The sequence below is a fragment of the Pedobacter sp. Leaf250 genome, from assembly GCF_920984735.1.
GTDB lineage: Bacteria > Bacteroidota > Bacteroidia > Sphingobacteriales > Sphingobacteriaceae > Pedobacter.
Genome location: NZ_CAKLBU010000027.1, coordinates 1 through 57,671, shown reverse-complemented (window position 1 = coordinate 57,671; position 57,671 = coordinate 1). Strand labels below are relative to the sequence as shown.

Here is a 57,671-nt window from a genome sequence, read left to right as displayed (position 1 = left end):
CACCAATCGTGATACTTATGATAAATTGGTATTTGATGAAATAAAAAGCAATGTGATTTTAACCGCAATTATGGTTTACATGGCTTGTGAAGATGCAGAAAAAACCTCTACAGAGAAAGCGACTGATCTGCCTGTAAATCCTCGTACAGGCAAGCCTACAGAATGGCCTGTTCAAACAAAATCGAATAGAAAAGGCGGATTATAATTTTAAATAAATAAAACTTTAAGAAGTCAAGTTTTCAAAAACTTGACTTCTTTTTTTTATCCGCTATTTTTAATGATTAGATTTTTAATCATAACCTGATAAAGTGGAAATACTTTTAAATTGTAGTAACCTGGAATGTACTTTCATGCTGAGGTATAGCAGTTTTAAAAGATTGCAACGATAGCAGAACTATCAGAACAGAAGAATTACAGTTTTTGCTTTTCAAAACCTTTTTGATTCTAATCGCTTTAAAATTGCTTCGTAACTCACAATGATGGTTAGCAATTATTCCTCTTTCTTCTGGAATTTATAAAACAAATAACCAAGAAAAGGAAGAATTAAAATACTACCTAATAACAAAGCCAAACCCAAACTGTAAATGGTTTTTTCTGGGCCAACGGTTTCGAAAAGGGAAATTGCATTTCCATTTTTTAATTGAATGAAGTTGGGGAAATGTGCATAGCTAATGGCCAGCAAAATCATCGTTACCTGGAAACCTGCTAAAATTCTCAATACTTTGGTTTTTCCTTTAATCAAAAGGTACCAAAGTAAAATCAACGATAAGCTAGCCAAAATAATTGCTGTTAAACCAACTGCATTTTTGAATACCCAATCGATTAAAGGGATATTATCCAATTCTGCGGCAATGAAAACCATGGCGCCAAAAATAACTGCAGCTATGTTCATAAATTCTGCCTTTCTGATAAACCGACGCTTATCGTGTTCGTCTGTTGTTTCTCCAATTAAATAAATGGCGGCAAGAAAACCACAAAGAGATACGGTAAAAAATCCAACGGCAATTGAAAACCAATTGAGCCAGCTGAAAATATAAGCAGATACAAAATCGTTGGCTTCAGAATCAATGTGGCCTGAAATTAAACTCCCAGCAATTATTCCGAGAAAAAGTGCTGTAATAAAACTTGAGTAACGAAAAATTCTATTGTATAACCACTGCATGTCGTCTTTCACAGCATCATAATGACGAAAAACAAAAGCCGTACCGCGGGCAATGATGCCGATGAGCATGATAAGCAAAGGAATGTGGAGGTAAACCGACATGGTGGTATAAATGTGTGGAAACCCAACAAAAAGGATAACAATTGCGATAATCAGCCACATGTGGTTTGCTTCCCAAACTGGTCCAATGGCTTGATACATTGTTTTTCGGGTCCGGCTCCTATTTTTTGTAGAAGTAAATAATTCAATGATACCCGCACCAAAATCTGCTCCGCCTAGAAGGAAGTAAAGCAAAATTCCCAAACATAAAAAAGCGATTACAACATATTCCATAACTAATGATTTGATGTTTCAGTTTCGGAATTATTGTATAGTACCGGAACCATTTTTATTTGTCGATACAGTAAAAAGGTAACGATACAGCTTAGCGATAAATAAATTGCCGAGAAAATATAAAATGAGTAGGCAATTCCGGGCATAGGTGTCACGGCGTCTTTAGTACGCATAATGCCGTAGATAATCCAAGGCTGCCTACCGACTTCTGTAACTACCCAGCCGGCCTCGAGCGCAATATATCCCAACGGAACAGCCAAAACAAATAATTTCAATAACCAACGTTTCTCTAGAAGCGGCTTCTTTCTAAGTAGATTAATAAAATATATTGAAGAAATTATAGCCAGCAATGTGCCTATTCCAACCATAATTTGAAAAGCGTAATGCGTTATTGCAACTGGCGGATGTTCATCTTCAGGAATTTTATCCAAACCTTTAACTTCAGCTTTGAAATCTCCATGAGCCAGAAAACTTAAAGCTCCAGGAATTTTGATTGCGCCCTTAACCGTTTTATCTTTTTCGTTGACTATACCACCAATTAATAGCGGTGCAGGTTTTTCGGTTTTGTAAAGTGCTTCCATTGCAGCAAGCTTAGCAGGCTGCCTTTCTGCAACATCCTTTGCAGATATGTCACCACTCAATGGTTGTAACAATGCTCCGATACAAGCAAAAACAGCAGCAATTTTAAAGGCTTTTAAATGAAATTCTTTATTTTGATTTCTTAAAATCATCAGTGCATGAACGCCTGCAACCGCAAAGCCTGTGGCCGTAAATGCGGCCAGGCACATGTGTAATGCCTGTGAAAACCATGCTTTGTTAAACATTGCCTGTATTGGGTCGATATTTAAATACTTTCCATCTACAAAATCAAAACCCGCAGGACTATTCATCCATGCGTTTGCTGCAACTACCAAAATACCAGAAGCTAATCCGCTTACGCCAACAACCATTCCTGTAAACCAATGGAACCATTTATTCAGTTTATTCCAACCATAAAGGAAAAATCCCAATGCAATTGCTTCAATAAAAAAAGCAGTTCCTTCTAAAGAAAAAGGCATTCCGAAAATAGGACCTGCATGTTCCATAAATTTTGGCCATAGCAAGCCAAGTTCAAAAGACAACATGGTACCCGAAACAGCGCCTGTGGCGAAGAAAATAGCTACACCCTTACTCCATGCTTTGGTTAGGTTTTTATAAACTTCATCGTTGGTTTTTAACCATTTATAATGAGATACTGCCATAAAAAAAGGCATTACCATACCGATGCAGGAAAAGATAATATGAAAGCCTAAGGATAAGGCCATTTGGGAGCGGGCTGCTAAAAAATCATCCATATCTGCTTGTTGGATTTTGTGTAACACAAATATAGCAGATAAGGGTTATGATATAACGGTTTTGGATTGGTTGTTTAAAGTTATTTAAAATATAGAATGTTTATAAATTGAAGAAAGATTTGGAATAATCTAAGCGCAGATTCGCAGATTGACATAGATAAATCTGCGAATCATAAAGGAAGAAATTAGTTGTAAAACAATAGCCAAATGAACCAATGACTAATGAACCAATGAACCTTTAACTTTAAACACCTTTCAATTCCTCATAAGCAGCCGTTAAACTTCTTTGAATGCCTTCGCCTTGCCATTCGGATGCATTTGGAATGGTAGTAATTTTTAAAATATCTTCCTTAGATTTTCCGGCCTTTATCTCAGCTGAAACCAATTTCAATAAATTCTGAAGGTAATTTTGGAATGCTTTTACATCTGCTTTATTTCCAGTGATTTTTTCTGGATCACGGCTATGTCCAAAAATAAACAGTGTATCATTATCAAATTGATTATTGATTTTTTCTAAAGCGGTGATCCAGTTTCCAATGTGTGCACCATTTTCTCGATCAATGTATGGAAATTTTCTATTGGAAACTAAATCGCCAACATGAACGATATTTGCATTCTCAAAATGATAAACAGCATCGCCATTTGTGTGGGCCGAACCATAATAATAAGCACTAATTTTTTCATCACCCACTTTTGCTTTCCATCCTGTTCCAAAAGTGGTATCTGGCAATAATTGTTTATCTAAATTATTTGCTTTCTCTGCGCCTCTTCTTTGATTAACAAGTGAATTCTGATGTGCAACCACTTTCTCCGCCAAACCTTTAAAGGCAATATTTCCTGCGGTATGGTCACCATGATGATGTGTGTTAATTAAATATTTGAATGGTTTTTCACCCATTTTTTTCAGCTCTTCTATCACATGAGGCGCTGATGTTGGAAACTGCGCATCAACCACAACAAATCCATTTGAAGAATTTAACCAACCAATAGTTCCACCTTGTTCGGTAAAAACACCAACATTATTTCTTAATGGTTTGAAATTATATGCCCGTAATATTTCATTTTGAGCAAAAACATCTGTTTTATAAATCGATAGCAGGGCCATTGCCAATGCTGAATTTTTGATAAAATTTCTTCTTTCCATTTTGAGATTAACTAAAAAGCCACAACAAATGCTGTGGCTTAAATTTAATATTTTTTGCTCGTAAATTATTATACGTTTAAATGCTCGAACCTGGTGTTGTACCTGGTTCGTGACCTGGCCCAAAAGAGTTATTTTTACGTCCTTTGTCTTTGTTAAATAAATTAGTCGCAACTTTCGATGATTTATTTTCATCAAGCGTTCTATCTTCTTTAATATCCTCTGCGGTTTTATTAAGCAAGTCGTTCTCAACAACTTTACCTTTTTCTTTATTATTTTCCATTGTTTTTCAATTTGATGTATTAATGGAACAAGTGAAAAATAATATTGTTTTTAAAAGCTGTTTTAGGAATGAGTTTAAACATAACATATCCTTGCTATTACTTAAGAGTTTCAAATACTTGATAAGGATTCAAAACTACATCATGGAGCCAGATAACTTTCTCAACTCATGTATGCAGCCAAAGGAATTGAATTTCCTTTTATGAATCTTATTGAAATGATGTGATGATTCAAATGAAAACGGCAACAAAATGAATTTGTAGATGTGCTTTCTGTTTTCTAATGATTTTCCATTCTCAAGATTTGTTGATTGTGGATTAATTTCCTGATTTTCCATAACGATAAATTTTTATAAAAGCCTTATTGCTTTGGTGTGTTGAATAAATTTTCAAACAAATGCGTATTAAATCTCCTATCGAGAATTCAAAAAAATGTTTTGAAATTTTGCTTTACCTTATACCAAAGGGATGTTTGATAAGGTTTCGTTGAGGAACTAATTGCTATTGGCTTTGAATGGCCTTTATCTTAATTAAATATAAGTTTTTGTTATGAGATATGCAAGAGGTTTGTCTTAGCCAGACAGGCTTATTACTTTTTTCTTGATAAAAAAAAGTAACCAAAAAATCAATGCTTGCAACTGATTTTGGAAAAATTCGTCAAACCGTTATTGAAAATAATTTGAGGTCTTTGCCTTTACGCTTCACCCTCTGCACAGACTGCAAATTCTTTTGTTCAGTAGATTTTGAAAGGATTTGCAAACGGCTTCAACGCTTTTTCCTAAAATCATTTGCTATGCCAGATAAGTACTTAGGAAAGTTTTTGGTATTTTGAAAGTTTATCTATAGCGCCGTTAAATCCATCTCATTTTTTAGTAACTTCTGTGTTTCCGTGGCAATTTTTTTGAAAGGTTGCTTTCCCCTCATAATTTTAAGGCGCTAGAATTCCTCCCGATTTATGTGGAGGTGTCAGAAATGCAGGGTGGTTTATTTGCTGTTTATATGAACTGACGTACCCAAGCACCACAAACCTTTGTAAGCTAAACCTGATTGCCGTGGAAACCAAAAGCTTTTTCTGCTTTTGTTGGAACAGAAAGCAGGACTAATTTAAATAGTTGAACTGCAATTGCTTTCCAAAAAAATAGATAAAAAAAAGTCCCGAATTGCTCCGAGACTGTTCCTATTTGGTTAATGATATTTTAAGCTAAGGCATTTTGCTTAACCACCATTTTAACTTTTTCAATTACATAATCAAGTTCTTCCTTTGTAGTGAATTTACTGAAAGAAAAACGAACCGAAGGACGATTTGGGTCGGCATTGATGCCATTTAAAACGTGTGAACCGATGTTTGAGCCTGACGAGCAAGCGCTACCGCCTGACGCACAAATGCCATTGATGTCTAAATTAAACAGTAACATATCAGCCATATCCATTTCTGGGAAAGACACATTTAATACCGTGTAAAGGCTTTTATCTGCATCGGTTTCGCCATTAAAAGCAATGCCCGGGATTTCTGCAAGTAAAGCTTCCTTTAGATAATCTTTTAAACCTTGAATATGATTTTGGTGCTGTTCCATTTCGGCATAAGCAATTTCCAAAGCTTTCGCCAAACCAACAATACCGTAAACATTTTCAGTTCCACCACGCATGTTACGCTCTTGTGCTCCACCATAAATCATCGGTGGAATTTTGATGTTGCTGTTTACATACAAGAAACCCACGCCTTTCGGACCATGAAGTTTGTGTGCTGCGCAAACAATAAAATGAGCTTTCAGTTCGCGTACATTATGCGTGTAATGCCCCATGGTTTGAACAGTATCGGCATGGTAAATTGCATTGTATTTTTCGCAGATGTCACCAACTTTAATCATATCGGTTAGGGTACCCAGTTCATTATTTGCATGCATTAAAGACACAAAAGTGCGATCATTATTTTGCAACAATTCTTCTAAATGGGCATAATCTACATTACCTTTTTCATCAATATTAACGAAACTCAACTTATCAATTTCGCCATTTTTAAGCATCATATTTAAAGTGTGCTCAACGGCATGGTGTTCAATTTTCGAAGTGATGGCATGTTTAATTCCATAAGCAGAAATACCGCAACGGATGGCTGTATTATCGGCTTCGGTACCACCAGAAGTAAAAAATATTTCGGATGGTGAAGCGCCTAAAAGGTTCGCAACAGTTTTACGGGCTTTCTCAACCAAGGTTCTTACCTCGCGACCAAGCGCATGAATAGCCGATGGATTGCCAAAATAGTTCTCCATCACATTTGTCATTTCTGCAATCACATCTTTATCTAAAGGCGTAGTGGCTGCATTATCTAAATAAACTCTTTTCATGTGCTAGTTTAATTTTAGGATTTCTTTAATATCCGAAATGATTTTGTTTGCCAAACTTTCGGCAACCGTTTCATTTTCGGCTTCACTGTAAATGCGGATAATTGGCTCGGTATTAGAACGACGCAAATGCACCCATGTTTTATCGAACTCGATTTTTAATCCATCTATTGTGCTGTAAGGCTGATTTTTATATTTCTCTTCTACCTGTTTCAATAAATTATCGATATCCATTTCAGGCGTAAGAGTAATCTTATTTTTCGAAATATGGTATTGCGGATAACTACTTCTTAACAAAGAAATAGATTTTCCAAATTTGGCCAGGTGCGTTAAAAACAGAGCAATTCCAACTAAAGCATCTCTGCCATAATGCGATTCTGGATAGATAATTCCACCGTTACCTTCGCCGCCAATGATGGCGTTGGTTTCTTTCATTTTGTTAACTACGTTAACTTCGCCAACTGCCGAGGCATTATATTCTGAACCAACTTTCTCGGTTACATCGCGTAAGGCACGTGTTGAAGAAAGGTTTGAAACTGTATTTCCGGGTGTATTTTTCAATACGTAATCGGCAACTGCAACTAAAGTATATTCTTCACCAAACATGCTTCCGTCTTCATTTACGAAACATAAACGGTCAACATCTGGATCAACTACAATGCCTAAATCGGCATTATTTTTCTGAACCTCTTTTGAAATTTCCGTCAAATTTTCTGGCAACGGTTCAGGATTATGTGGAAAATGCCCATTTGGTTCGCAGTATAGTTCTATAACTTTTGTTACACCCAAAGCCTTTAACAAAGCAGGGATAAAAATACCACCAGTTGAATTTACACAATCGATAACAACTTTGAAATCGGCCTTTTTAATGGCTTCAACATCAACCAAGGGTAATGCTAAAACTTTATCAATATGTTTTTGAAGGTAAGTATCATTTTTAATCACTTTACCCAATTTATCTACCTCAGCAAACTCAAAACTTGCGCTTTCGGCTAAATCCAAAACTTCTTTACCATCCAAATCGCTAATAAATTCGCCATTTGCATTTAATAATTTCAAGGCATTCCATTGTTTTGGGTTGTGGCTAGCCGTTAAAATAATACCACCGCCAGCTTGCTCATCAGGCACGGCAACCTCCACTGTTGGCGTGGTCGATAGGCCTAAATCGATAACTTCTATACCCAAACCTTGCAAGGTTCCGATAACCAAATTGTTAACCATTTCGCCCGAAATACGTGCATCGCGACCTAAAACGATCCTTTTGTTTCCTGTTTTTTGCACTACCCAGCTACCAAACGCAGCCGTAAACTTCACTATATCTATGGGTGTTAAGCCGTTTCCTGCTTGTCCGCCAATGGTTCCTCGTATTCCTGAAATCGATTTTATTAAAGTCACTTCCTGTATTTTATTTGAAGTTCAAAAATAAGAAAAAAAACAAGATAGCAGCTATTTCGGGCATACTTGGCATGTTAATTTACATTGTTTTTATATCTATTTATACGATATATTTAATAGAAATTCTTTTGCTGGTTTTTAGTTAAACGTGTAACTGATTTATTGTTTTTTTGGAAAGCAATTGCAGTGATGCTTCGGTTAAAGCAGTCCCGCCCTCGTTTCAAATCCTCGTCTCGTTCCTCGCCTTGAGGGTTTTCCACTAAGTCGGGTTTAGATAAATCAGGATTGTGAAGACAATGAAAAAACCATTACCGTCATTGCAAGGTACGAAGCAATCTTACTACCTGAGCTTTATCTTTGCGTTTAACCTATAGCCTTAAAATTACTTCGTACCTCAATGATGTGAGGCCCAATGCAAACCTTCGTTATTAAACCTGGCAACAGCCCAGTCCAGATTTTAATCGGGACTAAGGGGCTACAGCAAATGGCAGGATAATATTCCAATAAAAACTAAACGCTGATTTCCAAAACAAAATTATTTTAACAATTATAAAATTGCTTAGCCATGAAATTAATGTACTTTGTTTACCCCAATTTTATCTAAGTTTGCAAATTCGAAAACAAAAGGCTTTTTTATGCAGCGCAAGTGGTTTCAGTATTGGTTTAATTCACCCTATTATCATATTCTTTACCAACAACGAAACGATGCAGAAGCCGAATTTTTCATCGATAATTTAACGAAATTCCTCCATCCAGAAGTTGATTCTAAAATGCTCGACATTGCTTGCGGTAAAGGCAGGCATTCAATTTACCTAAATAAAAAGGGCTTTGATGTTACGGGAATTGATTTATCCGAACAAAGTATAAAATACGCCAAGCAATTCGAAAATAATAAACTGCACTTTTTGGTGCACGATATGCGCAGGCTTTTTTACATTAACTATTTCGATGTTGCTTTAAACCTGTTTACCAGCTTTGGCTATTTTGACACCGAAAAGGAACATGTAAATGCCTTGAAAACTTTCAGAAAATGTTTAAAAGCTGATGGAACACTGGTAGTGGATTATTTTAATACAGAAAAAATTATCAGAAATTTAAATCATTGCGAAGTGAAATCACTTGATGGAATTACGTTTAACATCACTAAAAATGTGGTAGACGGCAAAATTATCAAGAAGATAAATTTCGATGATAAGGGTAAGGTATTCAATTTCGAAGAGCGTGTTCAGGCTTTTAGTTTTGCAGATTTTGAGCGCATGTTACTCAAGGCAGGAATGGTAATTCAAAAAGCATTTGGCAGTTATTTACTTGATGATTTTGATGAATCAAATTCTGATCGTTTAATTTTAATCTGCAAAAAAGCATGATAGAAAGCATACAGCAGTTTGATGTTGAGTTGTTTTTGAAAATCCACCGCGGACTTTCGAACGGCTTTTTCGATTGGCTGATGCCTTTAATGCGTAACCGTTTTTTCTGGTCGCCACTTTACCTTTTTATTGTGATTTTTTGCATTAAACAATATAAAAAGCAGGGTTATTATATTGTTGGGATGATTCTTTTTACTTTCGCCACGGGCGATTTAATTGCATCAAAATTAATAAAACCGTTTGTAGCCCGTGTTAGGCCCTGTAATGATTTTAGTTTGGCTAACGATATTATTCACCGGGTTCCCTGCGGCAGCGGACTAAGTTTTCCATCAGCACATGCAACCAATCATTTTGCCATTGCTGTGTTTTTAATTTGTGTTTTTTTCACCCGTTGGAAACCTATCTTACCAATTGGGATATTTTGGGCTGCAATTATTAGCTTTGCACAGGTTTATGTAGGTGTGCATTACCCTGTCGATGTAACTACAGGCGCAATATTGGGGACAATAATCGGTTTTATCTGTTCAAGAATTTTTAAAAAACTACAACCTGAATTTTAATGGAAGCTTGGAAATTTGCCGTACTTTTCTTCTGTGCATTTTTAGGAGGCGCTGCCATTTTTTTGGTTAAAAGCGATAAATCAAAACTGCTAAAACTGATATTATCATTTAGTGGGGCTTATCTATTTGCCATTACAGTTTTACATTTAATTCCTGATGCTTACAGCGGCCCTGATAAATGGCAAATTGGTGTTTTCATTCTTATCGGATTTTTACTACAGGTATTTCTGGAGCAGTTTTCGGAGGGCGTAGAACACGGGCATATACATAAACATCACGATGGAAATGTTTTTCCATTTGGAATTATGATTAGCCTTTGCTTACATGCTTTTTTAGAAGGTATGCCGCTTGCAAAAGACCAACATAACGAACTCATCTTTGGAATTTCATTGCATCATATTCCTGCAGCATTTGCTTTGGCGAGTATTTTAATGCAAAACCATTTTAAAAAAGGAAGCATTATTATTTATCTACTGATTTTTGCCGTTATGGCCCCACTTGGTTTTTACGTTAGTATTGGGCTGAGTAACGGAAGCATTGGCGGTATAGATGCCTATTTCAATAAAATAATGGGAATCGTTATTGGTATTTTCTTACATATTTCTACCACGATTTTATTCGAATCGAGCGCCGACCATAAAATCAACACCCGCAAAATGGTTGCCGTTTTATTAGGAATCAGCGTAGCACTGATTGGGTTCTTTGCAGGGCATTCTCATTAATACATTTCCGATCTATAAAATTTTTATCTAAAAATATTCAGTATATTAGAATATGGAAGAGATTGTAAATGAGCCAAGTGTAGAGTACAAAAAAAGGCATTTTACCGTTGCAGAATACTTGGAAATGGAAAAAGCATCACAAGAAAAACATGAGTATTTTCAGGGCGAAATATTCTCAATGGCCGGCGCAAGTACAAATCATAATGAGATTTTTACCAATTTATTTTTAGAAATCGGAGCTCTGCTAGGTAAACCTTGTCGTCCTTACGGTAGCGACCTTCGTATGCAAATAACTGCAAATGGGTTATTCACCTATCCTGATATTTCAATCTATTGTAATGGCTTAAATCATAGTGATATTGATAATGAAAGTTTTATCGAGCCAACATTAATTATTGAAATACTTTCTCCCTCAACAAAAGACTACGACAGAGGCCATAAGTTTGACCTTTATAAAGATATTCCAACATTAAAAGAATACATCTTAATCGATTCTGAAGCTATATCAGTTGAGGCTTTTTACCTAAATGGAAAACAAAATTGGGAATTGATTGAATATAAAAAAATTGATGAAGCGGTTAAATTTGTTTCAATGGGTTTTGAAGTACCATTAAATGAGATTTATAATCGGGTACGGTTTAAATAATCTAAAGACTATTTTTTATCTTTCTTTTTGCCATAACCCCAAGGGCAGTGCTTACACTTGTTTTTGCAGCAATTGCCTCTTTTTAAATGATAAGCTTCAGTAAAAACCATCAATCCATCTTCATTAAAATAAAAGTCTTCTCCCTCTTTCATAATCAAAAATTAAGTAAGTGAATTTTGATTGAATGATTTAATTAATTCGTTCAATCAAACACTCATCCTATCATTCATTCATTATCTTAATTTCTAACCTACCATTAAAATATTCCTTTAATTGCTTACCATCGCCATGCAAAGTCCAAACCTGTTGAGGTTGCACTTTTTCAATCGTTTTTAATATTGCATCCCAATCGGCATGGTCGGAAATATAGAGTGATATTCCATTTTGTTGCTGCAGATTCTTCCAACCAGATGCAAATGCCCGCACAACATTAATCGCTTTGTGATAACTGTGAAATACCATTGGCGGCACAATATAAACCTGGTGTTCATGATTATTCTTCATCACCTTTCTATCATACATTTTGTAACTACCAATTTTCATTCCGTAGTCTTCATATATTTTCACAAAAGGCATAATGCTATGGTGAACCATCACATTTTTTGTGGAGCAATATTCATTTAACAATTGAATAATCCGCTGACTTTTACCTAGCGCATAAGAACCTAGCATAATATTTGCATTGGTTTCATTCAATTTTTTTATTTCATCAACTGGCGATGGATGCTTGGTTTCGGGATTGGCAAAAGTACTTTCTGTAATCAGAACATCAGCCTGAACAAATTCAAAAGGCTCGCAAGTTGTATCGGGTTCTATTTTGTAATCGCCTGTATATAGATATTTTATACCTTGATATTCCATTAAAATTTGTGCGGAACCTAAAATATGGCCAGCAGAATAAAAAGTAATGGCTATATCTTTAATCTTAAAAGTTTCACGGTATTTCTTAATATGAAAATCTACCGCTGCAAATTTCCGGTAGCGATGTTTCATGAAACTTTCTGTAGGCGCTGTACAGTAAACATTCTGACTTCCACCAATGGCATGGTCACCATGCGCATGGGAAACCACAGCTTCTTTTACGGGTTGTTGCGGATCGAGATAAAAATCGCCATAAACACAATACAAACCTGCTGGAGTGATCTTAATAAAATCGTCTAAAATCATAGCTAGTATTTGTGGGATTTAAAGATAATGCATGATTTTATTTTAATAATCATATTTGATATCAAAGGTTTTCAATGGATTACTTCAAATTTGAAGCGATTTTTAAAAATTGTTTGTGCAGGACCAAAACTTGCTCAATGATAGAATTCTTTTCATCATTGATAATAAAATGATCGGCCATTTTAGCCTTTTCTTCATCACTCATCTGCTTATCCATTCTTGCTTTGACTTGTTCTGCCGTAATTTTATCGCGTTGCATCACCCGATTAATTTTAACATCTGATGGAGCAGTAACTAGTATATTGGTATCGCACATTTTGTAAGAACCACTTTCGAAAAGTAAGGCAGCTTCCTTTAAAGTATAAGGAACATTTGGACCAACTTTTGCTTCCCAGGTATAAAATGCTCTAAATACTGCGGGATGAACCAAGGCATTTAATTTTTCGAGCTCTGCTTCATTACTAAAAACAATGCCTGCAATGTGTTTATTATTCAGTTTTCCATCATCGAAATAGCTCTTCTTACCAAAGGCTGATTTTATCCCCTCAATAAGTAATTCATCTTGAACCATAATATTTTTTGCCTCGGTATCGGCATAGAAAACAGGAATACCCAATACTTCGAAAACCTTGCAAATGGTTGTTTTACCACTGCCAATTCCACCGGTTATACCAACTTTATACATTATTTTTCTACAACAAAATCAATCTTCGATGGACTAACACTAATTAACTTACAATAATCAGGAAATTCTGTAATTTTCACAGCAAACTGTTTGTGATTTAAGTTTTTCCATTCATCAACATCAACCGTTGCCGTAATAAAATTTGCATCAACCTGTGCATAACTGCCCAAGGCAACCAAGAAAGTTACCTTTACTTTTTTCGGATAAAGTTTGATGCTGTTGTAGTTTCTGTTGTTAACGATCTTCAAGGGCACTTCAACAGTTTTTTCGGTAAATTCATCTACCGAAAGTTTTACTTCTGTAGATGAAGGATATATACTAACATTTTTATGAATGCTGTGCTGTAATCCAATTCGGGCAGTGCTACTACTTTGCAAATTATTTATCTTCAAGGTATCAGTGGGCCACGAAGTAATTTTACTTAATTCCTCTTGCGGTCCGGCTACAGTAACAATTTTAGGGTTAAGTATTACTTCACTTGCCAATCCATGTTGCTTATAAAATGCCAGCTGACTTACCAGTTTTATATTTACCTTTTTTACTATTTGTTTGGTAAAATCGAAATACAATGTATCTGGTTTAACAGATATTACTTTTTGAGCACTTCCAACCTGTTTATTAATATTATACAACTGATCAGATAAAACAACAAAATCTCTTGCATTTAATTGACTCAAATTAATCGATACAGATGGTGGACTTATTCTCAAGCGGGTAAATACCAACTGCCAGCCTGTTCCTTCCACCTCTAAATCTAAAGTGTCAGTTTGCAAAGGATAAAATGCCCTTTTAGCTGGTTTATTTTTAAAAATAATAACCGTTTTTGCTATATAGTTGTATTTATTGTTTAACGCCATAAAAAGCCAGGCCGCTATAGCCAGCAATAAACAGGCTAACAGTGTAAATACACGTCGTCTTTCAATTTTAGTTAATCTAATAAATGGCATTCGTTATTTAACAATTTGCTGCATGATTTGTGCTAAAAGAGCAATTCTTTCAAATGTAGCAATTTATTAATTGCCCGAAACTACTAATAAAAGAAATCGGATTTTGCGAAGATGATTTCTATCTTAGTATGATTAATCTCGATTATGAAAAGAACACTCTTAACCCTCCTTACCATTGCAATACCTTGCTTTGCTTTCAGCCAGAAACGATCAAATGTTTACTATTTTAAAGACGGAGTTCCCGTTAAAAACAATGAGCTAGCCGACTATAGAAGAGTTATTGAAGAACCAGACCCTGGATCGAAATTTTATAATTTTTATGAATATTACGCTGATAATACAGATAAAGCAACTGGTAAACTATCCAAATTTGAGCCTAATCTCGTATATGAGGGAGAACTCAAACGCTTTAATAAAAAAGGAATTTTAATCGAAAAAACCAATTATGTAAATGGCAAACCGATAGGTGAATCTTCATCATATTACGCCAACGGGCAATTGGCCAGGGTTATTCTATACCCCGAGGCGGAAAAATCTGAATCACAAAAGCGCTCTTCTTATAAAGTAATCTCTGGTTTCGATTCTTTGGGCGTTCAATTTATAAAAGATGGTAATGGGCATTTAAATATAAATGAAAGTGAAGAAGGAGATTATCTAGATGGCTATAAAAACGGAGAGTGGAAGGGTAAAATTGGAAAAGACAGTTACGTAGAACATTATGATAGCGGATACTTTATCAATGGAATAGCAACATTTGAAAATGGAAGCACAAAAAAATACAAGGTTGCAGAAGAAAAACCAGAATTCCCTGGTGGAATAACTGAATTTTATAAATATTTAGGGAAGAGTTTCAAATATCCTACAGAGGCATTAAGAAATAAAATTTCAGGAAAATTATTTATAGGTTTTGTAGTGGAGAAGGATGGAAAATTAACCAACTATAAATTTAAAAATGACCTGGGTTATGGTACTCGCGAAGAAGCCATGCGTGTTTTGGATGAGTGCCCCAATTGGAATCCTGGGTTACAACATGGTATCCCAGTAAAGGTTTCTTATAACATCAATATAAATTTAGCACAAAGATAATGCAATAAAAAAGCGCTCCGAAATTCGGAGCCCTGTCTAATTTTATAATACTTTAATTATGCTTTTGCGGCAGGAGCTACAACGGCTTTAGTGGCATCTAAAGAAACCGCCGATTTATCGAAACGGATTTTAACACCACCTTCAACTTCGATTAAGAATGTAGTATCGTTCATATCAGCGATACGACCGTGAATACCTGCAGTAGTGATAATTTTATCGCCCTTTTTTAAGCCTTCAATTAATTTTTTATGGTCTTTAGCTTTCTTAACCTGTGGACGGATCATGAAAAAATAGAATACTACCGCGATAGCACCTAACATAATTAATTGTCCGTACTGGCCAAATCCACCTGCTGCTTGTAAAATTACTGTTGATGTCATTTCTTATTTATTTGATTATTGATTATGTGTAATGGTTTGGCGTACAAAACACCAAACCCTACCTATTTTATTTTTTAGTAAGCACCTCGCCCACTAAATGTACTGTCGAAATTGTAGGGTTTGCATTTGATGTTATGGTTACCACCTTATCTTGCATTCCCTCTTTACCTGTGCTATTAAAAACCACTTTTATCACACCTTCTTTTCCTGGTAAAATAGGCTCTTTTGGAATTTCGGGATCGGTACAACCACAAGTAGCTGTAGCATTAGAAATAATTAAAGGACTTTTACCTGTGTTTTTAAATTTGAATTCATGCTCTACACTTTCGCCCTGCTTAATCTTTTCGAAATCAAAAATATCACGTTCAAAAACAACGATTGGTGCATCTGGAGAAGCAATTTTGCTTTCTATCGAAGTATCATTCCCAGCCACTTCAACTGTAGAATTATTTGCATTTCGGCAAGCCGTAAAAGATAAAGCTGCAATAGCAAGGATGAATATTTTTTTCATTGTTAATCTTCAATTAATCCGCGACCGATCTTTTTAATGGTATTGGTTTTCTTAAGGTCGCCTAAAATTTTGTCTAAAATACCGTTAATAAACGAATTACTTTTCGGAGTACTGTAATCTTTTGATAGCTCCAGATATTCATTAATGGTTACTTTGACAGGAATTGATGGGAAATTTAGCAACTCACAGATGGCCATTTTCATCAAAATAGTATCCATTAAAGCAATACGCTCCGATTCCCAATTCTTTGTACGCTCGGCAATTAGTTCTTGGTATTTGGCATCGTTTTGCAAAGTGTGCACAAATAAATCCTGTACAAATTTGCTATCTTCAATCCAATCGGCACTAATTTCGGTCAGTTTATTTTTAAAAGGATCGTCGAAAGTAAAGTTTTTCAAAGTTTTGGCAACCATACCTTTCATCACTTCATGATCTACCTGCCAATTGATAAACTTCTCTTCAAAAACCTGAATAATCCCCTGATTTTTTAAGATAATTTTTCTGAAAATGTATTTAACTATATCTTTCGATGATTCTAAACTTTCGTTAGAATCGGCTAGATAATCAGCATATTCCTGAGATGCTTTTAAAGAATTGAAAACAGTTTTACGGATTTCCGGATCGAATCCCCAATCTACTTTATACTTTTTTACCGCCGATACATATTCGGGATTCTGCTGCATTAAAACGCTAAACTTATTGTGTAGCAATTTCATATTCGGATTAATATCTTCAGCAGTTTTAATAAATTTGTTAGCACGTTCTGCAGCATCGTTTGCTGTAAACTCTGTAACTTCAACTATTAATGATAACATCCAGATGTACATTTCGTACACGCTATCAATGCTTTGCATTAAAGTTTTCAAATCACCTTTAATGTCTTTTTTGTCTGCCATGTGCCAAGCAAAAATATTTTGCAAAGCTTTGATTCTTAAGTGCCTTCTATTTAACATGAATGTAAGAACGAGTGCGGTTTATAAAACCTGTTTTAATAATTATTTAATATGACGATTTAATTTTTTTTACATCTGCAATTCGCTTTTCGGCAATGCGATTTGCAGCAATATTTGTTGATATATTTTCAGTTTTACTTAATTTAATTACGCTACGGGTGGCATCGTAAATATTTTCTGTGAGCTGAACCGTACGTTTCTTGCCAAACCCAGTCCATTCCGAGTAACAGGCAATTAATCCTCCAGCATTAATTAAATAATCCGGAGCGAAAAGAATTCCCTTTTTTAATAGCAATTCACTGTCTAAAACTTCATCTTTTAATTGATTGTTTGCCGAGCCTGCAATAATTGCAAACTTCATCCTTTCAATAGTTTTATTGTTAACGGTTGCGCCCATTGCACATGGAGCATAAACGTCAGCATCGCAACCAAAAATTTTATCAGCTTCAATCGGTTTAGCCTTGTATTTACGGGCAACATAGGTCAATTGCTCCTGATTAATATCACTGATTAAAACTTCGGCGTTTTCCTTTCTAAGTAGAGCCACCAAATGTTCACCAACGTTACCAATACCTTGTACCACAATAGTTCTGCCTGCTAGCATATCGGTTCCAAAAACCTCTTTCACACTAGCTTTAATACCCAAATAAACACCCTGAGCCGTAAATGGAGCAGGGTTTCCAGCGCCACCAATAGATTCGGGAACACCCGTTACATAATTGGTTTCCATACGGATGTATTCCATATCCCGCGTGTTGGTACCCATCTCTTCCGCAGTAATAAATTCGCCATTAAGGTTTTTAATAAACCTGCCATAGCTACGCATTAATGTTTCCGTTTTATCCTTACGGGAATCACCAATGATTACACCTTTTCCACCACCCAAATTTAATCCCGTAATGGCCGATTTGTAAGTCATTCCACGCGATAAACGTAACGCATCTTCCAAAGCTTCGCCCTCAGTTGCATAACTCCACATCCGGGTTCCGCCTAAAGCTGGACCTAAAGTGGTGTCATGTATGGCAATAATCGCTTTCAAACCTGTATCCGGATCATTACAAAAAATCAATTTTTTATGCCCGTAAGCACTCAATTGCTCTAGTATGGAAGAATCTGACGAAGAATTTGCTGGCATATTGAACGTTCGGCTAATCTGCTGCAAAATTAAAATAAAAAACCATTAATACATGGATATAAACAAACTATTTATGCTATAGTTACAAACAATGATTATCTATATTTTTGAAAAGCAATTTCAGTAATACTTGGGTAGGTACAGTCCCGCCATTCGCTACGACCTTTTTGTTACTTTTAATAATGGCTCGAACGGTCTGCAACAAAAAGTATTTACACTACTGTCGGGTTTATTTCAGGTAGTGAAGTGATTCTTGGTAAAGATTTATAAAATGCAAACGAATCATATGATCTAATAGAATTAAGAAATATTGATTGCTATTAATGTCATTAAATTCTAAAGCTAAGCCATTCAGTTAAAAATATACGATATGAGATAACAAAATTATCTAAGTTTGTATGGCATGAAACATCTAAGCAGATTAAACAAATACTTTTTAAAATATAAATGGTGGATTATTCCCGGTAGTATTTTCGTGGTAATCTCCAATATTTTTGGTGTGGTGCCAGCCCAGGTAATTGGTTATGCTGTTGATTTAATTACAGAAAATGTTCAGGTATACAACCTCTTTAGTGGTTTTAATCGCCAGGAAATAATTTACGATATTTTTAGCAGCAATCTTTTATTTTTTGGCTTATTGGTAGTGGCGCTATATGTTTTGAGAGGATTGTTTTTGTTTTTCATGCGTCAAACCATTATTCTCATGTCGCGGCACATTGAGTTCGATATGAAAAATGACATCTATCAACATTATCAAAAATTAAGTTTGGGTTTTTACAGGCGCAATAATACTGGCGATTTAATGAACCGAGCAACAGAAGATGTTAACCGTGTTCGGATGTACGTTGGCCCCGCCATTATGTATACCATTAATACTTTCGTTTTATCTGTACTTATTATCTGGTCGATGTTTGATGTAAACTCTAAGCTGGCCATTTATTGTCTGTTGCCACTCCCCTTTTTAGTGATTATCATCTATTATGTAAATACTTTGATTTTTAAAAAGAGTGGTAAAATTCAAGAGCGTTTATCAGAACTTTCGAGTTTTGTGCAAGAACGCTTTTCGGGTATCAGAATTATAAAATCTTATGTACGAGAAGATTATACTCGAAACATGTTCGAAATTCAGAGCAATGAATATAAAAGAGACTCAATGAGCCTGGTAAAGGTTTCTGCTTTGTTTTATCCAACCATGCTTTTACTAATTGGCTTGAGTACGATTTTAACCATTTATGTTGGCGGTAATCAGGTAATGAATGGAAGTATCACTGCTGGCAATATTGCAGAGTTTATCATTTATATTAACCAGCTAACTTTTCCGGTAACCATGTTAGGTTGGGTAACCTCGCTAATTCAGAGAGCGGCAGCATCACAAAAAAGAATAAATGAGTTTTTAGATATCCCTTCTGATATACAGTCGACTAATAACGAAGAAAAAGAAATTGATGGCAATATTAAATTTGACAATGTAAGTTTCGTTTATCCTGATACTGGAATTGTTGCGCTAAAAAATTTAAGTTTCGAAATCAAGAGCGGCGAGTTTGTAGCTATAATTGGCAAAACGGGTTCAGGAAAATCGACACTTGCGAATTTAATTATGCGGATGTACGATGTTGAAGATGGCGCAATTAACGTTGATGGAGAAAATTTAAAAACCTTAAACCTTAAAAATTACCGCAGCCAGATTGGTTTTGTGCCACAAGAGGTTTTCCTATTTTCTGATACGATTAAAAATAACATTGCCTTTGGCCTGGATCAAGTTACTGATAACGAAGTTTATAATGCTGCAAAGAATGCTTCCGTTTACAATAACATTATCGATTTTGAAGAAAAATTTGAAACGATGCTTGGTGAAAGGGGAATTACGCTTTCTGGCGGACAAAAGCAGCGTGTTTCTATTGCCAGAGCATTAATAAAATCGCCAAAAGTTTTAATATTTGATGATTGTTTATCGGCTGTTGACACCAAAACTGAAGAAGAAATTCTTCAAAATTTAGGCAAAATAATGATCGGCAAAACCTCGATATTAATTGCCCACCGTATTTCTACTATTAAAAACGCAGATAAAATATTGGTGTTAGATGATGGAAAAATCATTGAGCAAGGCACACACAATGAATTACTTAGCCTAAATGGCAGTTATACCGAACTTTATAACAACCAACTTTTAGAAGAAGAAACAAGAACAATTTAAAATGTATTAAAATTGTATTTTGTACTTTAAATATTTGCTTTATATTTACCGAAACCAAAAACCAACATCAATACCAACCATGGGAGAATTCGACAACAAGGAAAGAGAAGAAGTTTTTTCAAAGAAAGTAAGAGCAGGCAAGAGAACTTATTTCTTCGACGTGAAGGCTACTCGCTCAGGTGATTATTATTTAACAGTTACCGAGAGCAAGAAAAGATTAGAAGACGGTGTATTCGTTAAACATAAAATCTTTTTATACAAAGAAGATTTCGAAAAATTCGCTGAAGGATTAAACGAAACTGTAGATTACATCAAAACTCACCAGGATGTTGTAGAAAAACGTTATGAATATTCTGAAAATGGAGAACATAGCGCCAAAACAAACGATGATTTTTCTTTTTAATAAATTATAATTTCAATAAAAAAGCCCTTGTTACATTAAGGGCTTTTTTTTCGTGATATATTTTTTCCTTAGTTATGCCTTTGCTACGCCGGCACCAACCATAAATATCAATAAAAAGTAGAAGGCAATAATGGCGATAGTAATCGATCCCCAAAATTTAAATAAAGATTTTAAACTTGCCATTGCATTATTTAAACTTTCCTGATCGCCAAATAAAATCCCTTGTTTGCCCTTATTGGCCACTTTATTTAATAAGATGCTTGGATAAAATAACAACAAACCTAAAACAAAGTATATAATGGTAACTATGGTGGTACCACTCGAACCCAACTGTCCCATTTGGGTCGCCACAGCAGGATTGCTGTTCATTAATGCAGGAATGCTAAACGCCGCAAGAATTACAAAAATCGAAATAACGAATCCGATAATCGATAGAAATTTTGCCCACTTCGTGATATCGTAAAGATAACTCCGCATTTCTTCTGTAACTACTAATTTCACCTCCACCGGTTTTTCATCCTCAAATTCTTCCATCATCTTTTTTTAATTTTTCGATAAACTTAGATAAAATATACCTCTACCACAAATTCACATCTTTAAATAAAGGTTTAAAAGCTTATCTTTGCCGCCTGAAAAAGGTGAAAGGTGAAAGGTGAAAGGTGAAAGGTGAAAGGTGAAATCGTAAATCGTAAAATAAATCAAAATATATAGATGGCATTACAATGTGGTATTGTAGGTTTACCAAATGTTGGAAAATCGACTCTTTTTAACTGTTTATCAAATGCAAAGGCTCAGGCAGCAAACTTTCCATTTTGTACAATTGAGCCAAATGTTGGCGTAATTACTGTACCTGATGAGCGTTTAACTAAACTTGCTGAACTGGTTAAACCTAACAAAGTACAACCTAACACAATCGAAATTGTTGATATTGCCGGATTAGTAAAAGGTGCTTCAAAAGGTGAAGGTTTGGGCAATCAGTTTCTTGGAAACATTCGTGCTACCAATGCAATTATACATGTTTTACGTTGTTTTGATGATGGCAATGTAATCCACGTTGATGGTTCGGTTGATCCTATTCGTGATAGAGAAATTATCGACACAGAATTACAGCTAAAAGATTTGGATACGGTTGAAAAACGTATTCAAAAGGTGGAGAAAATGGCCAAAACTGGTGGCGATAAAGATGCTAAACGTACTTATGAAATTCTAACTGTTGTTAAATCTCATTTAGAAAGTGGAAAATCGATTCGCACGGCTTCATTATCACAAGAAGATTTTGATTTTATAGAAGATTTAGGTTTGCTAACGCAAAAACCAGTGATGTATGTTTGCAATGTTGATGAAGCATCAGTTGTTACCGGAAACAAATATGTGGATTTGGTTAAAGCCAATGTTGCAGACGAAAGAGCTGAAGTATTGGTTATCTCTGCAAAAATAGAATCGGAAATTGCAGAATTAGAAAGCTACGAGGAGCGCCAGGAATTTCTAGCCGATTTAGGATTAGATGAATCTGGTGTAAACAAATTGATTCGTGCAGCTTATAAATTATTAAATCTATACACTTATTTTACTGCTGGTGTACAAGAAGTTAGAGCCTGGACCATTACCAAAGGCTTTACTGCTCCGCAAGCTGCAGGTGTAATCCATACCGATTTTGAAAAAGGATTTATCAGAGCTGAAGTAATTAAATACAACGACTTCGTAACCCTGGGATCAGAAAATGCGTGTAAAGATGCAGGTAAATTAGGTGTAGAAGGAAAAACTTATGTAGTAGAAGATGGCGACATTATGCACTTTAGGTTTAACGTTTAAAGCCTAAAATTCTTCAATAGACAATATAAAGTATAAAGCCATTCGTAAGAGTGGCTTTTTTGTTTTTAAATGTTTTATATTTTTCCCGCAGATCACGCAAATTTCCGCAGATTTAATTTGTAATCCTCATAAGCCAATATATTATTGTTTGCTTCTGCGTAAATCATCTTAATCTGCGGAATACTCTTAAACTTCCAACCCATAACCAGCTAATTGCGCTTTCGTATCCTCATAACTGGTATGGTGAATCCCTTTTAGTCCCAAACCCTCGGCAACTTGTACAAATAGCATTCTATCATCAATATATAAACTTGTTTCTACATCGCTCTGCGAAATATCTATCGCTACTTTAAAAATATCAGCATCGGGTTTACGGAAATGAACGAAACTCGATGAAACGAAAAAATCGACAAATTCATTTAGTTTAAAAGTGCTGATGCGGTATTGATTAAGTTCTCTTCCCTCGTTACTAATTACTGCTACTTTTAAATTATATTTCCTCTTCAATTCGCAAACCAAGGCAATCATTTCTGGATAATCCAAGGATTTACTGAACATGAATTCTTTAAAATCATCATAAGTGAAAGATCGTTCTTCAAAAAAAACGATGCGTTCCAAATATTCATCAAGTGTAAGTTTGCCTACCTCGTAGGTATCGAAAGTTAAGTGATGACGTTCTTCCAAATCAACAGAATCAAGATTAAAAAGCACCGCAGCTTCTCCTCTGGCTTGCCTATCCCATCCATTGGTTAATAATACACCACCTATATCTGTAAATAATGTTGTGATTTTCGTTTGCATAATTATAAGTTAAAGTAATATGCCGCTTAAAAATAATATGGCAAAAGAGAAGTAAATAATCAATCCCGTAACATCAACCAAAGTGGCAACAAACGGTGTAGAGGAAACTGCAGGATCGGCACCTACTTTTTTAAGCAGCAAAGGTAACATAGAACCCATTAAAGTTCCCCAAAGTACTACTCCTATTAAAGAGCAGCCTACAACCAATCCAATTCTTATGTAATGATCGGTAAAACCTGGCCAAAATAAATGCCACGTTCCAATAACCGCGAAGCTTAATAAACATAGTGTGCATCCTAATAAAATACCAGAAAAGATTTCTCTTCGCATTACATTCCACCAATCTCTGACGGTAACTTCGCCTAGTGCCATGGCTTGAATAATTAGTGTTGCGGCCTGCGAACCACTATTGCCACCACTAGAAATAATTAATGGAATAAACGTAGCTAAAATTACAACCTGGGCAATTTGATTCTCGAAGTTAGACATGGCAGCTATAGTAAGTAGCTCACCGAAAAACAATACGATTAACCAAACCACACGCTTTTTGTAAAGCTCAAAAACAGGAACATCTAAATAGGGTTCATCCAAAGCCTGCGAACCTCCAATTTTATGGATATCTTCTGTATATTCTTCATTGGCAATCCATAGGATATCATCAACGGTTACTATACCCAGGAGAATATTATTTTCATCCACAACAGGTAATGCAACCCGGTTATTCATTCTAAAAATACTAATGGCATCTTCTTGCGGATCGTTTGCTTTTAGGGCGATGAACCGTTTATCAGTTAGTTCACCAATAATGGCGTCGGGATCTGCCAATAACACTTCCCGAATCCGAATATCATCAAGTAGAACACCTTCTTTATCAATAACGTAAACCACATCAATGGTTTCCGAATTTTTACCATAACGCCTAATATGCGCTAAGACCCTTGTAATCGACCATTCTGGTTTAACAGCGATGTAATCTGGTGTCATCAAACGGCCAATACTATCTTCTTTGTAACCTAAAAGCGCAAGAGATTCTTTCCTTTCCTCAGGAGGCAAAAGGGTAATCATTTTCTTTACTACATCGCCTTTTAACTCACTAAAAAGTGCTGTTCGATCATCAGGAGGAAGATCTTTAATAATTTGATTAAGCTTATTACCAGTTAGTTTTTTGATAATTCTTTCCTGTGTAGGAAAGTCGAGAATGCGAAAAACATTAACAGCTCTATTTAAGGAAATGGTGTCGATAAATTTGGCTGCATGCTGTGGAAGTTCATCAATTAACTCTTCCACATCAGAGATATTCAGTTCATCCAGATAGTGCTTTAATGCTTTATCATTCTCTTTATTAAGTAATTCCTGAACCTCTTCTACAACCAATTCTTCCATAAACGACTATTAATATTTACATGCTTAAACCTTTATTAGCGGTCCGCAAAGGTGCATTTTTATTTTTAGAAATGCCAATCTGGAGATTAACGGTAGATTATATTTAAATTAAAATCTTTAAAATAAACCGATTTAACATTCAAAGTGGCAACAGTTTAATAAGGTTTTTGTTTGATAGTAATGATTAGAATGAATCATTAATAAAAATAGCCGCCATAAAGATAATTATGGCGGCTTATAATGTGCTCCCGACGAGATTCGAACTCATATCGATGGTACCGGAAACCATAATTCTATCCATTGAACTACGGGAGCATATGGCTGCAAATATAGAAAATCAAAATGTTAGTTTCTGGTATTATGCAAGGTAAAATCAACTTAATTTTAATAAAATTTGAAGATAGCCAAATGGTTAAAAAACAATTAAATACAAGTTCTTTAAAAAATTTCCGTTATAGCTGTAATCATTATTTGTAGTTTTGAGTGAAACACAAATTAAACCTAAAACCAAAATTTTACTATGAACATCACTAAAAATCTTTTTTTAACAGCCATTATTGGTCTATCTACTTTAACCATTTATTCCTGCAAAAGTAAGAAGTTAATAACCAAGCCAGATCCTGCTCCTGTTTCAAAACCTACTCCACCTGTTGAAGAAAAAAAACCAATAGCGCCGCCGCCAGCCAAAGAAGAAGTAGCGCCAGTTGAAAAACCAAATTTCAATTTAGATAATATTCAGTTTGAGTTTAACTCTTTCGTACTTAAAACATCATCATTTGCTATATTAGATAAGGCTGTGGCCGAAATGAAAAAAGCACCAAATACAAAATTTGCGCTTCATGGACATTCTTCTGCCGAAGGAACGCCAGAACATAATATGTCATTGTCTGTAGATCGGGCTAATGCAGTGAAATCTTATTTTGTTAACGCCGGACTCGACGGTTCAATTTTTACAATTGTTGGTCATGGAGAAAAAGAGCCAATTACCTCAAATGCAAGTGAAGAAGGCAGGGCTGTAAATAGAAGAACGGAAATCAAAGTTCAAAAATAAGCATACTCAATTTTACTGGTTTTATAAATGAATGAGCTTATCTCATTTATCTATTGAAACACAAAAACATCTTAAAGCCTCGTAATAGAGGCTTTTTCATTCATTATTATATTTATTTGAAAATATTAATCGATTTTTTTAACTTTCACACAAAGCTTATTAATCATTCATTTAAATATCTGAGTCGTGCATCCCATACTGATCAGAAATAACGTAAAAATTCTTGGAGAAGGTAGCCAGGTAATTGTATTCGCACACGGATTTGGTTGTGCACAAAGTTCATGGAAGTATATTACGGATGCATTTCTTGCTGACTTCAAGGTGATCCTTTTTGATTATGTTGGCTCAGGAAATTCTGATAAAGACCAATACGATTATCATAAATATGCTACGTTAGAAGGTTACGCCTGTGATGTGATTGATATTATTGAAGCATTGGCACTTAAAGATATTATTTTTGTTGGTCATTCGGTTAGTAGTATGATCGGGATGATTGCTGCCATACAAAAACCAGAGGCTTTTAAGAAGCTTGTTTTTATAGGTCCTTCTCCAAAATATCTAAATGATAGAGATTATATTGGTGGATTTGAAGCAGCAGACATCGAAACTATATTTACACATATTGCCGAGGATTATGTAGGCTGGACAAAAGCCATTTCGCCTGTGGTAATGAGCAAAAGTGAAGCCCCGGAACTATCTGATTTTTTACAAGAATGTTTTGAGGAAACAGAACCGAGCATTGCTTTGGCCTTTGTCATGGCTACATTCAAATCAGATTATAGAGCGGAGTTAAAAAAACTTCATACCCCTAGCCTGACTTTACAAAGCAGCGAAGATATTATGGCGCCCCAATCTGCTGGTGAATATATACATCGAAATACGAAAAATAATTTTTATGTGGTAATGAAAGCGACTGGGCATTTCCCGCACATTAGCGAGCCTGAGGAAACCATTAGAGAGATTAAGGATTTTATTGCCTATCAAAATGTAACAGAAAGAAGTGATGAACTTTATGCTTAATTCATCTTTAGTTTAAGATTGTTTACAAAGTGCTGTGCTTCTGTTTTTGCTTTTCTACAAATTTCATCTACATCGTTTAATTTTGCCTTCATTTCGTCTTCAACTGTGTCAATATTTTCCAAAGAGCGTAAAATAGGCTCCAGCTTGCATTTTAAACCCATAATGTAAATTGTTGAAAGTGTACGATGAGCAATCATTCTTATATTTTCATCGTTTTTTTCAGCAAAGCTTCGCTGTAAATCCAACAGATCCTGATCAATTGTTTCTATAAATTTTTCAACTATCTCTATTTCATATTCTTCATCGCCCAAGCTTACCTCTTTTAAATAGCTTAAATCAATAGTTTGATAAGAATAAAAATTACCCGATGTTAATTTATTGCCAAGCAAATATTTGGTTAGTATTCCAAAAATTTCAAGTTTATCAATAGGCTTACAAACACATCCACTCATACCAAAAGCGAAACATTTTTCTTTTATATCATCAACCTTGTTAGCCGTTATTGCTACAATAGGGGTATCTAACCTCATCTGTTTGCGAAGGATTTTAGTTAATCGGAAACCATCAATTGTTGGCAATTCTATGTTGAGAAGAACCAGTGAAAAAGAAATGGTTTTGAGCAAATTTTGGGCTTCAATTCCATTTTTGGATATTTTAAAAGTAATATCATATTCTTTTAAATATGCCGATAACAATTTTTGATCAATCAAATTATCTTCCACCATTAAGACATCAATTTGTTCTTTCATAATTTTAATACATCGATGTTATTATAGAATCTTCATCCGCTTATTTAACGATGCTTTGTACGCATCAGAAACCGGAACAAAATGCTGTTGAATAATTAACCTCCCTCCTTCAATGGTATCAATTTTACTTATATTGACAATAAAGGATCGATGAACTCTGGAAAATACATCCATAGGCAATTTATCTTCAACTGATTTTAAAGAAGAGTGAATTGCATATTGTTTATCATCAAGATAAATTTTAACATAATCTCCTTTGGCTTCGAGATAATTAATATCGGCAAGTTTTAACCGGCGTATTATATTTGAATCCCTTATAAAAATGAATTCATCTTTTTTGGAAGGGATAAATAAGTTCTGATTTTTAAAAATTTCTTTAGCCTTTATAACTGCTTTCAAAAAGCGATCTGGCGTAACTGGTTTAGCAATAAAATCAACTACATTCAAATCAAATGCATCAGATGCATAATCTCTCTTGGAACTTATAAATACGATTAATGGCCTTTTATCTCCAAGAGCTTTTATCAGTTCAATGCCCGTAATCCCTGGCATTTCTACATCAAGAAGCAATAAGTCTATTCTATTTGCATCTAATATATTGTAAGCATCTGCGGCATTTTCACATTCGGCAATAAGCTTTAACGACTCCTCAATTTTAAGCAGGTTTTTAAGTACACTTCTTGCAATTGCATTATCATCAGCAATCAGGCAGTTCATTTTTGTGGGTTAGCGAAAATAAAACTACCAATAACACCATGAAATCAATTCAACAAAATCGAAATGAATGAAATGAATAATTTCTTAAATAATGAAAAACCAATAAAAATTTTAACACGTATATAAGCCCATTCAACTTGCAAAACTGCCTTTCTATCGACAAGATATTTATCAGTCAAGCTTTTAGAAATACTTTTGACGACAGAAAATCATTCATAAAAATAAAAGAATATCATGAACACTATTAAAACAATTACACTTTCACTTTTAAGCTTATTATCAATCACTTTACATGCTCAATCTTTTAAAGAGCCTATTGCCTATAAATTAAACAATGGAATGAACATTATCATCTCTGAAAACAACCGTTCTCCAAAAGCTTACGCAAGTTTCACTTTAGATAAAAATGCATATTCGAACAAGAAAGATGGTATTGTTGAGCTGCTTAATGCGGTTTTAAATGAAAGCATTGGAAAAAGCAATAATTTAATATTTAATGATAACAGTGGTAAAATAGCAACTGCGGCTGATGGTTTTGATAAAGAACTAAACGATATGGCTTCTCTTTTGCAAAATGCAGGTATTGATGAAAAAACATTTAATACCGCCAAAACAAAACTATTATTGAGTTTGAAATTGCAGGATTATGATTACGATCAAACCGTAAACAATAACTCCATAAACAATTTAACTTTCGCTGATGTAAAAGATTTTTACAATCAGATTTCGCCAGAGAAAACTTTTTTAACCATTGCTGGTGATATTGATTTAATTTCGGCCAAAGCATCTGCAAAAAAAGCTTTTGGAAACTGGAACAACAGTAACAAACAAAAACATAGCGTTGCTACAATAGCAAAATAATCATAAGTTAATTTATTACTAAGCCCTTTGATGAAAATCAAAGGGCTTTTTTGTTAAAATGTTACAGGTATTAATCGCTGGTTTTAATTAGTTCTGATAATCATTCAATATATTAGCTCAATTAATTATTCCTCGAAAATGAAGAAATTTTACAGCTGTCTATTATTCGTCTTTATCGGCTTTTCTGCTCAATCGCAAACCATTATAAACCGCAATGCAGATATCGATCGAATGGTTAAATCCGTTAATCAGGATTCCTTAAAATCATATATTACAAAAATGGTTGCGTTTGGCACCAGAAATACTTTAAGCGACATAAAAAGTAAAAGTAAAGGAATTGGGGCCGCCAGAAATTGGGTAGTGGCTAAGTTTAATCAGTTTGCAAAACAAAGCGAAGGAAGATTAACAGCCTTTTTGGATACCACTACTTTTAAACCTGATGGAAAAAGGGTTGATCAACCGACCTTATTGGGAAACGCTGTAGCCATTTTAAAAGGAACTGACGCTACCGACAAACGGGTATATATAGTGAGTGGGCACTTAGATAGCCGGGTAACCGATGTGATGAACCGCACAAGCGACGCACCTGGTGCCAATGATGATGGAAGTGGCGTTGCCGGTGTAATTGAAGCGGCAAGAATAATGAGTAAATACAAATTTCCAGCTACTGTTATTTTTGTTGCCGTAAGCGGCGAAGAACAATCTCTTTTAGGTTCTGGCTTTATGGCAGCCAAGGCAAAAAAAGAAGGCTGGAATATTGATGCCATGTTAAACAACGATATGATTGGCAGCAACAATAGCAGCGAAACTCAAATTATTGATAACACCAGATTAAGGGTTTTTAGTGAAGGATTACCAAGTTATGAGTTAGATAAAAATGCTAAATCAATCCGTCAGTTTGGTTTGGAAAATGATGGAAAAAGCCGCCAATTGGCCCGTTATGTAAAAGAAATTGGTGAGAGATATGTAGATCAGTTGGAAATTAAACTGATTTACAGAAACGACCGTTTCTTACGTGGTGGCGACCATACCCCTTTCGTCGAAAATGGATTTCCGGCAGTGAGAATTACGGAAATGAATGAAAACTTTGAGCACCAACATCAGGATTTAAGAACTGAGAATGGCATTCGTTATGGCGATTTACAAGAGTTTATGGATTTTGAATACCTCCGAAAAAATACGGCAGTTAATATTGCTGTTTTAGCAAATCTTGCCAAAGCACCATCCACTCCAGTTGATGTGAAAATCGATGTGAAAAACTTAAGTAATTCATCATATTTATATTGGAAAGCACCTGCTAATGGAACCGTAAAAGGCTATTATGTATTAATGCGTGAAACCAGCAGTTCCGTTTGGGAAAAGAAATTTTTTACTACTGCAACTGAACTTAAAATTCCTTATAGTAAAGACAATTATTTATTTGCAGTTCAAAGCGTAAGTAAAGAAGAAAATGAGAGTTTACCAGTAGTTCCAGGTATCGGGCGGTAATGAAACATTTACTTTTTCCTTTTGTTTACTATCAAATTCTTAAAAATGAAGTTTAAGCCAGTCGCATTTATTATAAATATTGCCATTACTTTAAGCATAGGTGCTTTGGGTGGTTGGGCCACGTCCGAATCTGTTAAAACATGGTACCCAACTTTAAATAAACCATCATTTAACCCTCCCAATTGGTTATTTGCACCCGTTTGGACAAGCCTATACGTGTTAATTGGCATTGCAGCTTATCTGGTTTGGGTAAAACGCGACAAAATCGTTCATTTTCCAAGAGTATTTGCCATATACTTTATGCAAATGATTTTAAATCTTTGCTGGTCGTTCATTTTTTTTTATTTACACGAAATAGGTTTTGCACTATTCGAAATCATTATATTATTGATTGTGATTATTGCCAATGCCATCACATTTTATAAAATTGATAAATGGGCTGGCTACCTTTTCATTCCATATATTCTGTGGGTAAGTTTTGCATCATTTTTAACTTATAACATTTTCATGTTGAACTAATTTTAAAAGAAAACACTATTTTAGAAGAGTGGTAACTTTTAAAAACTTTTTGCTGATCTTATTCTTCTTGTGCAGTTCCAAACTACACGCACAAAAAGTAGGGCTTGTTTTTAGTGGCGGAGGTGCCAAGGGTTTAGCACATATTGGTACACTTAAAGCTTTAGAAGAAAATCATATCCCAATTGATTACATCACAGGAACATCAATGGGTGGAATTGTGGGCGCCATGTACGCTGCAGGGTATTCACCTAAACAAATTGAAGAAATTGCAATAAGCAAGAATTTTCAAAATTGGGTAAACGGACGATATACCAGTGATTATACCTATTATTTTCAGAAAAATGCACCCAATGCTTCCATGCTTACAGCAAAAGTGGCTATCGACACTGGTTTCCATTTCAGTTTTAGATCAAACATCATTAACGATATTCCATTAAACTTTGCCTTTTTAGAACTTTTTTCTCAGGCATCGGCTGTATCTAAGGATAATTTCGATAACCTGTTTGTGCCTTACAGGTGTATGGTTGCCGATGTGCTTTCGCAAAAAAGCATTACCGTAAGTAAAGGAAGTTTGGCAGAAGCCGTAAGGGCAACCATGACTGTCCCAATTATCTACAGACCTATAAAATTAGATGGAAAATATGTTTTTGATGGTGGCTTATACAATAATTTTCCCGCCGATGTAATGGAGAAAGAATTTAATCCCGATTACGTTATTGGCGCAAATGTTTCTTCTAAAACCTATAACGAATATCCTAAAAATATTGATGATCGATTAATGAACCGCTTTCTGGTTTACATGTTTCTATCTAAATCAGACTCTACAATGATTGGTAAAAACGGCATCTACATTCAGCCAGATTTAGGAGATTACAGTGTAACCAATTTTGCTCCCGTAGAAGATTTGATTAAAAAAGGTTACGATGCTACCATGGCCGATATGCCTAGAATCAAAACACTCATATCCAAGCGTGTAGACTCTGTAGAATTAGAAAGGAGAAGAGCGGCATTTAACTCTCGTAAGCCCGACTTAAAATTCAGTAATATTATCGTTTCCGGTGTAAATAATCAGCAGAAAAAGTATGTTGAAAGACTTTTTAAAAGCGATAAATCAACCTTTAATCTTCAAGATATTAAGCGTGGATATTACAAACTGGTTGCCGATCAAACCTTTGAAACCATCTATCCGAAAATTACCTACCAAGCCATTAGCGATAGTTATACTTTCGAAGTGGTTGCCCAACCCAAAAAAAGCTTTAAACTCGATTTAGGCGGAAATATATCTACAAGACCAATTAGCAATGTGTTTTTAGGTGCAGAATATAATTATCTAAATAGAAAGGCCTACACTTTTGGCACCAGTTTCTATTCAGGTAGGTTTTATGAATCGGTTCAGGTTAACGGAAGGATTGATTATCCAACCAAGCTCCCGCTATTTCTGGCAGCTGAAATGACCTATAATCACTGGAATTTTTATAATACCAGTAAAATTTTTATCGAAAATCCGCGTCCAATTTATATCGAGCAATCAGATAGGAAGATCGATCTGATGATGGGTGTACCGTTGAATTATAATACTAAAGTTGTGCTTCACGCCAATTTCATAAACAATAACGATCGATATAGCCCAAATAATACCTTTGCTGTTGGCGATTTATTAGATCAAACCATCTTCAATGGCTTTAGAGGATCATTAAATTTGGAGAAAAACTCTTTAAACCGAAAACAATACGCCACCAATGGTCAAAGCTTTTCGCTAAGCGTAAATTATACTACCGGTCGCGAAAATTATAACCCAGGCAATATTTACCGAACTATTCAAGGCTTTGCAAAACCAGCTGGCATAAGTAATTTACGTCAATGGGGAAGCATCAAACTCACGCAGGAAAATTATTTTCTTCATATAAAAAATTATACTTTGGGTTATATAGTAGAAGGCGTAATTTCCAATCAACCTTTATTTAATAACTATTACTCTACACTATTGGTTTCGCCTGCATTTTATCCATTACAAGACAGCAGATCGCTCTTTTTAGATAAATTTAGGGCTACAACCTACGCAGCAGGCGGCATAAAGAACATCTATAATTTTAGAAAAAATTTAGATTTTAGATTAGAAGGATACTTATTTTTGCCACATAAAGAATTTGAGTTAAATAATTTTCAGGATATAAGTTACGCAAAAGCCATTAGCAAAATACGATATGCAGCCACAGCAGGCATGGTTTACCATACACCAGTTGGCCCGGTAAGCTTAAGTTATAATTTATATAATGATGCAATTAAAAGAAATGGTGTATTATTACACATCGGTTATTTAATTTACAATAAACGTTCTATCGAATGAAACGAATTTTCTTACTGTTATTTCTATGTTTAATCGGTTTTTTTGGCTTTGCACAAACGGCAGCCATCAATAATTTTCTGGTTAAAGAAAACCTGCTAAAAAACAATAAATTGGCCATTATTGCAGCCGACTCACTAAACGTACCCAACGAAAATATTAATGGCACCTATACTTTTAGCGTAAGTGGTTTTACACAGGTTTTAAAATTTAACGATGGAATAGCGGTTTTACCACTTCCTATTGATAAATCAACATTTGTATATATTAAGCACCAAAATGATACCGGCACGCACAGTAAACTGGTTTATGTATATAAAAAAGATGCCGATTTAACACCGTACGCCATTAACAGCCTATGGCTCTTTATTATTCCAATTGCGTTGGTAATTATTGCTTTTGCATTTAGAAAGCTTATCATATTTGTAGTAATTGCATTCTTGGTTTTCGTTTACTTTAATCACAGCAGCGGCCTAAATATTGGCACCTTTTTCGAAAGCATATTCGATGGATTGAAAAATTTATTTTGATTTAGAAAAGCCAGCATAGCACTTTTAGGTTACTGTAGTCCGGCTTTTCGCTAAATTCCCGATGCAATGTCAGTGCCGACTGTTCGGCAGAAGAATCGGGAGATAACGCTTCAATCCGGTTTAATAAATTTGGCTCTTGCTGCTATTAATGTTTTACCCTTGCACCGTTTGAATAAAATATGCGCATTGCCCTTATCGATTTAGGTACAAATACATTTCATTTGCTTATTGCAGAAATAAAGCAAAAAAAGTTTGATATACTTTACAAAACCAATGTTCCCGTAAAACTAGGAGAAGGCCGAATCAATGATAATATTATTATTCCTAATGCATTTGAAAGAGGCATTAATTGTTTAGAAACTTTCGCTAAAACCATAAAAAACTACCATGTTGATAAAGTAAAAGCTACTGCAACTTCTGCAGTTAGAAGTGCTGAAAATGGACAAGATTTTGTAAAGGTTGTAAAAGAAAAAACAGCTATTGAGATTGAAATCATTAGTGGTGATGAAGAAGCTGAACTCATTTACCAAGGTGTAAAATTAAGCGGGGGTATTCAAGATTTATCTCTAATTATGGATATTGGAGGCGGAAGTGTAGAATTTATTCTTTGTGATACTCAAAACCTCATCTGGAAAAAAAGTTACAACATTGGGGCCGCCCGCTTGGCACAACAATTTTTCAAATCCGACCCCATCAGTGATTCAGATAAAAATGCAATACTGCTTCACATTCAAAATGAGCTTTCTGATCTCTTCCTTATTTGTGAAGAATATCAGCCTAAAACGTTAATCGGGTCTGCTGGAGCCTTCGAAACCTTTGCAGAATTGATCATCAATAAGAAAAACGATCAAATTGATATTACGAAAACCAGAACATACACATTCAATTTTGATGAATACATCGAAATTGCCATTGAACTTTTAAATAAAAACCATGCTGAGAGAGCTGAGATGAAAGGCATGATTCCTTTGAGAGTTGATATGATCGTAATGGCGACGCTAATTACCAATTATGTTTTAGGTCGTGCTAAAATAAATCAACTTAAACTCTCCACTTTCGATTTAAAAATGGGGTCGTTGGCTTCTTTTTTATAAAATTTTATTACCCTTTTTTAGGATTGTACATAATGCGACCAACAATCATCGATTCTAGTTTCAAAACTAAATCAGCTTGTTTTTCAGTTGCATAATTTAATGTCAAATTACCAGCAAATCGGGCGCTTTGAACGGAAAGAATTTTATTATCGATGCCAATTCCATTGATAAACTTAATTTCATAATTGCCATTTTTGTCGGTAGAAGCATAATATTTGGTATTCAAAATTATTACTCTAATTCCCTCTAATGGCTTTTTATTCTCATCTAAAATTCTGCCGCTAATCTTTTTAATTGTTATCGGTTTTTTCTCGTCGAACTTATCTGCTTTATCTTTCGAAATCTCAATCTTTGCTTTTGGATTTACAGTTAAGGCACTCGCATTTTGAGAGAAAACACTTACCCCAATAGCTAAAACGCCAAGGTATTTCATCCAGCTTCTATTGGCGGGTGAAACTACTAGGTGATAATTAAGTTGGTTGAGTTGGGTCTCGGTTAACCTTCCACAAACTTCCGATGAAGCACTGGCTAATGTTTTTATAATTTCTGCATTGCTGTAACCAGTAAAATCGACTACACATTTATTACAAGCCTGACAGAAATTAAATCCGTCTTTTTGATTCATATCCTCCCAATTTTGATTGCAAGGTTCAGCTATGCTAATTTGTGGTTGTGCGTTTTTCATCGTTTGTGTATTTGATTACATGATGAAAAATGGGTTTACATTCCATAAAGGGATTTTGAAAAATGACCAAAACATTTAAGTAATCATGTTTTATATGTATTGAATAATTTCCATATAAGAGAAAAAATAGTCATATTTGTAACTATAATTCAGTTACATTTTGAGTAAGATTGAAAAACTAGTTGCCAGATTCCTTACTAAACCAAGAGATTTATCTTGGGATGAACTGGTAATTGTATTAAAATTTTATGGCTTTGAAGAAATGGCAACTGGAAAAACGGGCGGTTCAAGGAGAAAATTTACAAATAAAAACAAAGATATTATGAGTTTGCATAAACCCCATCCTAAACCAATTGTAAAATCTTATGTAATTGACCAAGTTTTAGAATATTTAAAAGAAAAAGGAAAACTTTAAGATGATTGATAATTTAAAATACAAAGATTATATCGCTTCTATCCACTACAATTCTGATGATGAAGTGTTTTTTGGAAAAGTTATTGGAATAAATGATCTTATAACCTTTGAGGGCTCTTCTGTAAATGAATTAAAGAGTGGCCTTTCTGAAGCTATAGAAGATTATTTGGATACTTGTCGCGAATTAGGTAAATCTCCAGATAAAACTTACAAAGGAGTTTTTAATGTAAGAGTTCCTTCAAGTTTACACAAACAGGTGGCAATGTCTGCTTCGCAATATAAAATGACTTTGAATGATTTTGTTAAAACAGCTTTATCATACGCTGTTAATCATAAAAGTGATGTCGTGGCTGATTTAACGAAGTAGCCACTTAAATAAATTCAAGCAATTCCCTATACAATTTTTCCGTTGGTAAACCCATTACATTGGTGTAAGAGCCTTCAATGCGTTGAACCACTACAATTCCCCACCAGTCCTGCACACCATAACTTCCTGCCTTATCATAAGGCTGGTAATTATCAATATAAAAATCTATTTCCTCGCTGGTAACGGCTTTACAGTAAACTTCTGTACGATCGTAAAAAGAAAACATTTTATCGCCTTTAACAAGCGTTACGCCAGTATAAACTTCATGTTTGCTCCCCGATAATTTTGCAAGCATTTCCTGAGCATGAGATCTGTCTCTTGGTTTTCCCAAAATTTCTCCGTTTAGCGCCACAATTGTATCGGCTGTAATTACAATTTCATCCCCCACTTTAAAGGCTTTTGATTTTTGTTCTGAAATATAAACGGCAATCTCCGCCGGACTTAAATGTTCAGGATAACTTTCATCAACATCTCTAAGCTCAACTTTAAAGTTTAAACCCATAAGGGCTAAAAGTTCTTGCCTACGCGGAGATTTAGACGCTAGGATAATTGGGACATTTTTTAACATATTGCTCATTAGAATTGCTAAAATAACAAAAGCGGCTAAAAAGCCGCTCTTAAAATAGTTATTGTTAACAAAAACTAGTTATTTCCACCACGTTCTTGCATGCGTTTTTGCATTTCAGCACGTTGCTCATCTTGCCATGTTTTATACAGTTTTTTCTGATCTTCAGTTAAAACAGCATTAACCTTCAAATCGCCATCTGTACGGAATTTTTGCATTTTCTCTCTCATCGCATCTCTATCTCCACCCTGTGCCTCTTCACGCATTTTTTTCATTGCATCTGCTTGTTCAGTAAAAACAGTGGTTAATTTTGTTTTCTGCTCATCGCTTAGCTTTAATTTTTCATCCAGTTGTTTTACGCGATCTTCAGGTTTCATCATCATACCACCACGACCGCCACCTTGCTGCGCATTTGCATAAGTTATTACCGAGAATAACAATGCACAAATCATCATTAATTTTTTCATGTTTTTTGTTTTGAAATTTAGACTTGTTGGAGTAAATCTAAAATCAAAAGTTTAACGCACAGTTGTAACTTCGTTGTTGCAAATGCAGGCTTGCGAAGTTTAGAAGAATTTTGCGCCGTGTATACTTTTTTAAGGATACCTGAATAAAAAATTATCGAAATTCTTTTACCCGAAAACCTTTAAACTTCGCGAGTTAAATTACTTGCCGGAGTCGGCAGCATTTGGATTTTCATCAAACCACTTGCCTTGCAATTTCATTACTTTCTCGATGATATCACGAGCGGCGGTTTTACCTCCCTGATAGGGAGAAATAAATGTAGATATGGCTTTAATTTCATCCACGGCATCAGCCGGACAAGTGGGCAAGCCTACCAATTTCATCACTTTTAAATCAGGAATATCATCGCCCATATAAAGCACCTCTCCTGCAGTGATCTTCTTATCTAAAAGGTATTGATTAAATATTGAAACTTTATCTCCTGTACCTAAGAAAACATCAGTTATTCCAAGATTTGAGAATCGCTTAGCCATCGCGATACCATCTCCACCAGAGATTATACAAACATTATAGCCTCGTTTTACAGCCAACTGCAAGGCATAACCATCTTTAATGTTGAAGGTGCGTAGCGATTGTCCGTTATTATTAACCTGAACAGAACCATCGGTTAAAACACCATCTACATCAAATATGAAAGTGGTTATATCTTTTAGTTTTTGGAGAAACATCCAGCGTTGAAAGTTAAATATTGAAAGTTGAAGGTAAACTGGCTACCCACAACCCATTACTCAATTAATCTTGATTATCTCTCCACTCGTAAACCCAGGCAGATTGAATTTGCTCTAAGTGTCCTTCGCTACTTTCTTCGCGTGTACCTTTGAAGTTTGGAAGGGTTAACACCCACTCCAACAATTCAGTGAAGCGAATGCGGTAAATTTTGGTTTCGCCAAACTCATCGCCAAATTTTTCATATAAAGACATAGCAATATCTTCATAATCGTTCCAGTAAAAAGGTAAAGCAAATTTATCGTTGTTCATGTTTTTATTTTAAGTTGTAATGTTGGGTAATTCGTATTAGAATGTTTGTGGGTCGAAGGTTGAAAAGTTGTTAGGCTGAAGATTAATATTTTCGGACTTCGGACTCCAGACTAAAGACTTCCGACTAAACTAGTGTCCCATAAATCCAGATTGATCTGGAATGGTTACTTCAATATCGCCATTGATAATAACACACTGGCAACCCAAACGTGATGTAATTCGTGGGCGAACGGCTCTATCGATGAAATCTTCCTCTTTATCAGAAATTTCTTCAATATTATCCATTCCTTTAGTAACATAAACGTGGCACGTACTGCAACCACAAACACCCCCACAATTATGCTGAAGGTCGATTCCATTATCCAGACAAACATCCAAAACAGATTCTCCTGCAGCTATAGGTAATTCTATAGATTCGTGATCTGCTTCTTCGAAATTTATTTTTAGTTTAAAAATGCTCATAATTATTTTGCAAAAGTAAGAAGCAAAAGCGGTAATAATGCTATTTAGACATTAATTTTATGCTGCTGCTTATAGTTTTATAAATGTTCTGCATGTCAGGTTTGTTTTCTAACATCTCTAAATGCTTATTCATAGTGTTTTCATCGTTCCGCACTGCAGGACCAGTTTGCACACTTTCGGGCAAATTATCCATCACCTTATCTGCCGTTTCAGCAATTAAGGGTCTGATGATATTAAAATCTAAATTATTCTCTTCCAAAATTTTATGAGCCATAGCAAATAAATGGTTTGGAAAATTACATGCAAAAACTGCCGCCAAATGCAATACTTTTCTTTTTGCACCATCCAATTCATATACCTGATCACTCAATTTATTTGCAAGATCCTTTAATATTTGCAGCTGATTATCATCGTTAGCTTCAATACAAAGTGGAACATCGTCAAATGAAAGCGCTTTAATTTTGGAAAATGTTTGCAATGGGTAAAATACGCCTCCATTTTTTACATGTGATGAGAGTATGCTGATATCTGTTGTGCCGGATGTATGAACCACCAAACCGTTTACATTCTTCAAAGAAGTTGCTACATGCTCAATTGCATCATCTTTTACTGAAATAATATATAAATCAGCGGTTTGATCAACCTGAGCTAAATTATCAATGGCTTCGGCATTTAATTGCTTGGCTAATAATTTTGCATTTAAAAGATTCTGGCTATAAACCTGCAACACCTGTTCACCTTTGGCATTTAAAGCCTTAGCTAAGTGAGTTGCAACATTTCCAGATCCCAATAAAACAATATTCATCCAATTATGCCACTTTGGCTTCTTTTCTTCTTCTAAAAATGGACAGTAAGAAACCTACAACCATAATAATAGTACCAGCCCAATATAAATTGATGAAAGGAAATTCAATGGCTTTAAAAACTACCCAATCTTTAGCCTGTTGTGGTTTCTCAAAAATTTGAAGTTCAACCTTTTTCTCATCGGGTAACACTTGAGCAAAACGGAATTTTAAATCCAATTCATCAATTTTACGAGCAAAATCGAAAGTGTTATTTCCTTTAATCAAAAACATAGGTTCTGCAGTGTAAATCTTACCTGCCGCATTAATTTCCAATGGCAAGCCTACAGCATAATCACCTTGTGCCAATACTAAATCTTTGGCCATTGGCTTGTTATTTAATGCCTTTACCGTTACAATACCGCTTGAAGTATGAATGGTATCCCCTACCGAAACCTTAACAACTCTTGGCGCTTTATAATTTTCATCATCCGAATGACCTTCATGGTCATCGTGAGATTCTTTTTTAATGGCTGCACTGGTGATGTGCGTATATACATCATAAGTGAGGTAATGTTTTGTATCTGGTGATGCAATCAATCCCATTTTCTCATTATCCTGAACATGAGGATGTAAATTAAAATCTTCCTTAACCTTACCTTCCTTATCTAAAACCTTAAAGTTGAGTGTATAAATTGTATTAGGTAACTGAGTGGTATCTGATACATATGTTACCGTGTACTTGCCCATTTGTTTAGGCTCGTTTTTGTATAACATAATGTTTTCACCAGGTTTTTCCGTTTTCTCGAAATCCTTAACCGGAATAAAATTGTTGGCGTTTATAGAAAGCGGCTTATTTGTAGCCGCAGAAATTAACGCTCCTAAAATTAAGAATGCAAAACCAATGTGCGCAATTGCAGAACCAGCCAATTTCACTTTGCCTCCAAATGCTTGATAAAGAACAGCTGCATTTGAAAATACTGCAAACAAACAACTAAATGTAATTAAAATATACATGGTGTTGGTATAGATATCTGCAACGTAAACCAATCCAGCGGTGATCACAATAGAAAATAATATCACAGAAACTAAGCTGCTGTAAAATTTGCGAGGATCGGTTCTTTTGTATTTTAAATACTGAGAAAATCCAGAGATTAAAGTAATTAAGACTGCAAATGGCGCTTGCCATTGATTGTAGTATTTCACTGCATCAATTGGCGGCGAAAAGTTTGTTCCGAAGGCTTTATTAAAAACCGGAACAGATGTTGAAAATATTACCTGAATACAGGCAACGGTAACCACTAATGCACCAATAAACATCCAAAACTCGCGAGAATAAGTCTCTTCATCTTTTGTAGTAATTGGCAAATCTTTCCATCGTTTAATAATTAGAAAAGCTGCCAGAACTGCAAATACTACATTATACAATATCAGGTGACCAAACATTCCCATATCGGTGAATGAGTGAACGGATGTATCGCCCAAAATGCCACTTCGGGTTAAAAAAGATGCGTAAAGCACCAATAAAAAACTTAAAAAAACCAATGCAATTGCTGTAAAATAAGCATGGCCAGTATTTTTATAAGCAATCATTACGTGTACTGCCCCAATTAAAGTTAACCACGGGATTAATGATGCATTTTCTACAGGATCCCATGCCCAAAAGCCACCGAAATTTAATGCCTCGTACGCCCAGAACGAACCCATAATAATACCTGTACCTAAAACCATAACCGCAAAAAGTGTCCATGGCAAAGCAGGTTTAATCCATTCTTTATATCGTTTTTGCCAAAGTGCTGCAATTCCGTAAGCAAAAGGAACAACCATACTGGCGAAACCTAAAAACAAAGTTGGCGGGTGGATAACCATCCAATAGTTTTGCAACAGTGGATTTAATCCCCTTCCATCGGTGATAAATGTTAAATATTTTGCGAAGTTTTCTGGATTAGCAAAAACAACAGGTGCCATTGCTTTTAAATCTATCGCATCTCTTAATAAAATGAAAGGAGAACTTCCGATACGTTCGCCGAAAATCTCAACGCCAAGCATCATGGATGTCAAAAACACTTGAGAAAAAGCGACAACAGTCATCACCGGACGCTCCCAAGTTTTGGCCTTCCAAATTAAAAGTGCGCCTAAAAGAGATTGCCAAAAAGCCCACAACCAAAAACTTCCTTCCTGTCCTTCCCAAAATGCAGATACAATATAATAGATTGGAAGCTCTTTTGAAGAGTGAAAATAAACGTAGTTATATTCATTGAAGTGACCAAGAATAAGATAGAAAAGTGTTGCACCAATACCAATAATACTGGCCCAGTTTACTAAAAATCCAATTCTACCAATATTACGCCAAGATTTATCTTCTAAATTTTCTTTGCGACTGGCAAAAAAATATGCAAAAGTTGAAAGTAACGATGCACTAAAAGCCAACACAATAAAAAACTGTCCGATTTTACCCGGCAACAGGTTTTCGCCTACAAATTGAATATCCATTAAAATTATTTATATATTTTTTCGCCGTTTTGATTCACGGTATCCACCTTACCATCTTTATTAATTTCAACTAAATTATCGTTGTATTTAGATGGGCATTTCATTAAAATTTTAGAGGCATAAAACTTGTCCTTATCCATTTTACCGATAAGTACTAATTTTTCAGATTTTTCGAAGTCCTGGGGTTTCGTTCCATTGTAAATTACTTCACGAATTTCGCCTTTCTCGTCCTTCATGTGGAAACCAAAGTGATTAGCGTCTTTTACAGCATCATAATACATGCCCATTGATTTTTCCCAGTAGCCCATTACATGCTCCTCTTTACCCGAAGTTGATGCTTCCTTAAAATTGGAATAGGTATCTGTGTTTGCGTTCAAACTAAATAAAATCCCCACAGAAATTGCGATGGTGATTAGACCAATGATTGCACTTTTTTTCATTTTATATGTTATTGTAAAAGCTGGCAACAAAGATAGAAAAATAGCCTTAGCGAAGGTTGATTAACAATTTTCTTGTCTTTATATTGACAATTAGCTGATTAATTATTCATCAATAATTTGATTTATGCCTAAACAAAAATTACCCACAGTTCTTAAGCTCACATAAACTAATTTTAAAATGAGCAATCAGTAATCCTTCGCCATAAACAATTCTGCCGTTATGGCCTATTTAGTTGGTGATACAAAAGCCTTTCATCTATTGAAAAATTAGCTTTTGCCGCTGTTGGATTTTTAACATGGATTACCCCACGGAAAATTAAAACTTCTTAAAAATTCCGCCTTTATTGATTAAGTTTGAGGCATCAGATCATTCCCCAAATACATTCCGTTATACCATAAAAAAATTAATATGAAACTTAAGCAGTTTTACATTTTAGCTGTGTTTGTATGTTTAATACCTCTATTAAGCTCATGTTTTCAAGTAATAGAAGAAATCACCCTGCGAAACGATGGTACGGGAGATGTATTGCTAACGATTAATTTAAGTCAGAGCAAAACCAAAGTAGCCTCTATAATGCTATTGGATAGTGTTCAAGGATATAAAGTTCCAAGCAAACAAAAAATCCAGCAAGAGTTGAATGATGCAGTTGCTTATTTACGCAAAACAGAAGGTATATCAAATGTTAAAAGCACTAGCGACTTTAATAATTTCATCGCAACAATTAGTTTTACCTTTAAGGATGTAGCCAATATAAATAATATCACAAAAAACATATTGGCCAAGCAAAAAATTAAGGCAACCAATACCTCGAGCTACAGTTACAATAAAACCACTAAAGTTTTTTCAAGAAAATATCAGCCGGTTGCTACAGCAAAAACAGAATTTAATAAACTGAAAAGCCAGGATAAAGCAGTTTTTAACGGTGCAAACTATACCAGCATATATCGTTTTGAATTCACTGTAACAAGTACCAGTAATCCAGCATCAAACCTATCAAAATCAAAAAAAGCCGTGATGCTTAAAAGTAGCGTAATGGATTTAATCAATGGAAAAATTAATGTTTCCAATCAAATACAACTATCTAAATAAAATGAAAAAAATTCTAATTGCAATCTCACTCCTACTTCTTACCAAATTAAATTACGCTCAAGATTTAGTTAAGAAGATTCCGGCAAATGCCTTCACCGTTGCTACTATAAAAGGCGACAATGTTTTCAAACTGATGTTTGTAAAAGATTTTAACGAATCTTTTTTAGGCAAAAAATTACTCACTGAAACCTCCAAATCACTCGATCAGAACTTAACCTCAATTGAAGATTTCGGGATTAATCTGGAGAAAAACATGTATTACTTTAATCAATTGAGTGATAGTATTAGTTACAACTGTTTTCTAATCCCTTTAAAAGATGTTAAAAAATTTGAAAGCCTGATAAATGAAAAGGATAAGAAAATCTACATAAATGGCGATGTGAGAACAATGGTTTTGCCAGATAGCACAAGTATCATCAAGTGGAATAACAATATGATGTATTTTGTTACGGGAAGTATTAGAGGCAGTTTTTTTGCCGATTCTGCAAATTCTGCCCGATACGGGATTAAGGAAATCAGGTATCAAAATAATTATGATGTATCGGTAGCAGATAGTGCAGTCGCAATGGTTGATTCGACATATACCACTACTCCACAAAATCAAGTTCTTGATATTGTTATCGCCCCGCCGCCACCAGTAGCTAAGGGATGGACAGTTGATCCTCCGACGAATAAGCAAACCGTTAAAAAAAGCAAAAATATTTCAACACCAAAATCATCCAAGAAAAAGTCAGCGAAAAAGAAATCCTCAAAGAAAAAAGTTGCATCAAAAGCTAAAAAAGTAGAAGAATTTGAAGAATATAAGGTTTTGGATGTTCCCGTGGCGCAAGAAGGATATACAAGCGATAGTACCGCAATAATGACCCAAACCGGAAATCCTGATGAACAATACGACGAATACCAAAAAGAAAGAGCCGAGCAAGATGCCAAGAAAAAGCAATTGGCCTTTGTGTGGATGAGCGCACAAGCTGATCAGATTTTCACTTCCAATTATGAATCTATAGAAGCCAATAAATCATATTCCGCAAGTTTGGACAATAAAGCTATCGCAGAACTTTGGGTTTCTAGCTTGCAGGATGCATATAGTTCTATTGCTCCAGAATTTGGCACCTACGGCAAATCGGGCTTAATGAAAGGCTACGGCAGTTTAAGCGCAAAACTTTTTATGGATGATAAAAGCTTCCGTATTTCTACAGGTTTGGAATTGGCTAAGGAACAAGCTGATGCTTACAAAAAAATCATGAACAGAAAGTTAAATAAAAAGTTCCTGAAATATATTAATAGCGGAAAAGCGATTGGTTTTATGGGTTACTCCATTGACACAAAAGCGTATTTAGAAGAATTTCCTAAACTGTTGAAACAGACTTATGGCTCATTTTTAGGAAAAAATATGGACGAAGAAATTGAACTGGGAACCGATTTGTTTTCACTTTTGTTAGATGAGGAAGCTGTAAGCAAAGTAATAAAAGGTGATGCTTTGTTCGTAATTAACGGATTAAATACCAGAGATGTTACCTACACTACTTACGATTATGATGATGACTACAATCGCAAGGAAGTTACCAAAACCAAAAAAGAAACGCTACCTGATTTCTTGTTCATGTTTTCATCAGAAGATAACCGACTGATGAATAAATTGATTAAATACGGAATGAACAAAAATTATGTTACCGTAAACAATAACATTTATAAAATCGAAGAGAAGAAAAGTCCGATTGACATTTACTTTATGATCAAAGATGGAATGGTTTTCTTTGGCAATTCATTAACAGAAATGCAAAGCATAAGCAACAACACTTTTGCTCCTACAATAAGCAAATCACATAAAACACTTTTGGCAAAAAACAATTTCAGTTTCTTATTCAACGCGAAAAACCTGGTTGGAAAAGTACCAACTGAAGAAATTGGTGGTGAAGAAACTGCAAAGAAATTTAACGAAACCTTGGGCAAAATGGGGAATATTTATATGAAATCGAACCCGATAAAAGGCAATGTAGTTTCAGCCGATATTAGTGCAGAAATTCCAAACGGACATGAAAATGCCTTAAAATATTTATTCACTTTGATTGAAAATGCATCGAAATAATTATTTGGGCATTTTTAGTTTTATTGAGAGTTTTTTAGCGATAGTCATCGGATGAATATCAGCATGATGCAAATATTCATCCGAAGACTGACTTAATAAATTAAAAAATTGAGCTGCGAACAAATTAATCTATTTATAAATGATTAGCCTGATTTGATGAAGAAATTTTTGAAAATAACAGCAGTGCTTATTCTATCGCTGCTTATTTTTTTTGTTGGCACATTTAAATATAGGCAGTATAAAGCCAATCAAATATCGATACCTAAAAATGCAACTTCTTTAATAAAAATCAGCATTGATGAGATTTACAAAAGTTTGGCAAAAAATATGATTGCTAACCCAGGATATTATTTTAAGTCAGATTTAAAAAAGGATACCACTTCAAAATTAAAGGATTTTGATCACGGTTTAAGCATTTCTGCTGCCATTTATCTTTACTCAATTGATAATCAACCTAACACTGCGCTATTTACTAAATTGGAAATCGATGACGTTAAGAAGTTTGAAAATTTTTTAAAGAACGTTCTTCAATTCAACATAGTTAAGCAAAAGGATGGAATAAATTTAGCTAAATCCAAATTGGGCAATGTTGCTCTTTTGTATAATAAGGATTATGCAGCAGTTGCAATATCAGGTATGGCTGCAAATTTTAATTCAACATTGAATGATATATTAGATCAAAAAAATAACACATCAATTAGCGACAGTCAATTTAGCAACTTAACAAAATCGACACAGCATATCGCATTCAGCAATTGCTCAAATGAAGCTTACATCAATTTTGAAAGTGGAACTGTTAAATTCGATTATACGTTTCTTTCTAAGGCCATAATTCCTTCTAAAAAACCTTCACATAAAAAATTTGATAATGCAAGCACCATTAGCTTTTGGATGAATGCAGATTTAAAGGCTTTGCACAGTAATCCTCTTAAAATCAAAAATACCCAATTACATCAGGATAGTGTGTTGAAATATTACAGGGGTTACTTAGATTTTGAATGGCTAAATACCTTAAATCAAACCGATTCAATCATTACTTACGAATACAATGATGATTTTGAAAAGGTTGAAAAAGTGACTTTACAAAAAATCAATATTCCGAATATTACAGTCGGGATTGATGCTGATGCTAAAGGTTTACAAAACTACTTGGATCAAAAGGATGTGATTAATCTGAATAGTGGCACCATCAATAAATCGTTTTTTCCTTTGTATAAAGTTTATGTATCTAAAATGAACAAACAATTTCTATTGAGTACTGGTAAAAACCCCAAAACCAAAAGTGCCATGATTCAAAGCGATGATTTTTTAGGCTTGAATATTAATTTCCTTAAATTAAGGCGGGAAGCTAATTTTCCATTGATCACCAGATACTTTCAAAATTTACAAAAACTAGAAATTAAAGGTAAAGCAATAAGCAATAGAAAAGTGAACATTACTGGCGATCTAAGCTTCAAGAATGATAAAATTAATTCACTCTACCAGATTTTAAAAATGCTGTGAAGTATATGCAAGTTGTTTATACATCAAAATAGTTTCCTATTTTTAATCCAAAATTTCCTTCATATAAATTACTGAATCTTCTTTCAAAATGCTGCATGACAATCTAATCTTAATTCTCATATTATTGCTTGGTGTAACTTTATTGGTTATGGTTGGGCAAAAATTAAAAATCTCCTATCCTATTTTTCTTGTTTTAGCAGGCTTGATTATTGGCTTTATCCCCGGTATTCCACATGTGAAAATAGATCCGAACATAGTTTTTCTTCTTTTCTTACCTCCGTTGTTATACGAAGCTGCCTGGTTTACTTCGTGGAAGGATTTTTGGGAATATAAAGGCGCTATTTTTCTAATGGCTGTTGGTTTAGTCATCATTACTTCGGTTGCGGTAGCCTATGCATCAGTTGCTTTTATTCCTGGTTTTACCTTAGCATTGGGCTTTTTATTGGGCGGAATTGTTTCACCACCAGATGCCGTTGCCGCGGCGGCAGTGCTTAAAGGATTAAAAATCCCAAAAATGGTCAGTTCTCTTTTAGAAGGAGAAAGCTTAGTGAATGATGCATCCAGTTTAATTGTTTTCAAATTTGCCTTGGCCACTGTTGCCACCGGAACATTCGTAATGCATGAGGCAGCCATCGATTTTGTTTCTGTTGCTGGCTGTGGTATTTTGGTTGGTTTGGCTATTGGTGGAATATTTTATGCAATACACCGTTGGCTGCCCACTACTGAAAATATAGATACAGTACTGACGCTAATAACACCGTATTTTATGTATATCGTTGCCGAGCATTTTGAAGGTTCTGGTGTAATGGCTGTAGTTTCGGGTGGATTGTTGCTTTCCAGTCAATCACACGTTATCCTAACTTCAAGCTCAAGAATTAAAACAGTTTCTGTTTGGTCTGCACTGATATTTCTGCTCAACGGAGTTGTTTTTATTTTAATTGGTTTAGCCTTACCAGATATTGTTGCAGGTTTAGGTCCTGATTACCCAATTGGAACTGCGATTGGTTACGGTGTTGGCATAAGCGTTTTGGCCTTAGTAGTCCGTTTTATTTGGTTATTTTCAACTGCAAGAATAACGAGTTTATTTAACAAAAAATCAAGAGTGCGTTATCAAGATATGACTTGGCATTCATCCTTGGTAATTGTATACGCAGGTATGCGGGGTGTTGTTTCTCTGGCGGCTGCATTATCAATTCCGGTAATGATATCCGAGCAGATTCCTTTTCCATTACGTAATTTAATATTGTTCATCACCTTCGTGGTTATTTTTGTAACCTTGGTGGTTCAGGGATTAACATTGCCCTTATTTATTAAATGGTTAAACATTCCAGAACCAAAACATAAATTGTCTGAGCAGGAACAAACCAGTCAGATTAAATTAAAACTAATTGATCTTTCTCTGGATAAACTGAAAGCAGATTACCAATACCAATGTACCCACAACGAATTAATGGTTAATTTAAAGGCCGAACTACAACATTCTTTAATAGAAAAAAAGGATACACTTAAAGCTTTCAAAAATGGTGAAATAGACAAAGTTGATTTGAAGGCTTATCATGAAATTATGCTCGCTTTAATTCAGGTTCAACGGGATGAATTGCATCATTTAAAGAGCAATAAGAATTATGATGATGATATTATCAGGAAAGAAGAGTGGCGATTGGATTTGGAGGAATTGAGTATTTCTTCGCAAGATTAAGGTGATTAATTTTAATCGCAGATGTACGTGTTGCCGCTTGTGTGTTAGTATTTCAAGATTTACATTATTGATAACATTCTGAGGGGGTCGTCATTGCGAGAAACTATTTTTCATAGTTTCGTGGCAATCTAATTGAGGTGAATAGTATCTAAATGAGATTGCTTTCCCGAAATAGTCGGGATAAACTGTGCTTCGCAATGACGACCGCCTATACTAGATTTGCTAAACTGACCGTTGATCTTAAACCCGATTGATGTGGAAATACTTTTGATGCAGGTCTTCGACAAGCTTAGACTGACATTAACAAAAGATTGGAACGAAAGCGGGGCCAACCCTAACCTACAAAACATAGAACCCTACGTTTTCAAAATAAAAAAGCGCTGTAGATAATTCTACAACGCTTTCGAATGAGATTGCCACATCTCGAAGAAAAATCGAGATTCGCAATGACGGCAATTAGGCTATGGCCAAACGCCTAAGTTCATGTATGAAACGGCAATTTTATCAATTGAATTTACAAAAGCTGCAGTTCTTAACGTTTTTGTGTCTGGTTTAACCATTCTGGTTTCACGAATTTCATGATAAGAATGAATCATTGTATCTTCTAAACCAGAGTTTACCAATTCAATTTCAGAAGCGCCTTTAACAATCATTAAACGGTGTTCTGGAAGGATGGTTTTGCCCGTTAAGTTTTCTAAAGTAGCAATCAAATTGGCATTTGAATTAGCTGCATAACGGTTTTCCATACGGCCGAATGCTACGTGAGATAGGTTTTTTAACCACTCGAAATAAGATACCGTAACACCACCGGCGTTGCAATACATATCTGGAATGATGATACCGCCCATTTCAGTAAAGATTGCTTCAGCTTCTGGAGTTGTTGGTCCGTTTGCACCTTCAGCAATAATTCTTGCTTTAATATTGCGAATGTTAAGTTCTGTAAACTGATTTTCTAACGCTGCAGGAACGAGAATATCGCAATCTTGCTCTAAACCTTCCATCGAGTTTTTAAAATCTGTAGCGCCCGGGAAGCCTAAAATTGATCCGGTATTTTTACGGTGTGCAAAAACCTCATCAACGTTTAAGCCATTGGGATTGTAGATTGCACCTTCATACTCACACAAACCAACAATTGTAGCGCCAAATTCTGCTAAGAATTTTGCCGAATGGTAACCCACGTTACCTAAACCCTGAACAATCACTCTTTTATCGCCTAAACCAGCTTTGAAACCAATTTTAGCCATATCTTCAGCAACATCTACACATTCGCGAACCGCATAAGCCACGCCGCGGCCAGTAGCTTCTTTTCTTCCACGAATACCATGCAAGGCAATTGGCTTACCAGTAACACAACCTAAAGCATCCAACTGACCAGGATTCATAGTCATGTAAGTATCTGCAATCCAGCTCATTTCGCGTTCACCCGATCCATAATCTGGAGCAGGAACATCGATACCAGGACCAATAAAGTTTTTCTTGATAAGTTCTGTAGTATAACGACGGGTAATGGTTTCTAACTCGGCTACGCTATACTGTTTGGTGTTAATTTTGATACCACCTTTTGCACCGCCGAAAGGAACGTTTACGATGGCACATTTGTATGTCATTAGGGCTGCAAGTGCCATCACTTCATCTTCATTTACCATTTCGCTATAGCGAATACCACCTTTTGTAGGGCTCATGTGATGCGAGTGTTCTACACGCCAAGCATCGATTACTTCGAAACCATTTCCACGACGAATTGGGAACTGGAAACGATACACACTATTACACGCTTTAATCTGGTTCAATAAACCTTCCGGATGATTGGTGAATTGAGCCGCACTGTCAAAGTTCTTGCATACATCTGCAAAAAACTTGTTCTCGTCTGCTAGATTAGCCATTATTTCTTTTTTATGAATTAAGTATGCCGCAAAATTGCCTAAAAAAACCGCATATATCCAAATGAAAAAAGACTTAGTGTATAGCCAACACCAATCCTAATTGCAGAGAAAAACAGGTTTAAACCGTTTAAAGTTAGTTTTTAGGTAGGTTTTCTTTTTCGATTTTTTTTAATCTTTTATCGATTGAGAAAAGGTAAGCCAATAAACCAAGCAAAATAATGACTATACAAGCCACAACAACGTAAATTTTACCGTCGCTACGCAGCTTATCTGCCATTTCTACACCTTTATCTTGAGCGAATAATTGTATGGTTGTCAGCATAAATAATAATGAGAAGAATATCTTTTTCATTTTGATTCTGTTGTGTGTTGAAATGTTTAAATGTTGAAAGGTTATTATCAAGGTTGTAATGTTGAAAAGCAAACGAATAATGATTGTAAGACTAACCTTTTCTCCTTGATCCTTGATCCTTGATCCTCAATCGTCTAATTGTGTTGTTGTTTGTTTTCTAAAGAACGTAATCTGAAACGGATGGTGTAAACCCAGTAACCGATTAATATCCAACCTAAACATGCAGGGTAAAATACCATGCGCATGCGGCTATCTAAATCGTAGCTATTAAAACCAGGGTTACCGCCATTGCCAGGATGCAGCGAATCTTTTAAACGTGGTAAAACAAAGAGTAAAACTACCATCATCGGGAAAGCGAAAATATTGTAAATGGCCGAAATTTTTGCTCTTTTCTGTTCCTCATCTATCGCATTGCGAAGAATTAAATAAGCAAAGTAGAGCAGAACAGAAATGGCTGCAAAATTTTGTTTAGGGTCGAAACTCCAGAATTGTCCCCAAGTATATTTTGCCCAAATGGCTCCTGTTACTAAGCCCAACAAACCAAAAATGATCCCTGCATTTACACTTTCAACGGCTTTGATATCATCAATTTCACTCATAGAACTTAGCGATTTGATGCTATAAAAAACAGAAATCGAGAACAGCACAATCATGGCAAACCACATTGGAACGTGGAAATATAAATTCCTGATTGATTCATTTAAAATAGGCAAACGAGGCACACCAAGCAACAAGCCTGCAATTGCAGTATAAATTACCAGCACTGAACCTAAAATTTTCCACCAAGTTTTATTCATTATTTTCGTTTTTTAGTTATTGGTTGTTTGGTTTTTTTGTTCCATCATCCATTTTACATCTTCCATTTATTAGTCTCTCCAAAGATAAGGAAATAGCAATAATGAGGTTGCAACGGTTAATACATTTACCAGAAACAACATGCCGATTTCGTCGTAACTATTTTCCCATGGCAAGCCATCAACTGCATTTTTGGCTAATTTTATTAAAAGTATAAGCACAGGAATGATGATTGGAAAACTTAAAATCGCCATTAACATTCCGCCGTTTCCCGCTTTGCTGGCAATGGCCGAAACCATGGTAAATACCGTTGAAAAACTAATGCTCCCCATCACTACCGCCACATAATATAAAAGTAAATCGGGTGGAGTGAAACTATCGAAAACCAAAGTATAAAACCCCAATGCAATAGTTGTTAAAACCAGCATTAAAATGGTATTGTAAACTGTTTTGGATATTAAAACCGCAGCAGGACTTGCTAGAATATAACTATAAAGCTGCTGGCCTTTGGTTTCTTGCAAAAAACTTTTAGAAACCCCGTTAATTGATGCAAAAAGCATAATTACCCAAAATAAAGCATTCCAGGTTAACTTATCGCCGAGGCTTACAAATGATAAATAACATGTAAAAATTGTAGAAACTACATATAGCAACACGCCGTTAATGGTATATTTGGAGCGCCACTCTAACAGTACTTCCTTGTGGATTAGATATTTAACCTCTTTGGCCAGTTGCATAACCGCAAAGATACTTTTATTGATAAATATTGCGAGGGTAATTTGTTGTATTGTTGTAATTTTGTTTAAAGCATTAGCCGCAGATTATGTTTCCACGGAAACACGGAATACACAGAAAAATTATATGCGATTTTGCTACTAACTGTATAGATATTAATTCATTATATTCCGTGAACTCTGTGCTTCCGTGGCAAAAACAACTATGAACTACGCATCAGTCATCGAATCACCTATCGGCAAAATAACCGTCTTAGCAGATGATGATTTCGTGTACACCATTACTTTTGCAGAAATAGACATCACTGGATTAACGGACAACGACCTGACCAAAAGCGTGGCTAAACAGCTTGATAATTATTTCAAAGGCGATTTAAAGGCTTTCGACTTCCCGATAAAACAAAAAGGAACCGATTTTCAGCAAGGTGTTTGGCAAAATTTATTAGCCATTCCGTATGGCGACACCATTTCTTACGCCAAGTTTTCGGCACATCAACCGCTGGCTATTCGGGCTATTGCTGCAGCCAATGGTAAAAATAATATTGCTATTGTGGTTCCATGCCATAGGGTAATTGGCAGTAATGGTAAATTGGTTGGCTACGCTGGCGGATTATGGCGAAAGCAATGGTTATTACAACACGAAAGAGAAATTGCCCTAAAAGGACAGACAGAATTAAAATTTTAGCATGAATACAAAACTAGATAAAGCCGATACTCCAAATTATTTAAAAGCCGTTCGTTTGATAAATATCGAAGAGGGAAAATGCGATTTCGAAACGGGAAGAATCCCGATAAGGCAACATATTAATACCAATTATTTTTTTGCTCAAACAGACATTTCGCTGGAACACAGTATCCACCCAGCACCACGCAGGCAATATGTTATTACACTTAAAGGAAAACTGAAGTTTACCGTTAGCAATGGAACAAACTTCATCATTGAACCTGGAATTATCCTAATTGCTGCAGATACCTCTGGTGAAGGACACACTTGGGAAACTTTAGACGGCAACGAATGGGAAAGACTTTATCTACCATTAGAAGATGACGTTGAAGATTATTTTATAGCTGATTAGTTATGTCTCAGCGATTCCTGTTTCAATAAAAGTAGCAGCTCTTAAGGATAATTCCTCAAGTACCTGATCATCCATTAAATAGGAGAATATTAATTGAATTGGCTATTGTTTAAAAGCAGTGGACTGGATTTATTTATTCCTTATTTTATAACAATTTGGAACCATAGATAAAGTGATTGCGTAAGTATAATCAAACTTACTGCTGTTATGAAAACGATTTGCACAATCTTTCTTATCCTTTTAAATTATTTACCAATCGAAAAAAACGCACCCGTGACGAGATTGGATTTAAAAAAATATTCGGGCACCTGGTATTCATTATATTCTATTCCAACTATTTTTGATAAAGGAAGCAGAGAAACTACAACAAAATATACTTTGAACAAAGAGGGATATTATAATGTGTTAACCACGTATAAAAAGCCAAATGATGAGAAGGTGTACTCTAGAAATTCTAAAATGTTCCCTTCGGAAGAAGGAAATAATGGTGAATTACAAGCTCAATTTATCTGGCCTATAAAGGTAGATTATTGGATTATCGAGCTTGCTGAAGATTATTCATATGTAGTTGTTGGTCATCCAGACCATAAATTTTTATTCATCATGAGTCGTAACCAGACAATGCCGAAAAAAACTCATGATGAAATTGTTGCCCGTTGTAAGGCCAAAGGATATGAAGTAGCTAAGCTTACTTCACAGTTTAAAGATTAGTGGTTTGAGCAATAATTTTTTCGCCGCGTTTAGTGCTAAAAACCATAAAAATAACACCCACTAAAAATACAATCCATCCCCATTGGAAATGTACTACCCTACCAATTAGTTTATTCGCGAAACCATATTTTGTATAATTATTTGCTGTAAAATAAACAGCTCCTATAGCTAAAACGTACCATATTGCCATTACAAAACTCATAAAGCGAAATGCGCCTGCCTTTCTAATAAAAAGTATCAGTACTGCAATTGCAATAATCGCATAAGTAATTAAAAACAAACGGGCATCAGATTGATACAGGTTCCAATTACCTTTAATCGGCACCTTCAACATCGGGCAGAAACTTGCAATAACGCAAAGTAAAATGCCCACCCAAGCTCTAAATTTATTTAGTATTAACATTTTTGTTTGGTTTTTAAGTTGGTTAGTTGGTTAGTTGGTTAGTTGGTTAGTTGGTTAGTTGGTTAGAGTAAACAAAAATTGACTAACTTGTTTGGCTATTTTTTTAACTTTTAACTTTTAACTTCTAAACTACTGCCCCTCAACAATGCCCATTTTCTCGGCAAAATGCGCACAGTAATCGCGTAAATCTTCAACTATTAAAGTTTCGTTTGTAGCCTTCAAAAAGCTATCACCCATGGTTTGTAAAGTTTCGTAGAAGAAACGTTTCATTTCATCAACAGGCATATCCTTTGTCCAAAGGTCTATTTTTAGAGTATTTTTGTAATTATGATCCCAAACCGATAAAAACATCGCCTTTGCAGGCACTTTATCAGCACTTTCAGAATCTGTACTTTCCCAAAGGATGTTATCTGGATTATTTGCTTCATCTAGCTCAACCGTCAATTTTATTTCTGCTGTTTTCATACTATGTTTTCACTGATTGTGGAGATACCACTGGTTAAATTTTGAGCAAAGATGCTTTTTTTTTAATTTGATTATACGGTTGAATGGAATACTTAGATTTTTTTACTCTTGCATTACGCTAACTTTTGTATAATGACCATTAGGATCACGGTAATCAAGATAAAGATCGATTCAACAATCCAAATCCGTTTCAAATCCTTTAGTGTGAAACGAAAAATCAAATCGGTAATAAATGTAACAAGAATCAGGCACACAAGAATGAGCAAATAAAAACCGCTCATATCTATATGCCGTGGCGCACTTTCTTTCTGACTTAAAATATTAAAAACTGCTAAACCTAATCCTACAGCTCCAATTATATTTAAAGGCGTAATCCTCAGCTTCATTACTTTTTCTTATCGAATTTTTTACCCTTTTTAAAGCTTTTAATTTCTTTCCCAGCTTTTGCTTTTGCCTTTTCTCTCGCTTTCTTATCAATTGCTGCAGCGTGTTTTTTCTCATGGAAAGCACCTTTAAAATCAGGGTCTTCTTTACGTTTCTGCATATCAATCTCTTTCGCGATATGCTGACGCTCTTCATAAGGCGTTTCATCAATATAAACACCCTCAGGAATTTCTGCCACAGGTATATACTGGCGAATTAATTTTTCAATTTTCCGGATGTAATATTTCTCGGCATCTGTTGCAAAAGTAATGGCGTCGCCTTTAGCGAAAGCCCTACCCGTACGGCCAATTCTGTGTACATAATCTTCAATAATAATCGGCACATCGAAATTAATCACATGGCTTACATCACTTACATCAATTCCCCTACTGGCAACATCAGTAGCCACTAAAACGCGAATATTGCCTTCTTTGAAACTATTTATCGAATTGATTCTTGTGTTTTGTCCTTTATTGGCATGAATTACACGAACATTTTCTGCTCCGTATCTTCGCTCAATAAAACTAAAAATATTATCTGCAACCGTTTTGGTTTTGCAGAAAATGATCAGTCGTGAGAAAGCCTCATCATTCTTCAGCAAATGCTGTAAAAGATTAATTTTAGTCTTAAAATTTGGAACGTAATATAAAGCTTGTGTAACATTGGCTGCTGGGGTAGCCTGTGTTGATGTTTCGATTACCAATGGATTATTCAAAAAATCTCCTGCAATTTTTTGCACTAAATCACTCATCGTTGCCGAAAATAACAGGTTTTGGCGTTTCCGCGGAACGATTTCTAAAATCCGGTGAATGGAGCCAATAAAACCCATATCCATCATTTTATCTGCCTCATCCAGCACCAAAAATTTTAGGCTCTGTGTATTAATATCTCCAGCTAAATATAAATCAAGAAATCTTCCAGGTGTGGCAATTAAAATATCAACACCTTTTGCAATCTGTTCTTTTTGCGTTTTCGGACCAATACCTCCAAAAATTACAAGGGAACGTAAATCTGTGTAAACAGAAAATAACTTCACTTGTTCGGCAATCTGCATCGCCAATTCTCGTGTTGGTGATAAAATCAAAGCCCTCGGATTTTCGCCTTGAGCGTATTTCAATTGCATTAAAATTGGCAAAACAAAAGCCGCGGTTTTCCCTGTTCCTGTCTCGGCAATGCCAAAAATATCTTGTCCTGATAATACTGGAGCAATTGCTTTTTCTTGTATTGGCGTGGCAACGGTGTAACCTGCATCGGCAACTGCATTTAAAATTTGCCTGTTTAACTTAAATTCTTCGAACGATTTTGCCATAGCGCACAAAGATAGTGATTATGGTTGAGGGTTTGAAGGCGTAAGGTAGAAGGTTTAAACTCATTCGTAAATTCAAAGTCCACTTTAGGGAATTTAAGGGTAAAGCAGTGTCAGTAATTCTTTGGTTACGGTAGTCCTGCTATCGTTTCAATCTTTTTGCGATTGTTAGTCTGAGCCTGTGGAAGACCTGCACCAAAAAGTATCCATGTATTAATAAGAGCCTTAGTTCGAGAAGTAGTCAAACTTGCTACAATAAAAAGATAATTTTATACTCAAAACTAAGGCTTATGTCAAATATACGTGAAATTGTAGATTTT

61 protein-coding genes and 1 tRNA gene (1 of these 62 running past the window's edge) are annotated in these 57,671 nt (G+C 35.1%); 26 read left to right on the top strand and 36 right to left on the bottom strand.

The genetic code is table 11. The features are described 5' to 3' along the window. Positions 1–205, top strand: partial view of a M20/M25/M40 family metallo-hydrolase gene (locus LUA91_RS18965; protein WP_231427683.1) — the 3' portion only. It extends 1,343 nt beyond the left edge of the window; only the last 205 of its 1,548 coding nucleotides appear in the window; its start codon lies off the left edge, out of view; its stop codon occupies positions 203–205. 285 nt (positions 206–490) lie between these two features. Here LUA91_RS18965 and LUA91_RS18960 read toward each other — a convergent pair whose 3' ends face one another. The 6 genes from LUA91_RS18960 to glmM form a co-directional block, all read right to left on the bottom strand. Continuing rightward, complete coding sequence (locus LUA91_RS18960; RefSeq protein WP_231427682.1) at positions 491–1,495, bottom strand: cytochrome d ubiquinol oxidase subunit II; 1,005 nt, start codon at positions 1,493–1,495, stop codon at positions 491–493. Between the two features lie 2 nt (positions 1,496–1,497). After that, a complete protein-coding gene (locus LUA91_RS18955; RefSeq protein ID WP_231427681.1) occupies positions 1,498–2,829 on the bottom strand; it encodes a cytochrome ubiquinol oxidase subunit I in 1,332 nt (443 codons plus the stop codon). A 244-nt stretch (positions 2,830–3,073) separates the two neighbouring features. Further along, positions 3,074–3,973 (bottom strand): MBL fold metallo-hydrolase, encoded by a 900-nt coding sequence (locus tag LUA91_RS18950; protein WP_231427680.1) that lies wholly within the window; start codon positions 3,971–3,973, stop codon positions 3,074–3,076. A 76-nt stretch (positions 3,974–4,049) separates the two neighbouring features. Next, positions 4,050–4,253, bottom strand: a complete 204-nt coding sequence (locus LUA91_RS18945; protein WP_231427679.1) for a hypothetical protein — start codon at positions 4,251–4,253, stop codon at positions 4,050–4,052. Positions 4,254–5,447: 1,194 nt separating this feature from the next. Then, on the bottom strand, positions 5,448–6,596 hold the full coding sequence (locus LUA91_RS18940; protein ID WP_231427678.1) for a cysteine desulfurase family protein: 1,149 nt from the start codon (positions 6,594–6,596) through the stop codon (positions 5,448–5,450). Between the two features lie 3 nt (positions 6,597–6,599). Then, on the bottom strand, positions 6,600–7,988 hold the full coding sequence (glmM, locus tag LUA91_RS18935; protein WP_231427677.1) for a phosphoglucosamine mutase: 1,389 nt from the start codon (positions 7,986–7,988) through the stop codon (positions 6,600–6,602). Positions 7,989–8,623: 635 nt separating this feature from the next. Between glmM and LUA91_RS18930 the strand changes: the two genes are divergently transcribed. The 4 genes from LUA91_RS18930 to LUA91_RS18915 are packed head-to-tail and all read left to right on the top strand — an operon-like array spanning position 8,624 to position 11,283. Then, positions 8,624–9,355, top strand: a complete 732-nt coding sequence (locus tag LUA91_RS18930; protein WP_231427676.1) for a bifunctional 2-polyprenyl-6-hydroxyphenol methylase/3-demethylubiquinol 3-O-methyltransferase UbiG — start codon at positions 8,624–8,626, stop codon at positions 9,353–9,355. Then, positions 9,352–9,915 (top strand): phosphatase PAP2 family protein, encoded by a 564-nt coding sequence (locus LUA91_RS18925; RefSeq protein ID WP_231427675.1) that lies wholly within the window; start codon positions 9,352–9,354, stop codon positions 9,913–9,915. Before LUA91_RS18930 ends, LUA91_RS18925 begins: the two co-directional genes overlap by 4 nt. Beyond that, entirely contained in the window at positions 9,915–10,637 is a 723-nt protein-coding gene (locus tag LUA91_RS18920) for a ZIP family metal transporter (RefSeq protein WP_231427674.1), read from the top strand. The genes LUA91_RS18925 and LUA91_RS18920 overlap by 1 nt, the downstream gene beginning before the upstream one ends. A 52-nt stretch (positions 10,638–10,689) precedes the next feature. Further along, positions 10,690–11,283 (top strand): Uma2 family endonuclease, encoded by a 594-nt coding sequence (locus LUA91_RS18915; RefSeq protein ID WP_231427673.1) that lies wholly within the window; start codon positions 10,690–10,692, stop codon positions 11,281–11,283. 8 nt (positions 11,284–11,291) lie between these two features. On the opposite strand, the gene LUA91_RS18910 is transcribed toward LUA91_RS18915, so the two are convergent. The 4 genes from LUA91_RS18910 to LUA91_RS18895 form a co-directional block, all read right to left on the bottom strand. Next, positions 11,292–11,435 (bottom strand): DUF5522 domain-containing protein, encoded by a 144-nt coding sequence (locus LUA91_RS18910; protein WP_231427672.1) that lies wholly within the window; start codon positions 11,433–11,435, stop codon positions 11,292–11,294. 70 nt (positions 11,436–11,505) lie between these two features. Beyond that, on the bottom strand, positions 11,506–12,450 hold the full coding sequence (locus tag LUA91_RS18905; protein ID WP_231427671.1) for an exonuclease: 945 nt from the start codon (positions 12,448–12,450) through the stop codon (positions 11,506–11,508). 79 nt (positions 12,451–12,529) lie between these two features. Further along, positions 12,530–13,135, bottom strand: coding sequence for a dephospho-CoA kinase (coaE, locus tag LUA91_RS18900; RefSeq protein ID WP_231427670.1), 606 nt, complete (start codon positions 13,133–13,135; stop codon positions 12,530–12,532). Next, on the bottom strand, positions 13,135–14,082 hold the full coding sequence (locus LUA91_RS18895) for a YbbR-like domain-containing protein (protein ID WP_231427669.1): 948 nt from the start codon (positions 14,080–14,082) through the stop codon (positions 13,135–13,137). The genes coaE and LUA91_RS18895 overlap by 1 nt, the downstream gene beginning before the upstream one ends. Before the next feature lie 144 nt (positions 14,083–14,226). Between LUA91_RS18895 and LUA91_RS18890 the strand changes: the two genes are divergently transcribed. After that, complete coding sequence (locus LUA91_RS18890; protein WP_231427668.1) at positions 14,227–15,168, top strand: energy transducer TonB; 942 nt, start codon at positions 14,227–14,229, stop codon at positions 15,166–15,168. Positions 15,169–15,224: 56 nt separating this feature from the next. On the opposite strand, the gene yajC is transcribed toward LUA91_RS18890, so the two are convergent. The 4 genes from yajC to LUA91_RS18870 form a co-directional block, all read right to left on the bottom strand. After that, positions 15,225–15,548 (bottom strand): preprotein translocase subunit YajC, encoded by a 324-nt coding sequence (gene yajC, locus LUA91_RS18885; protein WP_231427667.1) that lies wholly within the window; start codon positions 15,546–15,548, stop codon positions 15,225–15,227. A 67-nt stretch (positions 15,549–15,615) separates the two neighbouring features. Then, positions 15,616–16,059 carry a DUF1573 domain-containing protein gene (locus LUA91_RS18880; RefSeq protein WP_231427666.1) on the bottom strand — a complete coding sequence of 148 codons (444 nt, stop codon included), beginning with the start codon at positions 16,057–16,059 and terminating at the stop codon, positions 15,616–15,618. Between the two features lie 2 nt (positions 16,060–16,061). After that, entirely contained in the window at positions 16,062–17,012 is a 951-nt protein-coding gene (gene nusB / locus LUA91_RS18875; protein ID WP_231427665.1) for a transcription antitermination factor NusB, read from the bottom strand. 46 nt (positions 17,013–17,058) lie between these two features. After that, positions 17,059–18,147 carry a Glu/Leu/Phe/Val dehydrogenase gene (locus LUA91_RS18870; RefSeq protein WP_231427664.1) on the bottom strand — a complete coding sequence of 363 codons (1,089 nt, stop codon included), beginning with the start codon at positions 18,145–18,147 and terminating at the stop codon, positions 17,059–17,061. Positions 18,148–18,550: 403 nt separating this feature from the next. On the opposite strand from LUA91_RS18870, the gene LUA91_RS18865 reads away from it, so the two are divergent. Continuing rightward, positions 18,551–20,341: an ABC transporter ATP-binding protein gene (locus LUA91_RS18865; RefSeq protein ID WP_231427663.1), complete on the top strand. Its 1,791-nt coding sequence runs from the start codon at positions 18,551–18,553 to the stop codon at positions 20,339–20,341. A 79-nt stretch (positions 20,342–20,420) separates the two neighbouring features. Beyond that, entirely contained in the window at positions 20,421–20,744 is a 324-nt protein-coding gene (locus LUA91_RS18860; RefSeq protein WP_231427662.1) for a DUF3276 family protein, read from the top strand. 72 nt (positions 20,745–20,816) lie between these two features. On the opposite strand, the gene LUA91_RS18855 is transcribed toward LUA91_RS18860, so the two are convergent. Further along, positions 20,817–21,281 (bottom strand): DUF5362 family protein, encoded by a 465-nt coding sequence (locus LUA91_RS18855; protein ID WP_231427661.1) that lies wholly within the window; start codon positions 21,279–21,281, stop codon positions 20,817–20,819. Between the two features lie 174 nt (positions 21,282–21,455). Between LUA91_RS18855 and ychF the strand changes: the two genes are divergently transcribed. Next, positions 21,456–22,556 carry a redox-regulated ATPase YchF gene (gene ychF, locus LUA91_RS18850; protein ID WP_231427660.1) on the top strand — a complete coding sequence of 367 codons (1,101 nt, stop codon included), beginning with the start codon at positions 21,456–21,458 and terminating at the stop codon, positions 22,554–22,556. Between the two features lie 186 nt (positions 22,557–22,742). Here the strand turns inward: ychF and LUA91_RS18845 are convergent, their stop codons facing one another. From LUA91_RS18845 to LUA91_RS18835, 3 genes are all read right to left on the bottom strand, one after another. After that, positions 22,743–23,357, bottom strand: a complete 615-nt coding sequence (locus LUA91_RS18845; RefSeq protein WP_231427659.1) for an HAD hydrolase-like protein — start codon at positions 23,355–23,357, stop codon at positions 22,743–22,745. Positions 23,358–23,366: 9 nt separating this feature from the next. Then, positions 23,367–24,740 (bottom strand): magnesium transporter, encoded by a 1,374-nt coding sequence (gene mgtE, locus LUA91_RS18840; RefSeq protein ID WP_231427658.1) that lies wholly within the window; start codon positions 24,738–24,740, stop codon positions 23,367–23,369. Positions 24,741–24,983: 243 nt separating this feature from the next. Then, positions 24,984–25,055: transfer RNA gene (locus LUA91_RS18835), tRNA-Arg, on the bottom strand. 205 nt (positions 25,056–25,260) lie between these two features. Here LUA91_RS18835 and LUA91_RS18830 point away from each other — a divergent pair. Beyond that, the gene (locus LUA91_RS18830) at positions 25,261–25,791 is read left to right on the top strand and encodes an OmpA family protein (RefSeq protein WP_231427657.1); all 531 of its coding nucleotides are present in this window, start codon (positions 25,261–25,263) and stop codon (positions 25,789–25,791) included. 186 nt (positions 25,792–25,977) lie between these two features. Further along, a complete protein-coding gene (locus LUA91_RS18825) occupies positions 25,978–26,811 on the top strand; it encodes an alpha/beta fold hydrolase (protein ID WP_231427656.1) in 834 nt (277 codons plus the stop codon). Here the strand turns inward: LUA91_RS18825 and LUA91_RS18820 are convergent. Together LUA91_RS18820 and LUA91_RS18815 are read right to left on the bottom strand one after the other, a co-directional pair. Continuing rightward, a complete protein-coding gene (locus LUA91_RS18820) occupies positions 26,808–27,560 on the bottom strand; it encodes a response regulator (protein WP_231427655.1) in 753 nt (250 codons plus the stop codon). The genes LUA91_RS18825 and LUA91_RS18820 overlap by 4 nt on opposite strands. Positions 27,561–27,581: 21 nt before the next feature. After that, the gene (locus tag LUA91_RS18815; RefSeq protein WP_231427654.1) at positions 27,582–28,277 is read right to left on the bottom strand and encodes a LytTR family DNA-binding domain-containing protein; all 696 of its coding nucleotides are present in this window, start codon (positions 28,275–28,277) and stop codon (positions 27,582–27,584) included. Between the two features lie 234 nt (positions 28,278–28,511). Between LUA91_RS18815 and LUA91_RS18810 the strand changes: the two genes are divergently transcribed. The 6 genes from LUA91_RS18810 (at position 28,512) to LUA91_RS18785 (ending at position 35,113) form a co-directional block, all read left to right on the top strand. Next, on the top strand, positions 28,512–29,138 hold the full coding sequence (locus LUA91_RS18810; RefSeq protein WP_231427653.1) for an insulinase family protein: 627 nt from the start codon (positions 28,512–28,514) through the stop codon (positions 29,136–29,138). A 138-nt stretch (positions 29,139–29,276) separates the two neighbouring features. After that, complete coding sequence (locus LUA91_RS18805; protein ID WP_231427652.1) at positions 29,277–30,626, top strand: M28 family metallopeptidase; 1,350 nt, start codon at positions 29,277–29,279, stop codon at positions 30,624–30,626. Positions 30,627–30,671: 45 nt separating this feature from the next. After that, entirely contained in the window at positions 30,672–31,145 is a 474-nt protein-coding gene (locus tag LUA91_RS18800) for a TspO/MBR family protein (RefSeq protein ID WP_231427651.1), read from the top strand. A 49-nt stretch (positions 31,146–31,194) separates the two neighbouring features. Next, a complete protein-coding gene (locus LUA91_RS18795) occupies positions 31,195–33,492 on the top strand; it encodes a patatin-like phospholipase family protein (protein ID WP_231427650.1) in 2,298 nt (765 codons plus the stop codon). Beyond that, complete coding sequence (locus tag LUA91_RS18790; protein ID WP_231427649.1) at positions 33,489–34,019, top strand: hypothetical protein; 531 nt, start codon at positions 33,489–33,491, stop codon at positions 34,017–34,019. The genes LUA91_RS18795 and LUA91_RS18790 overlap by 4 nt, the downstream gene beginning before the upstream one ends. A gap of 179 nt (positions 34,020–34,198) precedes the next feature. After that, positions 34,199–35,113 (top strand): exopolyphosphatase, encoded by a 915-nt coding sequence (locus LUA91_RS18785; RefSeq protein WP_231427648.1) that lies wholly within the window; start codon positions 34,199–34,201, stop codon positions 35,111–35,113. Between the two features lie 7 nt (positions 35,114–35,120). On the opposite strand, the gene LUA91_RS18780 is transcribed toward LUA91_RS18785, so the two are convergent. After that, positions 35,121–35,798 (bottom strand): carboxypeptidase-like regulatory domain-containing protein, encoded by a 678-nt coding sequence (locus LUA91_RS18780; RefSeq protein WP_231427647.1) that lies wholly within the window; start codon positions 35,796–35,798, stop codon positions 35,121–35,123. Positions 35,799–35,958: 160 nt separating this feature from the next. Between LUA91_RS18780 and LUA91_RS18775 the strand changes: the two genes are divergently transcribed. Together LUA91_RS18775 and LUA91_RS18770 are read left to right on the top strand one after the other, a co-directional pair. After that, on the top strand, positions 35,959–36,213 hold the full coding sequence (locus LUA91_RS18775; protein WP_231427646.1) for a type II toxin-antitoxin system HicA family toxin: 255 nt from the start codon (positions 35,959–35,961) through the stop codon (positions 36,211–36,213). Position 36,214: 1 nt separating this feature from the next. Further along, positions 36,215–36,580: a type II toxin-antitoxin system HicB family antitoxin gene (locus LUA91_RS18770; RefSeq protein ID WP_231427645.1), complete on the top strand. Its 366-nt coding sequence runs from the start codon at positions 36,215–36,217 to the stop codon at positions 36,578–36,580. 4 nt (positions 36,581–36,584) lie between these two features. Here the strand turns inward: LUA91_RS18770 and LUA91_RS18765 are convergent, their stop codons facing one another. The 8 genes from LUA91_RS18765 to LUA91_RS18730 all read right to left on the bottom strand — a co-directional run bounded on the left by LUA91_RS18765 (position 36,585) and on the right by LUA91_RS18730 (position 42,825). Then, on the bottom strand, positions 36,585–37,148 hold the full coding sequence (locus LUA91_RS18765; protein WP_231427644.1) for a nucleoside triphosphate pyrophosphatase: 564 nt from the start codon (positions 37,146–37,148) through the stop codon (positions 36,585–36,587). 74 nt (positions 37,149–37,222) lie between these two features. Further along, positions 37,223–37,612 carry a hypothetical protein gene (locus tag LUA91_RS18760; protein WP_231427643.1) on the bottom strand — a complete coding sequence of 130 codons (390 nt, stop codon included), beginning with the start codon at positions 37,610–37,612 and terminating at the stop codon, positions 37,223–37,225. A 198-nt stretch (positions 37,613–37,810) separates the two neighbouring features. Then, entirely contained in the window at positions 37,811–38,338 is a 528-nt protein-coding gene (locus LUA91_RS18755) for an HAD family hydrolase (RefSeq protein ID WP_231427642.1), read from the bottom strand. Between the two features lie 64 nt (positions 38,339–38,402). Further along, complete coding sequence (gene iscX / locus LUA91_RS18750; protein ID WP_231427641.1) at positions 38,403–38,648, bottom strand: Fe-S cluster assembly protein IscX; 246 nt, start codon at positions 38,646–38,648, stop codon at positions 38,403–38,405. 129 nt (positions 38,649–38,777) lie between these two features. Further along, on the bottom strand, positions 38,778–39,110 hold the full coding sequence (locus LUA91_RS18745; protein ID WP_231427640.1) for a 2Fe-2S iron-sulfur cluster-binding protein: 333 nt from the start codon (positions 39,108–39,110) through the stop codon (positions 38,778–38,780). Positions 39,111–39,150: 40 nt separating this feature from the next. Further along, positions 39,151–39,915, bottom strand: coding sequence for a Rossmann-like and DUF2520 domain-containing protein (locus tag LUA91_RS18740; RefSeq protein WP_231427639.1), 765 nt, complete (start codon positions 39,913–39,915; stop codon positions 39,151–39,153). A gap of 4 nt (positions 39,916–39,919) precedes the next feature. After that, a complete protein-coding gene (gene ccsA, locus LUA91_RS18735) occupies positions 39,920–42,385 on the bottom strand; it encodes a cytochrome c biogenesis protein CcsA (RefSeq protein WP_231427638.1) in 2,466 nt (821 codons plus the stop codon). A 5-nt stretch (positions 42,386–42,390) separates the two neighbouring features. Beyond that, complete coding sequence (locus LUA91_RS18730; RefSeq protein ID WP_231427637.1) at positions 42,391–42,825, bottom strand: cytochrome c maturation protein CcmE; 435 nt, start codon at positions 42,823–42,825, stop codon at positions 42,391–42,393. 409 nt (positions 42,826–43,234) lie between these two features. Here LUA91_RS18730 and LUA91_RS18725 point away from each other — a divergent pair, with 409 nt between their 5' ends. From LUA91_RS18725 to LUA91_RS18710, 4 genes are all read left to right on the top strand, one after another. Further along, entirely contained in the window at positions 43,235–43,915 is a 681-nt protein-coding gene (locus LUA91_RS18725) for a hypothetical protein (RefSeq protein ID WP_231427636.1), read from the top strand. A 1-nt stretch (position 43,916) separates the two neighbouring features. Beyond that, positions 43,917–46,001 (top strand): hypothetical protein, encoded by a 2,085-nt coding sequence (locus tag LUA91_RS18720; RefSeq protein ID WP_231427635.1) that lies wholly within the window; start codon positions 43,917–43,919, stop codon positions 45,999–46,001. Between the two features lie 156 nt (positions 46,002–46,157). Further along, positions 46,158–47,504, top strand: coding sequence for a DUF4836 family protein (locus LUA91_RS18715; RefSeq protein ID WP_231427634.1), 1,347 nt, complete (start codon positions 46,158–46,160; stop codon positions 47,502–47,504). A gap of 88 nt (positions 47,505–47,592) precedes the next feature. Beyond that, positions 47,593–49,203, top strand: a complete 1,611-nt coding sequence (locus tag LUA91_RS18710) for a Na+/H+ antiporter (RefSeq protein ID WP_231427633.1) — start codon at positions 47,593–47,595, stop codon at positions 49,201–49,203. Positions 49,204–49,664: 461 nt separating this feature from the next. Here the strand turns inward: LUA91_RS18710 and LUA91_RS18705 are convergent, their stop codons facing one another. The 4 genes from LUA91_RS18705 to LUA91_RS18690 form a co-directional block, all read right to left on the bottom strand. After that, complete coding sequence (locus LUA91_RS18705; RefSeq protein ID WP_231427632.1) at positions 49,665–51,086, bottom strand: Glu/Leu/Phe/Val dehydrogenase; 1,422 nt, start codon at positions 51,084–51,086, stop codon at positions 49,665–49,667. Positions 51,087–51,219: 133 nt separating this feature from the next. Beyond that, complete coding sequence (locus tag LUA91_RS18700; protein ID WP_231427631.1) at positions 51,220–51,438, bottom strand: CcmD family protein; 219 nt, start codon at positions 51,436–51,438, stop codon at positions 51,220–51,222. A gap of 134 nt (positions 51,439–51,572) precedes the next feature. Next, entirely contained in the window at positions 51,573–52,235 is a 663-nt protein-coding gene (gene ccsA, locus LUA91_RS18695; RefSeq protein WP_231427630.1) for a cytochrome c biogenesis protein CcsA, read from the bottom strand. Between the two features lie 69 nt (positions 52,236–52,304). Then, positions 52,305–52,970 carry a heme exporter protein CcmB gene (locus tag LUA91_RS18690; protein ID WP_231427629.1) on the bottom strand — a complete coding sequence of 222 codons (666 nt, stop codon included), beginning with the start codon at positions 52,968–52,970 and terminating at the stop codon, positions 52,305–52,307. Positions 52,971–53,172: 202 nt separating this feature from the next. On the opposite strand from LUA91_RS18690, the gene LUA91_RS18685 reads away from it, so the two are divergent. The 3 genes from LUA91_RS18685 (at position 53,173) to LUA91_RS18675 (ending at position 54,754) form a co-directional block, all read left to right on the top strand. Continuing rightward, positions 53,173–53,652 (top strand): methylated-DNA--[protein]-cysteine S-methyltransferase, encoded by a 480-nt coding sequence (locus LUA91_RS18685; RefSeq protein ID WP_231427628.1) that lies wholly within the window; start codon positions 53,173–53,175, stop codon positions 53,650–53,652. Position 53,653: 1 nt separating this feature from the next. Next, entirely contained in the window at positions 53,654–54,043 is a 390-nt protein-coding gene (locus LUA91_RS18680) for a hypothetical protein (RefSeq protein ID WP_231427627.1), read from the top strand. A 207-nt stretch (positions 54,044–54,250) separates the two neighbouring features. Next, on the top strand, positions 54,251–54,754 hold the full coding sequence (locus tag LUA91_RS18675) for a lipocalin family protein (protein ID WP_231427626.1): 504 nt from the start codon (positions 54,251–54,253) through the stop codon (positions 54,752–54,754). On the opposite strand, the gene LUA91_RS18670 is transcribed toward LUA91_RS18675, so the two are convergent. The 3 genes from LUA91_RS18670 to LUA91_RS18660 all read right to left on the bottom strand — a co-directional run bounded on the left by LUA91_RS18670 (position 54,744) and on the right by LUA91_RS18660 (position 57,354). Further along, positions 54,744–55,157, bottom strand: coding sequence for a hypothetical protein (locus LUA91_RS18670; protein ID WP_231427625.1), 414 nt, complete (start codon positions 55,155–55,157; stop codon positions 54,744–54,746). The genes LUA91_RS18675 and LUA91_RS18670 overlap by 11 nt on opposite strands. Positions 55,158–55,286: 129 nt before the next feature. Continuing rightward, positions 55,287–55,622 (bottom strand): gliding motility protein GldC, encoded by a 336-nt coding sequence (gldC, locus tag LUA91_RS18665; protein ID WP_231427624.1) that lies wholly within the window; start codon positions 55,620–55,622, stop codon positions 55,287–55,289. Between the two features lie 385 nt (positions 55,623–56,007). Continuing rightward, the gene (locus LUA91_RS18660; RefSeq protein ID WP_231427623.1) at positions 56,008–57,354 is read right to left on the bottom strand and encodes a DEAD/DEAH box helicase; all 1,347 of its coding nucleotides are present in this window, start codon (positions 57,352–57,354) and stop codon (positions 56,008–56,010) included. Positions 57,355–57,671: the final 317 nt, after the last annotated feature.

Excerpts from the sequence above, each read along its gene's own strand:
- LUA91_RS18960 (WP_231427682.1), bottom strand. The coding sequence starts at position 1,495 with ATGGAATATGTTGTAATCGCTTTTTTATGTTTGGGAATTTTGCTTTAC.
- LUA91_RS18955 (WP_231427681.1), bottom strand. The coding sequence starts at position 2,829 with ATGGATGATTTTTTAGCAGCCCGCTCCCAAATGGCCTTATCCTTAGGC.
- LUA91_RS18950 (WP_231427680.1), bottom strand. The coding sequence starts at position 3,973 with ATGGAAAGAAGAAATTTTATCAAAAATTCAGCATTGGCAATGGCCCTG.
- LUA91_RS18945 (WP_231427679.1), bottom strand. The coding sequence starts at position 4,253 with ATGGAAAATAATAAAGAAAAAGGTAAAGTTGTTGAGAACGACTTGCTT.
- LUA91_RS18940 (WP_231427678.1), bottom strand. The coding sequence starts at position 6,596 with ATGAAAAGAGTTTATTTAGATAATGCAGCCACTACGCCTTTAGATAAA.
- LUA91_RS18930 (WP_231427676.1), top strand. The coding sequence starts at position 8,624 with ATGCAGCGCAAGTGGTTTCAGTATTGGTTTAATTCACCCTATTATCAT.
- LUA91_RS18925 (WP_231427675.1), top strand. The coding sequence starts at position 9,352 with ATGATAGAAAGCATACAGCAGTTTGATGTTGAGTTGTTTTTGAAAATC.
- LUA91_RS18920 (WP_231427674.1), top strand. The coding sequence starts at position 9,915 with ATGGAAGCTTGGAAATTTGCCGTACTTTTCTTCTGTGCATTTTTAGGA.
- LUA91_RS18915 (WP_231427673.1), top strand. The coding sequence starts at position 10,690 with ATGGAAGAGATTGTAAATGAGCCAAGTGTAGAGTACAAAAAAAGGCAT.
- LUA91_RS18910 (WP_231427672.1), bottom strand. The coding sequence starts at position 11,435 with ATGAAAGAGGGAGAAGACTTTTATTTTAATGAAGATGGATTGATGGTT.
- LUA91_RS18905 (WP_231427671.1), bottom strand. The coding sequence starts at position 12,450 with ATGATTTTAGACGATTTTATTAAGATCACTCCAGCAGGTTTGTATTGT.
- coaE (WP_231427670.1), bottom strand. The coding sequence starts at position 13,135 with ATGTATAAAGTTGGTATAACCGGTGGAATTGGCAGTGGTAAAACAACC.
- LUA91_RS18895 (WP_231427669.1), bottom strand. The coding sequence starts at position 14,082 with ATGCCATTTATTAGATTAACTAAAATTGAAAGACGACGTGTATTTACA.
- LUA91_RS18890 (WP_231427668.1), top strand. The coding sequence starts at position 14,227 with ATGAAAAGAACACTCTTAACCCTCCTTACCATTGCAATACCTTGCTTT.
- yajC (WP_231427667.1), bottom strand. The coding sequence starts at position 15,548 with ATGACATCAACAGTAATTTTACAAGCAGCAGGTGGATTTGGCCAGTAC.
- LUA91_RS18880 (WP_231427666.1), bottom strand. The coding sequence starts at position 16,059 with ATGAAAAAAATATTCATCCTTGCTATTGCAGCTTTATCTTTTACGGCT.
- nusB (WP_231427665.1), bottom strand. The coding sequence starts at position 17,012 with ATGTTAAATAGAAGGCACTTAAGAATCAAAGCTTTGCAAAATATTTTT.
- LUA91_RS18870 (WP_231427664.1), bottom strand. The coding sequence starts at position 18,147 with ATGCCAGCAAATTCTTCGTCAGATTCTTCCATACTAGAGCAATTGAGT.
- LUA91_RS18865 (WP_231427663.1), top strand. The coding sequence starts at position 18,551 with ATGAAACATCTAAGCAGATTAAACAAATACTTTTTAAAATATAAATGG.
- LUA91_RS18860 (WP_231427662.1), top strand. The coding sequence starts at position 20,421 with ATGGGAGAATTCGACAACAAGGAAAGAGAAGAAGTTTTTTCAAAGAAA.
- LUA91_RS18855 (WP_231427661.1), bottom strand. The coding sequence starts at position 21,281 with ATGATGGAAGAATTTGAGGATGAAAAACCGGTGGAGGTGAAATTAGTA.
- ychF (WP_231427660.1), top strand. The coding sequence starts at position 21,456 with ATGGCATTACAATGTGGTATTGTAGGTTTACCAAATGTTGGAAAATCG.
- LUA91_RS18845 (WP_231427659.1), bottom strand. The coding sequence starts at position 23,357 with ATGCAAACGAAAATCACAACATTATTTACAGATATAGGTGGTGTATTA.
- mgtE (WP_231427658.1), bottom strand. The coding sequence starts at position 24,740 with ATGGAAGAATTGGTTGTAGAAGAGGTTCAGGAATTACTTAATAAAGAG.
- LUA91_RS18830 (WP_231427657.1), top strand. The coding sequence starts at position 25,261 with ATGAACATCACTAAAAATCTTTTTTTAACAGCCATTATTGGTCTATCT.
- LUA91_RS18820 (WP_231427655.1), bottom strand. The coding sequence starts at position 27,560 with ATGAAAGAACAAATTGATGTCTTAATGGTGGAAGATAATTTGATTGAT.
- LUA91_RS18815 (WP_231427654.1), bottom strand. The coding sequence starts at position 28,277 with ATGAACTGCCTGATTGCTGATGATAATGCAATTGCAAGAAGTGTACTT.
- LUA91_RS18810 (WP_231427653.1), top strand. The coding sequence starts at position 28,512 with ATGAACACTATTAAAACAATTACACTTTCACTTTTAAGCTTATTATCA.
- LUA91_RS18805 (WP_231427652.1), top strand. The coding sequence starts at position 29,277 with ATGAAGAAATTTTACAGCTGTCTATTATTCGTCTTTATCGGCTTTTCT.
- LUA91_RS18800 (WP_231427651.1), top strand. The coding sequence starts at position 30,672 with ATGAAGTTTAAGCCAGTCGCATTTATTATAAATATTGCCATTACTTTA.
- LUA91_RS18790 (WP_231427649.1), top strand. The coding sequence starts at position 33,489 with ATGAAACGAATTTTCTTACTGTTATTTCTATGTTTAATCGGTTTTTTT.
- LUA91_RS18785 (WP_231427648.1), top strand. The coding sequence starts at position 34,199 with ATGCGCATTGCCCTTATCGATTTAGGTACAAATACATTTCATTTGCTT.
- LUA91_RS18780 (WP_231427647.1), bottom strand. The coding sequence starts at position 35,798 with ATGAAAAACGCACAACCACAAATTAGCATAGCTGAACCTTGCAATCAA.
- LUA91_RS18770 (WP_231427645.1), top strand. The coding sequence starts at position 36,215 with ATGATTGATAATTTAAAATACAAAGATTATATCGCTTCTATCCACTAC.
- LUA91_RS18765 (WP_231427644.1), bottom strand. The coding sequence starts at position 37,148 with ATGTTAAAAAATGTCCCAATTATCCTAGCGTCTAAATCTCCGCGTAGG.
- LUA91_RS18760 (WP_231427643.1), bottom strand. The coding sequence starts at position 37,612 with ATGAAAAAATTAATGATGATTTGTGCATTGTTATTCTCGGTAATAACT.
- LUA91_RS18755 (WP_231427642.1), bottom strand. The coding sequence starts at position 38,338 with ATGTTTCTCCAAAAACTAAAAGATATAACCACTTTCATATTTGATGTA.
- iscX (WP_231427641.1), bottom strand. The coding sequence starts at position 38,648 with ATGAACAACGATAAATTTGCTTTACCTTTTTACTGGAACGATTATGAA.
- LUA91_RS18745 (WP_231427640.1), bottom strand. The coding sequence starts at position 39,110 with ATGAGCATTTTTAAACTAAAAATAAATTTCGAAGAAGCAGATCACGAA.
- LUA91_RS18740 (WP_231427639.1), bottom strand. The coding sequence starts at position 39,915 with ATGAATATTGTTTTATTGGGATCTGGAAATGTTGCAACTCACTTAGCT.
- ccsA (WP_231427638.1), bottom strand. The coding sequence starts at position 42,385 with ATGGATATTCAATTTGTAGGCGAAAACCTGTTGCCGGGTAAAATCGGA.
- LUA91_RS18730 (WP_231427637.1), bottom strand. The coding sequence starts at position 42,825 with ATGAAAAAAAGTGCAATCATTGGTCTAATCACCATCGCAATTTCTGTG.
- LUA91_RS18725 (WP_231427636.1), top strand. The coding sequence starts at position 43,235 with ATGAAACTTAAGCAGTTTTACATTTTAGCTGTGTTTGTATGTTTAATA.
- LUA91_RS18720 (WP_231427635.1), top strand. The coding sequence starts at position 43,917 with ATGAAAAAAATTCTAATTGCAATCTCACTCCTACTTCTTACCAAATTA.
- LUA91_RS18715 (WP_231427634.1), top strand. The coding sequence starts at position 46,158 with ATGAAGAAATTTTTGAAAATAACAGCAGTGCTTATTCTATCGCTGCTT.
- LUA91_RS18710 (WP_231427633.1), top strand. The coding sequence starts at position 47,593 with ATGCTGCATGACAATCTAATCTTAATTCTCATATTATTGCTTGGTGTA.
- LUA91_RS18705 (WP_231427632.1), bottom strand. The coding sequence starts at position 51,086 with ATGGCTAATCTAGCAGACGAGAACAAGTTTTTTGCAGATGTATGCAAG.
- LUA91_RS18700 (WP_231427631.1), bottom strand. The coding sequence starts at position 51,438 with ATGAAAAAGATATTCTTCTCATTATTATTTATGCTGACAACCATACAA.
- ccsA (WP_231427630.1), bottom strand. The coding sequence starts at position 52,235 with ATGAATAAAACTTGGTGGAAAATTTTAGGTTCAGTGCTGGTAATTTAT.
- LUA91_RS18690 (WP_231427629.1), bottom strand. The coding sequence starts at position 52,970 with ATGCAACTGGCCAAAGAGGTTAAATATCTAATCCACAAGGAAGTACTG.
- LUA91_RS18685 (WP_231427628.1), top strand. The coding sequence starts at position 53,173 with ATGAACTACGCATCAGTCATCGAATCACCTATCGGCAAAATAACCGTC.
- LUA91_RS18680 (WP_231427627.1), top strand. The coding sequence starts at position 53,654 with ATGAATACAAAACTAGATAAAGCCGATACTCCAAATTATTTAAAAGCC.
- LUA91_RS18675 (WP_231427626.1), top strand. The coding sequence starts at position 54,251 with ATGAAAACGATTTGCACAATCTTTCTTATCCTTTTAAATTATTTACCA.
- LUA91_RS18670 (WP_231427625.1), bottom strand. The coding sequence starts at position 55,157 with ATGTTAATACTAAATAAATTTAGAGCTTGGGTGGGCATTTTACTTTGC.
- gldC (WP_231427624.1), bottom strand. The coding sequence starts at position 55,622 with ATGAAAACAGCAGAAATAAAATTGACGGTTGAGCTAGATGAAGCAAAT.
- LUA91_RS18660 (WP_231427623.1), bottom strand. The coding sequence starts at position 57,354 with ATGGCAAAATCGTTCGAAGAATTTAAGTTAAACAGGCAAATTTTAAAT.